The sequence below is a fragment of the Citrobacter sp. Cb041 genome (assembly GCF_030336655.1).
Lineage (GTDB): Bacteria > Pseudomonadota > Gammaproteobacteria > Enterobacterales > Enterobacteriaceae > Citrobacter > Citrobacter braakii.
The window spans coordinates 576,716-633,953 of record NZ_JAOWDD010000028.1 but is presented as its reverse complement, the minus strand read 5'-3'; the positions used below and the strand labels follow the sequence as shown (position 1 = coordinate 633,953).

General features: G+C 53.6%; 56 protein-coding genes, 1 pseudogene and 1 riboswitch (2 of these 58 cut by a window edge). Of the genes and pseudogenes, 33 read left to right on the top strand and 24 right to left on the bottom strand.

What is annotated here, in order from left to right:
• On the bottom strand, positions 1 to 666 hold the 5' portion of the coding sequence (dinG, locus tag OGV52_RS05530; protein ID WP_141875010.1) for an ATP-dependent DNA helicase DinG. The gene continues 1,485 nt to the left of window position 1, outside the view; the window shows 666 of its 2,151 coding nt (coding positions 1–666); the start codon lies at positions 664 to 666; its stop codon lies beyond the left edge, outside the window.
• Between the two features lie 96 nt (positions 667 to 762).
• A complete protein-coding gene (gene rhlE / locus OGV52_RS05525; protein ID WP_287108189.1) occupies positions 763 to 2,106 on the bottom strand; it encodes an ATP-dependent RNA helicase RhlE in 1,344 nt (447 codons plus the stop codon).
• Positions 2,107 to 2,327: 221 nt separating this feature from the next.
• Between rhlE and cecR the strand changes: the two genes are divergently transcribed.
• From cecR to OGV52_RS05500, 5 genes are read left to right on the top strand one after another with little or no spacing between them, the layout of a single operon-like run.
• The gene (gene cecR / locus OGV52_RS05520; RefSeq protein ID WP_016152358.1) at positions 2,328 to 3,005 is read left to right on the top strand and encodes a transcriptional regulator CecR; all 678 of its coding nucleotides are present in this window, start codon (positions 2,328 to 2,330) and stop codon (positions 3,003 to 3,005) included.
• A complete protein-coding gene (hlyD, locus tag OGV52_RS05515; RefSeq protein WP_016156061.1) occupies positions 3,002 to 3,997 on the top strand; it encodes a secretion protein HlyD in 996 nt (331 codons plus the stop codon). The genes cecR and hlyD overlap by 4 nt, the downstream gene beginning before the upstream one ends.
• Positions 3,990 to 5,726, top strand: coding sequence for an ATP-binding cassette domain-containing protein (locus OGV52_RS05510; protein WP_016152356.1), 1,737 nt, complete (start codon positions 3,990 to 3,992; stop codon positions 5,724 to 5,726). Before hlyD ends, OGV52_RS05510 begins: the two co-directional genes overlap by 8 nt.
• The gene (locus tag OGV52_RS05505; RefSeq protein WP_016156059.1) at positions 5,719 to 6,852 is read left to right on the top strand and encodes an ABC transporter permease; all 1,134 of its coding nucleotides are present in this window, start codon (positions 5,719 to 5,721) and stop codon (positions 6,850 to 6,852) included. Before OGV52_RS05510 ends, OGV52_RS05505 begins: the two co-directional genes overlap by 8 nt.
• 10 nt (positions 6,853 to 6,862) lie before the next feature.
• The gene (locus OGV52_RS05500; protein ID WP_287108188.1) at positions 6,863 to 7,969 is read left to right on the top strand and encodes an ABC transporter permease; all 1,107 of its coding nucleotides are present in this window, start codon (positions 6,863 to 6,865) and stop codon (positions 7,967 to 7,969) included.
• Here OGV52_RS05500 and OGV52_RS05495 read toward each other — a convergent pair.
• Positions 7,931 to 8,341, bottom strand: a complete 411-nt coding sequence (locus OGV52_RS05495) for a YbhQ family protein (protein WP_016152353.1) — start codon at positions 8,339 to 8,341, stop codon at positions 7,931 to 7,933. The two genes, OGV52_RS05500 and OGV52_RS05495, sit on opposite strands and share 39 nt — an antisense overlap.
• A 131-nt stretch (positions 8,342 to 8,472) precedes the next feature.
• Here OGV52_RS05495 and OGV52_RS05490 point away from each other — a divergent pair, with 131 nt between their 5' ends.
• From OGV52_RS05490 to OGV52_RS05480, 3 genes are read left to right on the top strand one after another with little or no spacing between them, the layout of a single operon-like run.
• Entirely contained in the window at positions 8,473 to 9,234 is a 762-nt protein-coding gene (locus tag OGV52_RS05490) for an endonuclease/exonuclease/phosphatase family protein (protein ID WP_047501274.1), read from the top strand.
• The gene (clsB, locus tag OGV52_RS05485; protein WP_287108186.1) at positions 9,231 to 10,472 is read left to right on the top strand and encodes a cardiolipin synthase ClsB; all 1,242 of its coding nucleotides are present in this window, start codon (positions 9,231 to 9,233) and stop codon (positions 10,470 to 10,472) included. Before OGV52_RS05490 ends, clsB begins: the two co-directional genes overlap by 4 nt.
• The gene (locus tag OGV52_RS05480) at positions 10,472 to 11,434 is read left to right on the top strand and encodes a lysylphosphatidylglycerol synthase domain-containing protein (protein ID WP_047501277.1); all 963 of its coding nucleotides are present in this window, start codon (positions 10,472 to 10,474) and stop codon (positions 11,432 to 11,434) included. Before clsB ends, OGV52_RS05480 begins: the two co-directional genes overlap by 1 nt.
• A gap of 39 nt (positions 11,435 to 11,473) precedes the next feature.
• On the opposite strand, the gene OGV52_RS05475 is transcribed toward OGV52_RS05480, so the two are convergent.
• From OGV52_RS05475 to moaA, 6 genes are all read right to left on the bottom strand, one after another.
• Positions 11,474 to 12,178 carry a Bax inhibitor-1/YccA family protein gene (locus OGV52_RS05475; RefSeq protein ID WP_003831536.1) on the bottom strand — a complete coding sequence of 235 codons (705 nt, stop codon included), beginning with the start codon at positions 12,176 to 12,178 and terminating at the stop codon, positions 11,474 to 11,476.
• 41 nt (positions 12,179 to 12,219) lie between these two features.
• On the bottom strand, positions 12,220 to 12,672 hold the full coding sequence (moaE, locus tag OGV52_RS05470; protein WP_046274634.1) for a molybdopterin synthase catalytic subunit MoaE: 453 nt from the start codon (positions 12,670 to 12,672) through the stop codon (positions 12,220 to 12,222).
• Position 12,673: 1 nt separating this feature from the next.
• Positions 12,674 to 12,919 carry a molybdopterin synthase sulfur carrier subunit gene (gene moaD, locus OGV52_RS05465; protein WP_016152348.1) on the bottom strand — a complete coding sequence of 82 codons (246 nt, stop codon included), beginning with the start codon at positions 12,917 to 12,919 and terminating at the stop codon, positions 12,674 to 12,676.
• Positions 12,912 to 13,397 (bottom strand): cyclic pyranopterin monophosphate synthase MoaC, encoded by a 486-nt coding sequence (moaC, locus tag OGV52_RS05460; protein WP_003035188.1) that lies wholly within the window; start codon positions 13,395 to 13,397, stop codon positions 12,912 to 12,914. The genes moaD and moaC overlap by 8 nt, the downstream gene beginning before the upstream one ends.
• A 2-nt stretch (positions 13,398 to 13,399) precedes the next feature.
• On the bottom strand, positions 13,400 to 13,912 hold the full coding sequence (moaB, locus tag OGV52_RS05455) for a molybdenum cofactor biosynthesis protein B (RefSeq protein WP_016152347.1): 513 nt from the start codon (positions 13,910 to 13,912) through the stop codon (positions 13,400 to 13,402).
• Positions 13,913 to 13,931: 19 nt separating this feature from the next.
• Positions 13,932 to 14,921, bottom strand: coding sequence for a GTP 3',8-cyclase MoaA (gene moaA / locus OGV52_RS05450; RefSeq protein WP_279265141.1), 990 nt, complete (start codon positions 14,919 to 14,921; stop codon positions 13,932 to 13,934).
• Positions 14,909 to 15,054: riboswitch (molybdenum cofactor riboswitch) on the bottom strand. Its footprint overlaps the gene before it by 13 nt.
• A gap of 392 nt (positions 15,055 to 15,446) precedes the next feature.
• Between moaA and yvcK the strand changes: the two genes are divergently transcribed.
• Complete coding sequence (gene yvcK / locus OGV52_RS05445) at positions 15,447 to 16,355, top strand: uridine diphosphate-N-acetylglucosamine-binding protein YvcK (RefSeq protein WP_016156054.1); 909 nt, start codon at positions 15,447 to 15,449, stop codon at positions 16,353 to 16,355.
• A gap of 94 nt (positions 16,356 to 16,449) precedes the next feature.
• Here the strand turns inward: yvcK and uvrB are convergent, their stop codons facing one another.
• Positions 16,450 to 18,471 carry an excinuclease ABC subunit UvrB gene (gene uvrB, locus OGV52_RS05440; protein WP_287108183.1) on the bottom strand — a complete coding sequence of 674 codons (2,022 nt, stop codon included), beginning with the start codon at positions 18,469 to 18,471 and terminating at the stop codon, positions 16,450 to 16,452.
• Between the two features lie 770 nt (positions 18,472 to 19,241).
• On the opposite strand from uvrB, the gene OGV52_RS05435 reads away from it, so the two are divergent.
• A complete protein-coding gene (locus OGV52_RS05435) occupies positions 19,242 to 19,964 on the top strand; it encodes an ATP-binding cassette domain-containing protein (protein ID WP_049282683.1) in 723 nt (240 codons plus the stop codon).
• On the opposite strand, the gene bioD is transcribed toward OGV52_RS05435, so the two are convergent.
• The 4 genes from bioD to bioB are packed head-to-tail and all read right to left on the bottom strand — an operon-like array spanning position 19,930 to position 23,554.
• Positions 19,930 to 20,628, bottom strand: a complete 699-nt coding sequence (bioD, locus tag OGV52_RS05430) for a dethiobiotin synthase (protein ID WP_049282682.1) — start codon at positions 20,626 to 20,628, stop codon at positions 19,930 to 19,932. The two genes, OGV52_RS05435 and bioD, sit on opposite strands and share 35 nt — an antisense overlap.
• Entirely contained in the window at positions 20,621 to 21,376 is a 756-nt protein-coding gene (gene bioC / locus OGV52_RS05425; protein WP_016156049.1) for a malonyl-ACP O-methyltransferase BioC, read from the bottom strand. Before bioC ends, bioD begins: the two co-directional genes overlap by 8 nt.
• Positions 21,360 to 22,517 (bottom strand): 8-amino-7-oxononanoate synthase, encoded by a 1,158-nt coding sequence (gene bioF, locus OGV52_RS05420; protein WP_200079514.1) that lies wholly within the window; start codon positions 22,515 to 22,517, stop codon positions 21,360 to 21,362. Before bioF ends, bioC begins: the two co-directional genes overlap by 17 nt.
• Positions 22,514 to 23,554 (bottom strand): biotin synthase BioB, encoded by a 1,041-nt coding sequence (bioB, locus tag OGV52_RS05415; protein WP_029139462.1) that lies wholly within the window; start codon positions 23,552 to 23,554, stop codon positions 22,514 to 22,516. Before bioB ends, bioF begins: the two co-directional genes overlap by 4 nt.
• Positions 23,555 to 23,630: 76 nt before the next feature.
• Here bioB and bioA point away from each other — a divergent pair, with 76 nt between their 5' ends.
• The 5 genes and pseudogenes from bioA (at position 23,631) to OGV52_RS05390 (ending at position 26,842) form a co-directional block, all read left to right on the top strand.
• The gene (gene bioA, locus OGV52_RS05410; RefSeq protein WP_046274629.1) at positions 23,631 to 24,920 is read left to right on the top strand and encodes an adenosylmethionine--8-amino-7-oxononanoate transaminase; all 1,290 of its coding nucleotides are present in this window, start codon (positions 23,631 to 23,633) and stop codon (positions 24,918 to 24,920) included.
• 358 nt (positions 24,921 to 25,278) lie between these two features.
• On the top strand, positions 25,279 to 25,713 hold the full coding sequence (locus OGV52_RS05405; RefSeq protein WP_049282680.1) for a hypothetical protein: 435 nt from the start codon (positions 25,279 to 25,281) through the stop codon (positions 25,711 to 25,713).
• Between the two features lie 171 nt (positions 25,714 to 25,884).
• Complete coding sequence (locus OGV52_RS05400; RefSeq protein ID WP_049282679.1) at positions 25,885 to 26,145, top strand: hypothetical protein; 261 nt, start codon at positions 25,885 to 25,887, stop codon at positions 26,143 to 26,145.
• Positions 26,114 to 26,266 (top strand): annotated as a pseudogene (locus tag OGV52_RS23510) (gp53-like domain-containing protein); the annotation flags it as partial. The gene OGV52_RS05400 and the pseudogene OGV52_RS23510, both read left to right, overlap by 32 nt.
• A gap of 99 nt (positions 26,267 to 26,365) precedes the next feature.
• Positions 26,366 to 26,842, top strand: coding sequence for a kinase inhibitor (locus OGV52_RS05390; protein WP_016156043.1), 477 nt, complete (start codon positions 26,366 to 26,368; stop codon positions 26,840 to 26,842).
• Positions 26,843 to 26,898: 56 nt separating this feature from the next.
• Here the strand turns inward: OGV52_RS05390 and hutH are convergent, their stop codons facing one another.
• From hutH to hutI, 5 genes are all read right to left on the bottom strand, one after another.
• The gene (gene hutH, locus OGV52_RS05385; RefSeq protein WP_287108180.1) at positions 26,899 to 28,419 is read right to left on the bottom strand and encodes a histidine ammonia-lyase; all 1,521 of its coding nucleotides are present in this window, start codon (positions 28,417 to 28,419) and stop codon (positions 26,899 to 26,901) included.
• A gap of 1 nt (position 28,420) precedes the next feature.
• Positions 28,421 to 30,106 (bottom strand): urocanate hydratase, encoded by a 1,686-nt coding sequence (hutU, locus tag OGV52_RS05380; protein ID WP_181220641.1) that lies wholly within the window; start codon positions 30,104 to 30,106, stop codon positions 28,421 to 28,423.
• A gap of 125 nt (positions 30,107 to 30,231) precedes the next feature.
• A complete protein-coding gene (locus tag OGV52_RS05375; protein WP_016152334.1) occupies positions 30,232 to 30,951 on the bottom strand; it encodes a histidine utilization repressor in 720 nt (239 codons plus the stop codon).
• Positions 30,952 to 31,038: 87 nt separating this feature from the next.
• Positions 31,039 to 31,980 (bottom strand): formimidoylglutamase, encoded by a 942-nt coding sequence (gene hutG, locus OGV52_RS05370; RefSeq protein WP_287108179.1) that lies wholly within the window; start codon positions 31,978 to 31,980, stop codon positions 31,039 to 31,041.
• Complete coding sequence (gene hutI / locus OGV52_RS05365) at positions 31,977 to 33,200, bottom strand: imidazolonepropionase (RefSeq protein WP_279263451.1); 1,224 nt, start codon at positions 33,198 to 33,200, stop codon at positions 31,977 to 31,979. Before hutI ends, hutG begins: the two co-directional genes overlap by 4 nt.
• A 223-nt stretch (positions 33,201 to 33,423) precedes the next feature.
• Here hutI and OGV52_RS05360 point away from each other — a divergent pair, with 223 nt between their 5' ends.
• The 13 genes from OGV52_RS05360 (at position 33,424) to OGV52_RS05300 (ending at position 47,595) form a co-directional block, all read left to right on the top strand.
• A complete protein-coding gene (locus OGV52_RS05360) occupies positions 33,424 to 34,707 on the top strand; it encodes a putative acyl-CoA thioester hydrolase (RefSeq protein ID WP_047502440.1) in 1,284 nt (427 codons plus the stop codon).
• 560 nt (positions 34,708 to 35,267) lie between these two features.
• On the top strand, positions 35,268 to 35,960 hold the full coding sequence (locus OGV52_RS05355; protein WP_200107571.1) for a prepilin-type N-terminal cleavage/methylation domain-containing protein: 693 nt from the start codon (positions 35,268 to 35,270) through the stop codon (positions 35,958 to 35,960).
• Between the two features lie 70 nt (positions 35,961 to 36,030).
• Positions 36,031 to 38,208, top strand: coding sequence for a type II secretion system protein (locus OGV52_RS05350; protein ID WP_047497828.1), 2,178 nt, complete (start codon positions 36,031 to 36,033; stop codon positions 38,206 to 38,208).
• Positions 38,168 to 38,680, top strand: coding sequence for a TcpQ domain-containing protein (locus OGV52_RS05345; protein WP_287108251.1), 513 nt, complete (start codon positions 38,168 to 38,170; stop codon positions 38,678 to 38,680). Before OGV52_RS05350 ends, OGV52_RS05345 begins: the two co-directional genes overlap by 41 nt.
• A 20-nt stretch (positions 38,681 to 38,700) precedes the next feature.
• Positions 38,701 to 40,143: a type II and III secretion system protein gene (locus tag OGV52_RS05340; RefSeq protein WP_047497825.1), complete on the top strand. Its 1,443-nt coding sequence runs from the start codon at positions 38,701 to 38,703 to the stop codon at positions 40,141 to 40,143.
• A gap of 7 nt (positions 40,144 to 40,150) precedes the next feature.
• Positions 40,151 to 40,696 carry a hypothetical protein gene (locus OGV52_RS05335; RefSeq protein WP_047497822.1) on the top strand — a complete coding sequence of 182 codons (546 nt, stop codon included), beginning with the start codon at positions 40,151 to 40,153 and terminating at the stop codon, positions 40,694 to 40,696.
• 4 nt (positions 40,697 to 40,700) lie between these two features.
• Positions 40,701 to 41,552: a hypothetical protein gene (locus tag OGV52_RS05330; protein ID WP_287108177.1), complete on the top strand. Its 852-nt coding sequence runs from the start codon at positions 40,701 to 40,703 to the stop codon at positions 41,550 to 41,552.
• Positions 41,534 to 42,070 carry a hypothetical protein gene (locus tag OGV52_RS05325; RefSeq protein ID WP_103766051.1) on the top strand — a complete coding sequence of 179 codons (537 nt, stop codon included), beginning with the start codon at positions 41,534 to 41,536 and terminating at the stop codon, positions 42,068 to 42,070. Before OGV52_RS05330 ends, OGV52_RS05325 begins: the two co-directional genes overlap by 19 nt.
• Positions 42,067 to 43,596, top strand: coding sequence for an ATPase, T2SS/T4P/T4SS family (locus OGV52_RS05320; protein WP_370915971.1), 1,530 nt, complete (start codon positions 42,067 to 42,069; stop codon positions 43,594 to 43,596). The genes OGV52_RS05325 and OGV52_RS05320 overlap by 4 nt, the downstream gene beginning before the upstream one ends.
• The gene (locus tag OGV52_RS05315; RefSeq protein WP_049282667.1) at positions 43,580 to 44,617 is read left to right on the top strand and encodes a type II secretion system F family protein; all 1,038 of its coding nucleotides are present in this window, start codon (positions 43,580 to 43,582) and stop codon (positions 44,615 to 44,617) included. The genes OGV52_RS05320 and OGV52_RS05315 overlap by 17 nt, the downstream gene beginning before the upstream one ends.
• A 12-nt stretch (positions 44,618 to 44,629) precedes the next feature.
• A complete protein-coding gene (locus tag OGV52_RS05310; protein ID WP_287108175.1) occupies positions 44,630 to 45,427 on the top strand; it encodes a prepilin peptidase in 798 nt (265 codons plus the stop codon).
• Positions 45,428 to 45,439: 12 nt separating this feature from the next.
• Positions 45,440 to 46,216: a M23 family metallopeptidase gene (locus tag OGV52_RS05305; protein ID WP_287108174.1), complete on the top strand. Its 777-nt coding sequence runs from the start codon at positions 45,440 to 45,442 to the stop codon at positions 46,214 to 46,216.
• A 14-nt stretch (positions 46,217 to 46,230) separates the two neighbouring features.
• Positions 46,231 to 47,595, top strand: a complete 1,365-nt coding sequence (locus tag OGV52_RS05300; protein ID WP_200079508.1) for a hypothetical protein — start codon at positions 46,231 to 46,233, stop codon at positions 47,593 to 47,595.
• Between the two features lie 115 nt (positions 47,596 to 47,710).
• Here the strand turns inward: OGV52_RS05300 and pgl are convergent, their stop codons facing one another.
• The gene (pgl, locus tag OGV52_RS05295) at positions 47,711 to 48,706 is read right to left on the bottom strand and encodes a 6-phosphogluconolactonase (RefSeq protein ID WP_016156024.1); all 996 of its coding nucleotides are present in this window, start codon (positions 48,704 to 48,706) and stop codon (positions 47,711 to 47,713) included.
• Positions 48,707 to 48,871: 165 nt separating this feature from the next.
• On the opposite strand from pgl, the gene OGV52_RS05290 reads away from it, so the two are divergent.
• The gene (locus OGV52_RS05290; protein WP_103766048.1) at positions 48,872 to 49,690 is read left to right on the top strand and encodes a pyridoxal phosphatase; all 819 of its coding nucleotides are present in this window, start codon (positions 48,872 to 48,874) and stop codon (positions 49,688 to 49,690) included.
• On the opposite strand, the gene modC is transcribed toward OGV52_RS05290, so the two are convergent.
• The 4 genes from modC to OGV52_RS05270 all read right to left on the bottom strand — a co-directional run bounded on the left by modC (position 49,691) and on the right by OGV52_RS05270 (position 52,565).
• Entirely contained in the window at positions 49,691 to 50,749 is a 1,059-nt protein-coding gene (gene modC, locus OGV52_RS05285; protein WP_200051433.1) for a molybdenum ABC transporter ATP-binding protein ModC, read from the bottom strand.
• 2 nt (positions 50,750 to 50,751) lie between these two features.
• Positions 50,752 to 51,441, bottom strand: coding sequence for a molybdate ABC transporter permease subunit (modB, locus tag OGV52_RS05280; protein WP_016152327.1), 690 nt, complete (start codon positions 51,439 to 51,441; stop codon positions 50,752 to 50,754).
• Complete coding sequence (modA, locus tag OGV52_RS05275; protein WP_153690593.1) at positions 51,441 to 52,214, bottom strand: molybdate ABC transporter substrate-binding protein; 774 nt, start codon at positions 52,212 to 52,214, stop codon at positions 51,441 to 51,443. Before modA ends, modB begins: the two co-directional genes overlap by 1 nt.
• Before the next feature lie 201 nt (positions 52,215 to 52,415).
• Positions 52,416 to 52,565 carry an AcrZ family multidrug efflux pump-associated protein gene (locus tag OGV52_RS05270; protein WP_003023026.1) on the bottom strand — a complete coding sequence of 50 codons (150 nt, stop codon included), beginning with the start codon at positions 52,563 to 52,565 and terminating at the stop codon, positions 52,416 to 52,418.
• 130 nt (positions 52,566 to 52,695) lie between these two features.
• Between OGV52_RS05270 and modE the strand changes: the two genes are divergently transcribed.
• The 4 genes from modE to galT all read left to right on the top strand — a co-directional run.
• Complete coding sequence (gene modE / locus OGV52_RS05265; protein WP_016152325.1) at positions 52,696 to 53,484, top strand: molybdenum-dependent transcriptional regulator; 789 nt, start codon at positions 52,696 to 52,698, stop codon at positions 53,482 to 53,484.
• A gap of 67 nt (positions 53,485 to 53,551) precedes the next feature.
• Complete coding sequence (gene modF / locus OGV52_RS05260; protein WP_287108173.1) at positions 53,552 to 55,024, top strand: molybdate ABC transporter ATP-binding protein ModF; 1,473 nt, start codon at positions 53,552 to 53,554, stop codon at positions 55,022 to 55,024.
• A 217-nt stretch (positions 55,025 to 55,241) separates the two neighbouring features.
• On the top strand, positions 55,242 to 56,258 hold the full coding sequence (galE, locus tag OGV52_RS05255; protein ID WP_016152323.1) for a UDP-glucose 4-epimerase GalE: 1,017 nt from the start codon (positions 55,242 to 55,244) through the stop codon (positions 56,256 to 56,258).
• 9 nt (positions 56,259 to 56,267) lie between these two features.
• Positions 56,268 to 57,238, top strand: the 5' portion of a protein-coding gene (gene galT, locus OGV52_RS05250) for a galactose-1-phosphate uridylyltransferase (RefSeq protein ID WP_287108172.1). Its footprint extends 76 nt past the window's final position; the window shows 971 of its 1,047 coding nt (coding positions 1–971); the start codon lies at positions 56,268 to 56,270; its stop codon lies beyond the right edge, outside the window.

Sequence of the window (57,238 nt, the reverse complement as noted above, 5' to 3'; positions counted from 1 at the left end):
AGCCACCACCACTTCGGCTTCCTGAATCTCACGGCGGGCGACAAAAAAGGGGCATTCACGATAGTAGTGACAGTTACGATTCAAACAGCTGGCTTTATCAGTGCTCAGGCGTTGCCAGAGTCCGTCGTCGATAGCGATATCCGTGTGATCGCGCAGCCCGTCCCACTTGTAGCTATCGAGATCGCCTTTTAGCCTGGCGCAGCGCTTTTGTTCTTCCTGGTTGTTGGGCGTCAGGTCATCGTCGAGAAAGGCCAACAGATCCTGCTGATTGGGTTCGCTACTGGCCAGCGCCGCTAAATTACGCGGGCAGACGTAACGCCCGCGACCAAACGCGGCGGTAAAACGCAGATCGGGGATAATTTTGCGCAGCAGCGGTAAATCTTTGCTGTAGATCTGATCCTGTAAAGCAACGTTGGCGGTACTGACCACCAGCGTTTTTTGTTCTTCACGCGCTATGGCAATACCGGGAATCAGGTACGACAGCGTTTTCCCCACCCCGGTCGGCGCTTCAATCGCCAGATGCCGCCCTTCTTCCCCGGTGAGCGTTTTCGCGACGTCAGCAATCATCTGCCGCTGCGGCGCACGGGGAATAAAGTCGGGGATCTGTTCCTGAAGCGCCTTATACCAGGCGGCAATTTGCGCTTTTAGCGCAGCCGTTAGTGCCATGAGAAAACCTGAAGTACTGTATAAACAGCCACTATTGTGGCACTTTCTGATACGTGTCGCAAAAAGAAAAGCCCGACCTTTCGGCCGGGCTCGCAATTACTGCGCTGTAGACGGTTTGCGCGGACGGCGCGGTGGACGAGGCTTATCGCCCGCCGGTTTGCCTTCGCCGCTACGCGGTTTCGCTTTTGGCGCACCGCCATCCTGACGACGCGGCTGCTGACTACGCCCTGCTCCACCCTGACCGCGACCACCGCCGCCACGCTGCTGGCGACCATTCTGGATCGGCTCGGCTTTGATGGACGGGTCTGGCTCGTAGCCTGGCATCGCAATTCGCGGGATCTCTTTTTTCAGCAGCTTCTCGATGTCACGCAGCAGCTTGTGTTCATCGACGCACACCAGAGACAACGCTTCGCCGGTAGCGGCCGCACGACCGGTACGACCAATACGGTGCACGTAATCTTCCGGGACGTTTGGCAGCTCGTAGTTCACCACGTGCGGCAGCTCTTCAATATCCAGACCGCGCGCGGCAATATCGGTCGCCACCAGCACACGAATATCACCGGATTTAAAATCAGCCAGCGCACGCGTACGCGCCCCCTGAGATTTATTACCGTGGATCGCCGCGCTGCGAATGCCGTCTTTATTCAGCTGTTCCGCCAGATGGTTTGCACCATGTTTGGTACGGGTAAACACCAGCACCTGCTGCCAGTTGCCCTGACCGATCATCTGCGACAACAGTTCACGTTTACGCTTTTTATCAACGAAATGAACGTGCTGAGTCACCTGCTCTGACGCGGTATTACGGCGCGCCACTTCGATTTCCAGCGGATTGTGCAGCAGCTTTTCGGCCAGCGACTTAATATCATCAGAGAACGTTGCTGAGAACAGCAGGTTCTGGCGTTTTGCCGGCAGTTTCGCCAGAACGCGACGGATATCATGAATAAAGCCCATATCCAGCATGCGGTCAGCTTCATCCAGTACCAGAATCTCAACCTGATCCAGTTTCACCGCATTCTGGTGTTCCAGATCGAGCAAACGACCAGGCGTGGCGATCAGCACATCCACACCGCCGCGCAGCTTCATCATCTGTGGGTTAATGCTCACGCCGCCGAAGACCACCAGCGAGCGAATATTCAGATACTTACTGTAATCACGTACGTTTTCGCCAATCTGGGCCGCCAGTTCGCGGGTTGGCGTGAGGATCAGCGCACGCACCGGACGACGGCTTTTGCCATGCGGCTGATGGGTAATCAGGTGCTGCAACAGCGGCAGGGTAAAACCTGCCGTTTTCCCCGTACCGGTCTGGGCGCTGGCCATCAGATCGCGGCCTTCCAGCACGGCAGGGATCGCCTGCTGCTGAATAGGGGTAGGTTCACGGTAACCCTGCTCGGCAACGGCACGTAAAATTTCAGGGTTTAAACCAAGGGAATCAAAAGACATAACAACTCCGAACCACCCTGACCGTTACCGGTGTCGTTTTCAGGGAGATACATATAATAAAGATGACAAAAACCACAATGTCATGAAGGGGCGGAGTGTAGCAGTTTTTGTGATGTGCCGCATAAATTATCCCTGCGCTGAAAAATAACGGTCCGGACTGGACAAGGTTACACATCAGTCATAATCTTAATCAATCGATTGATTAAGATCTGAGTCGTGCTATGAATACACCCACCATGACAACCAAAGGTGAACAGGCGAAAAATCAGCTCATTGCCGCCGCGCTGGCGCAGTTTGGCGAGTATGGTCTGCACGCCACTACTCGCGATATCGCCGCGCAGGCCGGGCAAAATATTGCTGCTATCACCTACTATTTTGGCTCAAAAGAGGATTTATATCTCGCCTGCGCCCAGTGGATTGCGGATTTTATCGGCTCACAGTTTCGCCCGCACGCTGAAGAAGCCGAGCGTCTGTTTGCTCAGCCGGAACCGGATCGTGGCGCGATGCGCGAACTGATCCTCCGCGCCTGCAAAAATATGATCATGCTTTTAACCCAGGACGATACCGTTAACCTGAGCAAATTTATTTCGCGCGAACAGCTTTCCCCCACCGCGGCTTATCAACTGGTGCACGACCAGGTTATCAATCCGCTACATACTCACCTGACGCGCCTGATTGCTGCCTATACCGGCGGCGATGCCAACGATACCCAAATGATCCTGCACACCCACGCCCTACTCGGCGAGGTACTGGCCTTTCGTCTGGGGAAAGAAACCATTCTGTTGCGTACGGGCTGGTCACAATTTGATGAGGATAAAACCGCGCTGATTGACCAAACGATCACCTGTCACATCGATCTTATTCTGCAAGGTTTAACGCAAAGGAGTCTGGAGTCATGAAAAAACCTGTCGTTCTCGGGCTGGTCATCGCGGCCCTCGTTGCCGTGATTGCCGGTGGAACGTGGTGGTATCAAAGTCGGCAAGATAACGGTCTGACGCTGTACGGCAATGTCGATATCCGTAGCGTCAACCTGAGTTTTCGCGTCGGCGGCAGGCTGGCCTCGCTGGCGGTTGACGAAGGCGATGCCATTACCGCCGGTCAGGTGCTGGGCGAACTGGACCGTGCACCGTACGAAAACGCATTAATGCAGGCAAAAGCGAATGTTGCCGCCGCCCAGGCGCAATACGATCTGATGCTGGCAGGGTATCGTGAAGAGGAGATCGCGCAAACCGCAGCGGCAGTCAAACAGGCGCAGGCAGCCTATGATTACGCGCAAAACTTTTACAATCGGCAGGTGGGATTGTGGAAAAGCCGCACTATCTCCGCCAACGATCTGGAAAACGCCCGTTCATCACGCGATCAGGCGCTGGCCTCTCTGAAATCCGCACAGGATAAACTCAGCCAATACCGCAGCGGTAATCGTGTGCAGGACATTGAGCAGGCGAAAGCCACGCTCGAACAAGCTCAGGCCGAGCTGGCCCAGGCAGAGCTTAATTTGCATGACACCACGCTGACCTCGCCGTCTGACGGCACTTTACTCACCCGTGCGGTCGAACCCGGCAGCATGTTGAACGAAGGGGGCACGGTACTGACGCTGTCACTCACGCGTCCGGTATGGGTTCGCGCCTACGTTGACGAACGAAATCTGAGCCAGGCGCAGCCAGGACGCGAAATCCTGCTTTACACCGATGGCCGTCCGGACAAACCGTATCACGGTAAAATCGGCTTCGTGTCGCCCACCGCCGAGTTTACCCCAAAAACAGTCGAGACCCCTGACCTGCGCACCGACCTGGTTTATCGCCTGCGTATTGTGGTGACTGACGCGGACGATGCGCTGCGCCAGGGAATGCCGGTAACGATAAAGTTCAGCGATGAGGCACGGCATGAATGACGCCGTCATTACGCTGAATGGACTGACGAAAAACTTTGCCGGAATGGATAAACCGGCCGTCGCCCCACTCGACTGTACCGTTCATGCGGGCTACGTGACCGGGCTGGTCGGGCCGGATGGCGCTGGCAAAACCACGCTGATGCGAATGCTTGCAGGGCTGTTGAAACCCGACGCCGGTAGCGCAACGGTAATTGGTTTTGATCCCATCAAAGACGACAGCGCGCTGCATGCGGTACTGGGGTACATGCCGCAGAAATTTGGTCTGTATGAAGATTTGACCGTCATGGAGAACCTCAATCTCTATGCAGATTTACGTAGCGTTACCGGTGAAGCGCGAGAAAAAACCTTTGCCCGACTACTGGAATTTACCTCGCTGGGGCCGTTTACCGGACGCCTGGCCGGCAAGCTTTCCGGCGGCATGAAACAGAAGCTCGGACTTGCCTGTACGCTGGTCGGTGAACCCAGCGTGTTACTGCTGGATGAGCCTGGCGTGGGCGTCGACCCTATTTCCCGTCGCGAACTGTGGCAAATGGTTCATGAGCTGGCCGGGGACGGCATGCTGATCCTCTGGAGCACGTCGTATCTGGATGAAGCTGAACAATGCCGTGATGTGCTGCTGATGAACGAAGGTGAATTGCTGTATCAGGGCGATCCCACTCAGCTTACGCAAACCATGTCGGGTCGCAGCTTCCTGATGAGCAGTTCGCAGGAAAATAACCGCCGACTGCTGCAACGCACGTTAAAACTGCCGCAGGTTAGCGACGGGATGATTCAGGGGAAATCCGTCCGCTTAATCCTGAAAAAAGAAGCGACGGCCCAGCAGATTCAAAACGCTGACGGCATGCCGGAGATAACCATCAACGAAACCGCCCCCCGCTTCGAGGATGCCTTTATCGATTTACTCGGCGGGGCCGGAACATCGGAGTCACCGCTGGGCGCTATCCTGCATACCGTGGAAGGCACGCCAGGTGAAACGGTGATCGAAGCCAAAGCGCTGACCAAAAAATTTGGCGATTTTGCCGCTACCGACCACGTAGACTTTGCCGTGCAGCGCGGCGAGATTTTTGGTTTGTTAGGGCCCAACGGCGCGGGCAAATCCACTACCTTTAAAATGATGTGCGGCCTGCTGGTCCCCACCTCGGGTAAAGCGCTGGTGCTGGACATGGACCTGAAGGTCAGCTCCGGTAAAGCGCGCCAGCATCTGGGCTATATGGCGCAGAAATTCTCCCTGTATGGCAACCTGACGGTTGAACAGAATCTGCGCTTTTTCTCCGGCGTCTACGGCCTGCGCGGTCGGGCGCAGAAGGAGAAAATCGAGCGGATGAGCGAGGCATTCGGCCTGAAGAGTATCGCCTCCCACGCCACCGACGAACTGCCGCTGGGTTTTAAACAGCGTCTGGCGCTGGCCTGTTCGCTGATGCATGAACCCGACATTCTGTTCCTCGATGAACCCACTTCCGGGGTCGATCCCCTCACCCGTCGGGAGTTCTGGTTACATATCAACAGCATGGTGGAAAAAGGCGTCACGGTGATGGTGACCACCCACTTTATGGATGAGGCAGAATACTGCGATCGCATCGGGCTGGTGTATCGCGGAAAACTGATTGCCAGCGGTACGCCGGACGACCTGAAAGCTCAGGCTGCTGACAGTGAGACGCCAGACCCGACCATGGAACAGGCCTTTATCACGCTAATCAATGACTGGGATAAGGAGCATACGCATGAGTAACTCCGTTCTCTCCTGGCGTCGCGTACGCGCGCTGTGCGTGAAAGAGACGCGCCAGATCGTCCGCGATCCCAGCAGTTGGCTGATTGCGGTGGTGATCCCGCTGCTGCTGCTGTTTATCTTCGGCTACGGGATCAACCTCGACTCCAGCAAGCTGCGGGTAGGGATTCTGCTCGAACAGCAAAGCGAAGAGGCGCTGGATTTTACCCATACCATGACCGGTTCACCGTATATTGACGCCACCATCAGCGATAACCGTCAAGAATTGATTGAGAAAATGCAGGCCGGGCGCATTCGCGGGCTAGTGGTGATCCCGGTGGATTTCGCCCAGCAGATGGCGCGACCCAACGACGTGGCGCCGATCCAGGTGATCACCGACGGCAGTGAACCGAATACCGCTAACTTTGTACAGGGTTATGTCGAAGGCATCTGGCAGATTTGGCAACAACAGCGGGCGGAAGATCGCGGAGAATCATTTGAACCTTTGATCGACGTGCAGACCCGCTACTGGTTTAACCCGGCGGCCATCAGCCAACATTTTATTATTCCCGGGGCGGTAACCATCATCATGACGGTCATTGGCGCTATCCTCACCTCATTAGTGGTGGCGCGCGAATGGGAGCGCGGAACCATGGAAGCGCTGTTGTCTACCGAAGTCACCCGCGTCGAACTGCTGTTGTGCAAACTGATCCCCTATTACTTTCTGGGCATGCTGGCGATGCTGCTGTGTATGCTGGTGTCGGTGTTTATTCTCGGCGTGCCTTATCGCGGTTCGTTGCTGATCCTGTTTTTTATTACCAGCCTGTTCCTGCTCAGCACGCTCGGCATGGGGTTGCTTATCTCCACCATCACCCGCAACCAGTTTAACGCCGCGCAGGTCGCGCTAAACGCCGCCTTCCTGCCTTCGATTATGCTGTCGGGTTTTATCTTCCAGATAGACAGCATGCCGGCGATTATCCGGGCAGTAACCTATATTATTCCGGCTCGTTATTTCGTCAGCACCCTACAAAGCCTGTTTCTGGCGGGAAATATTCCGGTGGTGCTGATTATCAACGTGCTGTTTTTAATCGCTTCGGCGGTGATGTTTATTGGCCTGACGTGGCTTAAAACCAAACGTCGGCTGGATTAAGGGGACGGGCATGTTTCATCGCTTATGGACATTAATTCGTAAAGAGCTGCAATCGCTGTTACGTGAACCGCAGACGCGAGCCATTCTGATTTTACCGGTGCTAATTCAGGTTATTCTGTTCCCGTTCGCGGCCACGCTGGAAGTCACCAACGCCACTATCGCTATCTATAACGAAGACAACGGTAAACATTCGGTGGAACTAACCCAGCGCTTCGCTCGCGCCAGCGCCTTTACGCACGTTCTGCTGCTGAAAAGCCCACAGGAGATCCAGCCCACCATCGACACGCAAAAAGCCCTGTTGCTGGTGCGCTTCCCGGCCAACTTTTCGCGTAATCTGGATACCTTCCAGCAGGCTCCCATGCAGATTATTCTCGACGGGCGTAACTCTAACAGTGCGCAAATTGCCGCGAATTACCTGCAACAAATCGTTAAGGAGTATCAGCAGGAGCTGATGGACGGCAAGCCGAAACCGAACAATAGCGAGCTGGTGGTGCGTAACTGGTATAACCCGAATCTGGATTACAAATGGTTTGTGGTTCCGTCGCTGATCGCCATGATCACCACCATCGGCGTCATGATCGTCACTTCGCTCTCGGTTGCCCGCGAGCGCGAGCAAGGCACACTGGATCAGTTGCTGGTCTCCCCGCTTACCACCTGGCAGATATTCATCGGTAAAGCGGTGCCCGCGTTAATTGTGGCAACGTTTCAGGCCACCATTGTGCTGGCGATCGGCATCTGGGCTTATAACATTCCGTTTGCCGGTTCATTGGCGCTGTTCTATTTCACGATGGTGATTTACGGGCTGTCGCTGGTCGGCTTTGGTCTGCTGATTTCATCACTGTGCGCCACCCAGCAGCAGGCGTTTATCGGCGTGTTTGTGTTTATGATGCCGGCGATTTTACTTTCAGGCTACGTCTCGCCGGTCGAAAATATGCCGGTCTGGTTACAGAATCTGACGTGGATAAACCCAATCCGCCATTTTACGGACATCACGAAACAGATTTACCTGAAGGATGCGAGTCTGCAGATTGTGTGGGGAAGTTTGTGGCCGCTGTTGGTGATAGCGGCCACGACCGGCTCAGCGGCGTATGCGATGTTTAGACGCAAGGTGATGTAGCTTTTTGTCTTTCGCCAACAGCGAGACCACGGCGGGTCCGGCAAGGATCACCAGCCCCGCCAGGGCCAGCAAGACGTTGTTTTGCAGCACGCGCGACAGCAACCACAGTACGATCATCGCGGCACCGAAATACCACGTGGTAGTCAGCTCTTCCAGCACATCAGCTACGTCGCGCCAGCGCTGTTCATGGTGACGTTGCAAGGCCAGCATTAATAAAACCGTTACGCCGTAAACGACGCATAATCCCAGGCCGACGCGCACCAGCGTACCGCTCATCCAGCCCATTACCAGCAACGCCACTACCAGTAAATGCAACACAATCTGCCAGCAACTTAGACCCGTTGCGACACGAACACGTTGTTGCCACCTCATGGCTTTTCTCCTGAAGGATTTTCAACTAATTATTCAGAGTACCGGACTTTACGGAAAATTCCGCAACACCGCATCTTTTTGTGACGACGACTACACTATTTTATTTAGGAAGTGACGCCAACGGGAGGCTCATGAGCGGATCGGGAGTTCAATTTTCATTCAATGTGCTCACCATTAATACTCACAAAGGGTTCACCGCCTTCAACCGGCGTTTTATTTTGCCTGAGCTACGGGAGGCTGTCAGAACGGTCGGTGCAGACATTGTGTGCCTGCAGGAAGTTATGGGCGCGCACGATGCTCACTCGCTGCAGATTGAGAACTGGCCGGATACCACCCACTACGAATTTCTGGCGGACACCATGTGGAGCGACTTCGCCTACGGGCGTAACGCCGTGTACCCGCAAGGGCATCACGGTAACGCGGTGCTGTCGCGTTATCCCATTGAACATTATGAAAATCGCGATGTGTCCGTCGGCGCGAGTGAAAAGCGCGGGGTCCTCTACTGCCGCATCGTGCCGCCAATGCTCTCGCACCCAATCCATGTCATGTGCGTGCATCTCGGTTTGCGTGAAGCACACCGTCAGGCCCAGCTCGCTATGCTGGCTGGCTGGGTCAATGCCCTGCCCGACGCGGAGCCCGTGGTGATCGCCGGAGATTTTAACGACTGGCGGCAAACGGCCAATCACCCGTTGAAAGCCAGGGCCGGCCTTGACGAGATTTTTACCCGCGCCCACGGTCGCCCGGCGCGGACGTTTCCGGTGCAGTTTCCCCTGCTGCGTCTGGACAGGATCTATGTGAAAAACGCGAATGCCAGTACCCCAACGACGCTGGCGCTGCGTCACTGGCGACATTTGTCCGATCATGCCCCCCTGAGTGCGGAGATTCATTTATGAAAAATGGCTGGCGTGAAGGCAATCAAATTCAACTACTGGAAAACGGCGATCAATACTATCCCGCCGTCTTTGACGCCATTGCACAAGCACAGAAAAAAATTATCCTTGAGACTTTTATCTGGTTTGAAGATGCGGTCGGAAAACAGCTGCATGCCGCCTTGCTCGGAGCCGCCCAGCGCGGAATCAAAGCAGAGGTGCTGCTGGACGGTTACGGTTCGCCGGATCTTAGCGACAGTTTTGTCGAAGAGTTGACCGTAGCTGGCGTTATTTTCCGCTACTACGATCCGCGCCCGCGTCTGTTCGGTATGCGCACCAATCTCTTTCGCCGTATGCATCGCAAAATTGTGGTCATTGATGATCGTGTTGCCTTTGTCGGCGGTATTAATTATTCCGCTGAACACATGTCTGATTACGGTCCCGAGGCCAAGCAGGATTACGCCGTTCGCGTGGAAGGTCCTGTCGTGGCCGACATCCTGAAATTCTTGCTGGATAACTTACCAGGACAGAGCGCCGTACGACATTGGTGGCGACGTCATCACCGGGCAATTGAGAATCATCGGCCTGGCGAAGCTCAGGCGCTGTTTGTCTGGCGCGATAACGAAGAGCATCGCGATGATATTGAACGCCACTATTTGAAAATGCTGACCCAGGCCCGGCGGGAAGTGATCATTGCCAATGCCTATTTCTTTCCGGGTTATCGCCTGCTGCATGCCCTACGAAAAGCTGCGCGACGCGGTGTTCGGGTAAAACTCATCGTCCAGGGTGAACCGGATATGCCGATTGTGAAAGTGGGTGCCCGCCTGCTGTATAACTATCTGGTTAAAGGCGGCGTCCATGTCTATGAATACCGGCGTAAGCCCCTGCATGGTAAAGTCGCGCTGATGGACGATCATTGGGCGACGGTAGGTTCCAGCAATCTCGACCCGCTCAGTCTGTCGCTCAATCTGGAGGCAAATCTTATTATTCATGACCGCACGTTTAACCAGGCCCTGCGTGACAACCTGAACCCCATTATTGCGCAGGACTGCAAGCGAGTTGATGAATCAATGCTGCCAAAACGTACCTGGTGGAACCTGACCAAAAGCGTGCTGGCCTTCCACTTTTTACGCCACTTCCCGGCGCTGGTCGGCTGGCTACCGGCGCACACCCCGCATCTGGCCGAGGTAGAACCCCCCGCACAGCCAACTCTGGAAACCCAGGATCGTATTCCGACTGAGGATGCAGGAGGGGAAACCTGATGCCAAAAAACCACCGACGCTGGCGCTTAGCGAAAAAGATCCTCACATGGCTATTTTTTATTGCGGTCATCGCATTGCTGGTCGTTTATGCCAGCAAGGTCAACTGGCAGGAAGTGTGGACGGTAATCCGCGATTACAATCGGACCGCCCTGCTCAGCGCCGTAGGGCTGGTGATTGTCAGTTATTTACTTTACGGCTGCTATGACCTGCTCGGGCGCTACTACTGCGGGCACAAGCTGGCAAAACGCCAGGTCATGCTGGTGTCGTTTATCTGTTACGCCTTCAACCTGACGTTAAGCACCTGGGTGGGCGGTATTGGGATGCGTTATCGTCTCTACTCGCGTCTCGGATTGCCGGGGAGCACAATTACGCGAATTTTTTCACTGAGCATTACCACTAACTGGCTGGGCTATATTCTGCTGGGCGGTTTTATTTTCACCTTCGGCGTCGTTGAACTGCCCGCGCACTGGTATATCGATGAAGGTACGCTACGCCTCTTAGGCATTGCGCTGCTGCTGATGATTGTTGTTTATCTGTGGTTTTGCGCTTTCGCCAAACATCGCCACATCACCATCAAGGGCCAAAAACTGGTACTGCCCTCCTGGAAATTTGCCCTCGCGCAAATGGCGATATCCGGTACTAACTGGATGGTAATGGGGGCGATTATCTGGCTGTTGCTGGGTCAGAATATCAACTATTTCTTCGTGCTGGGCGTGCTGCTGGTGAGCAGTATCGCCGGTGTTATCGTGCATATTCCGGCGGGGATTGGTGTGCTGGAGGCGGTCTTTATGGCGCTGCTGGCAGGAGAGAATACCTCTCAGGGGACAATCATTGCCGCCCTGCTCGCGTATCGCGTGCTGTACTATTTTATTCCGCTGCTGCTGGCGCTGATGTGCTATTTGCTGCTGGAGAGTCGGGCGAAAAAGTTGCGGGTAAAAAACGAGAAGGCGATGGCGAAATAATTCACCGGATGGCGGCTTACGCCATCCGGCAACAGAGAGTTAACGACGATTGCCGAAGATACGCAGCAGCATCAGGAACAGGTTGATGAAGTCCAGATACAGCGTTAAGGCCCCAAGAATTGCGTATTTACGCAGATTTGAGCTGTCACGCAGGTCGATCTGCTCACCGATATTTTTCAGCTTCTGCGTGTCATAAGCGGTCAGGCCGACAAACACAATCACCCCAATATAGGTCACCGCCCACATCAGCGCTTCGCTCTTCAGCCAGAAGTTAACCAGCGAGGCCAGCACAATACCGATCAGCGCCATAAACAGCATATTGCCGAAACCGCTGAGATCGCGTTTGGTGGTGTAGCCGTACAAACTCATGATCCCGAACATCCCGCCGGTGACCACGAAGGTGCTGGCGATAGACGAGTAGGTATAGACGATAAAAATGCTTGATAGCGTCAGCCCGGTTAATGCCGAATAGAGCATAAACAGCGTGGTCGCCATTCCCGCGCTGAGCCTTTGCACCATGCCGGACAGGACGAACACCAGCGCTAGCTGGGCGATGATCAGTCCAAAGAAGGTGATTTTGCTGGAGAAGACAAACATCATCACCGCGGGCGTATTTGCTGCATACCAGGCGATAAACGCCGTCAGCAACAATCCGCAGGTCATCCAGCCGTACACCTGCGCCATATACGTTTGCAGGCCGGAACGGGCCTGTACAATAGAATCGGATCGTGGGAATCGGTCCATGACAATCTCCTGAATCAGTATGAGCCTACACCAATTGTACTCTACCAGCGTTTTGCTGCTAGCTTATCGCTGTCGCGGGCATCAACCCAGCGCTCACCTTCTGGCGTGGCCTCGCGCTTCCAGAACGGTGCGCGGGTTTTCAGATAATCCATAATGAACTGCCCGGCATCAAACGCGCTGCTGCGATGCGCACTGGTCACGCCAACAAAAACGATTTCGTCACCCGGCCACAGTTCGCCAATGCGATGAATGACCGTTACTCGTCCCAGCGGCCAGCGCGCACGCGCTTCGTCGACAATCTCCGCCAGCGCTTTTTCGGTCATTCCCGGATAGTGTTCCAGCGTTAACGCCTGCACGCTATCGCCGAGATTGTGATTGCGGACTTTACCGGTGAAAGTGACCACCGCGCCATCTTCATCGCGTTCGGCCAGCCAGGGATACTCATCCCCGACGCTGAACGGCGCATGACCAACAACAATTCGCGTTTCAGCCATCTTAGCCTCCGGTTACCGGTGGGAAGAAAGCCACTTCGTCACCCGCATTAAGGGGATGGTCAAAACTGACCAGCGTCTGGTTTACCGCTGCCAGCAGCTTGCCGTCTTCCAGCGCCAACGCCCAGCGATCGCTTTTTGCCGCAAGACTCCGGCGCAGCGCTTCTACCGTTGCAAACTCAGCGGCGACTTCTATCGCATCCGTGTTCACCAATTCCCGTACCTGAGCAAAGAAAAGAACCTTAATCATGCGCATCCACCTTAAAATCTCCCGATTTGCCGCCGCTTTTAGCCAGCAGACGCACCGGACCAATCACCATATCCTTTTGCACCGCTTTGCACATATCATAGATGGTCAACGCTGCCACGGAGGCCGCCGTTAACGCTTCCATTTCGACGCCGGTTTTCCCGGTCAGGCGACACAGCGTTTCAATGCGTACGCGGTTGTGTTCCGGCTCGGCGTGCAGATTAACTTCAACCTTGCTCAACATCAGCGGATGGCACAGCGGGATAAGATCCCAGGTCCGTTTGGCGGCCTGAATACCGGCAATACGCGCCGTGGCGAAAACGTCGCCCTTATGGTGGCTGCCGTCGATAATCATCGCCAGCGTTTCGCTACGCATGGTAACGAATGCTTCTGCACGCGCCTCGCGTACGGTTTCCGCTTTGGCGGAGACATCCACCATATGCGCTTCGCCAGCGGCGTTAATATGAGTCAGTTGCGACATACTTATTTCTTCAAATGTGGGTGGAAATTACACGGACGCGTACGGGCATCGAGCTGCGGCGCAATGATATTTTCCCATGCGGTACGACACGCTTTAGTCGACCCCGGCATGGCGAAAATCAGCGTTTTGTTGGCCACTCCAGCAATCGCCCGGGATTGCAGCGTCGCGGTGCCAATCTCTTCAAACGACAGCATACGGAATACTTCACCAAACCCTTCGACTTCTCTGTCGAACAGCGGTTGCAGCGCTTCTGGCGCCTGGTCCCCTTCGGTTAAGCCCGTGCCGCCTGTAATGAGCACAACCTGCACATCCTCACTGGCAATCCATGCAGAAACCTGGGCGCGAATGGCGTAGCGGTTCTCTTTGACAATCGCCTTGTCGACAATCTGATGCCCCGCCTCTTGCGCCGAGTCACGCAGATAATGGCCGGAGGTGTCATCTTCTTCGCCGCGACGGTTGGAAACAGTAAGAATAGCAATGCGTGTCGGGATAAATTCAGCGCTTACCTGACTCATGAAAAACTCCTTTTAGCGATCAGCCGCCAATGTAAGATAAGTTTTGCGTAATACCGGTATTGTTCTGATGCAGGAAATGAGTCTGCTTTTTCTCCAGCAGCGCGGCTGAAATGCGTTCTTCCAGCGCCGACTGCTGAGTGTCATCTTCCAGCAAATCACGCAGGCTTACACCGCCTTCACCAAATAAACACAGATGCAGTTTGCCGACAGAGGAAACGCGCAGACGGTTGCAGGTGGCGCAGAAGTCTTTCTCATAAGGCATGATCAGACCAATTTCACCAGCATAGTCAGGATGACAGAAAACCTGAGCCGGGCCGTCGCTGCGCTGTCGGATCTGGTGGATCCAGCCGCGACGCAGCAGCTCATCGCGCAGGACCTGGCCTGAGATATGGTGTTTACGGAAGAGAGAGCTGCCCTCACCCGTTTCCATCAGTTCAATAAAGCGTAGTTGGATAGGACGGGGCTGAACCCACGCCAGGAAGGTGTCCAGTTGATGATGGTTTACGTCGCGCATCAGCACGGTATTGACTTTCACTTTTTCAAAACCCGCATCAAAGGCTGCGTCAATGCCTGCCATCACCTGCTGAAATTTGTCCTGCCCGGTAATGGCGTGAAACTGACGGGCATCGAGGCTGTCGACGCTGACGTTAAGTGCGGTCAGTCCGGCATCGCGCCAGGCAGCGGCATCACGCGCCAGACGATAACCATTAGTGGTCACCGCAATCTGACGGATGGCATCGTTTTCGCGCACGGCGGCGATAATGTCGGTAAAGTCGCGACGCAATGAAGGTTCGCCCCCTGTCAGACGCACTTTTTCCGTTCCCAGACTGGCGAACGCGCGCGTGACGCGGCGAATTTCATCAACGGTCAAAAAGCCGTTATTGGTGACACCGCCGGGCTTATAGCCATCCGGCAGGCAGTAGGTGCAACGAAAGTTACACACATCGGTAATCGACAAACGTAAGTAGTAAAACTTACGTGCGAAAGCATCGGTAAGTTGAGAGCCCATGTACACCTTTCCAAATACGGGAGACGTAGTCATTTCTTCCTACGCCCTGGTGACAAACTTATTCAAGTATTGTCACGGCCAAAGCACCGTATCATTTGACCCAGGTGCAGAGGCTAGAGTGTTTATTCTCGTCATACTTCAAATTGCAGAAGCGTGGGCTTTGCTCGTTCCCCCCAGTCACGTACTTATGTCCGCTTACGGGGGATTTTCTCGCTCACTGCCTTCCTGCAACTCAAATTATTCAGAGTACATTGTGGTTATGCCGATACTAGCGTGTAAATGACGCTTTTACCATGTACACTTTCGCTGTATAAACACATATATAGCGACATGATCGTGCAATTTCGCTACAGAATAAGCAAAAACCACAGTTTTGCATTGATATACATCATCTTGCCGGCAGGTGCATCTCGTCAGAAAGGAGTAGATCGCAGAAAAAAATTACGCCAGATTCCGCCTGGATAATTGCTGAAAACACACTATTTACGTTACTGTAGCGCCGATCAATTGATATCAGGAAAATATATGCGCACTCGCACGCTGGCAGATCTGGACCGCGTTGTCGCTCTCGGCGGAGGGCATGGACTGGGACGCGTTCTCTCCTCTCTTTCCCCTTTAGGTTCACGCCTGACGGGGATCGTCACCACGACCGATAACGGCGGGTCGACAGGTCGTATTCGTCGCTCTGAAGGAGGCATTGCCTGGGGAGACATGCGTAACTGTCTGAACCAGTTAATTACTCAACCCAGCGTTGCATCCGCCATGTTTGAGTATCGTTTTGGCGGTAATGGTGAGCTTTCCGGGCATAACCTCGGAAATCTGATGTTAAAGGCGCTCGATCACCTCAGTGTGCGACCTCTGGAAGCCATCAATTTAATTCGTAATCTGCTGAAAGTTGACGCGCATTTAATTCCGATGTCGGAGCTGCCGGTGGATCTGATGGCTATCGACGATCAGGGACATGAAGTCTATGGCGAAGTGAATATCGATCAGCTCACCATCCCGCCTCAGGAACTGATGCTGTCGCCAAAAGTCCCCACCACGCGGGAGGCAGTTGAAGCTATCGCCGAAGCGGATTTGATTTTGATCGGACCCGGCAGTTTTTACACCAGCCTGATGCCGCTCCTGTTGCTCGACGAATTGGCGCAGGCATTACGTCGCACACCTGCCCCGATGGTCTACATCGGCAATCTGGGTCGTGAATTAAGCCTGCCAGCAGCCAGCCTGACGCTTAACGATAAGCTGGCAATCATTGAACAGTACGTTGGCAGGAAAGTGATTGATGCGGTGGTTGTAGGCCCGAAAGTGGATGTATCCACCGTTACCGACCGCGTTGTTATTCAGGAAGTGCTGGAAGCCAGCGACATTCCCTACCGCCATGACCGCCAGCTATTGCATTACGCGCTGGAGAAAGCGGTACAGGCGCTGGGGTAAGTGGAATTACCTGATGGGCTGCGCTTATCAGGCCTACAAACGCGATCTACTCCCACAGGCCGGATGAGGGGGTTCCCCCGCCTCCGGCACAATCTTACGATGCCGCGATAAACAACTCGCGCAGCTGATGCAACTGGTCGCGGATTGTCGCAGCCTCTTCAAATTCAAGATTCTGCGCATGCTGCATCATCTGCCCTTCCAGCTCATGAATCTTCTGCTGCAGCGCTTTTGGCGTCATATCCAGTTCGACAATTTCAGACTTCGCGCCTGCGCGTGACTTCCCTTTGCCTTTCGCCTTAGTCTTCGCAATATTCTGACCCAGCGCCAGAATATCGACCACTTTCTTGTTCAGCCCCTGCGGCGTAATACCGTGTTCTTCATTGTAGAGCTGCTGTTTCTCACGACGGCGTTCAGTTTCACCTATCGCCTTAGCCATTGAGGCGGTAATTTTGTCGCTGTAGAGAATAGCCTTCCCGTTGATATTACGCGCCGCACGGCCGATGGTCTGAATAAGCGAACGTTCAGAACGCAGGAACCCTTCTTTGTCTGCGTCCAGAATCGCCACCAGTGAGACCTCAGGCATGTCCAGACCCTCACGTAACAGGTTGATACCCACCAACACGTCAAACTCGCCCAGACGCAGGTCACGAATGATTTCCATACGTTCCACGGTATCGATGTCTGAGTGCAGATAGCGCACCCGCTCACCGTGCTCTTCAAGGTATTCGGTGAGATCCTCTGCCATCCGTTTCGTGAGCGTAGTGACCAGCACACGTTCGTTAATCGCCGCACGGATGCGGATCTCAGACAGCAGATCGTCAACCTGCGTCGCCACCGGGCGTACCTCAATGATCGGATCCAGCAGGCCGGTCGGTCGTACTACCTGATCGACGACGTCATCACCGGATTTCTCCAGCTCATAGTTGCCCGGCGTCGCTGAGACGTAGATGGTCTGCGGGGCCAGCGCTTCAAACTCTTCAAATTTAAGCGGACGGTTATCCAGCGCCGACGGCAGACGGAATCCGTATTCGACCAGAGTCTCTTTACGCGCCCGGTCACCACGATACATACCGCCAATTTGCGGGATAGTGACGTGGGATTCATCCACCACCAGCAGGCCGTCGGCAGGCAGGTAATCAAACAACGTCGGCGGCGGCTCGCCGGGGCCACGCCCGGACAGATAGCGGGAGTAGTTTTCAATCCCCGAGCAGTAACCCAGCTCATTCATCATTTCCAGATCGAACTGCGTACGCTGACTTAGCCGCTGTTCTTCCAGCAGTTTGTTATTTGCCAGCAGGACCTTGCGCCGCTCTGCCAGCTCAACTTTGATTTCTTCCATCGCCTGCACGATACGTTCGCGCGGCGTCACGTAGTGCGTTTTAGGATAGATGGTGTAGCGCGAAATCGTGGATTCAACCTGCCCGGTAAGCGGGTCAAACAGCGATAAACGTTCGACCTCTTCATCAAACAGTTCCACGCGCAGCGCGATATCGTCGGATTCAGCCGGGAAAATGTCGATCACTTCACCACGCACGCGAAAGGTTCCGCGCTGAAATGCCTGATCGTTGCGGGTATATTGCAGTTCCGCCAGGCGGCGCAGGATCGCACGCTGGTCGATAATCATCCCCACCGTCAGATGCAGCATCATTTTCAGATACAGATCCGGATCGCCCAAACCATAGATAGCGGAAACTGACGCGACGACGACGACATCCCGACGTTCCAGCAGCGCTTTGGTCGCCGACAGACGCATCTGCTCAATATGTTCGTTAACCGAGGCATCCTTCTCGATGAAGGTGTCAGAACTTGGTACGTAGGCTTCCGGTTGATAATAGTCGTAGTAGGAGACGAAATACTCCACCGCGTTATCCGGGAAGAACTCTTTCATCTCACCGTACAACTGCGCGGCCAGCGTCTTATTGGGAGCCAGCACCATGGTAGGCCGCTGCAAGTCCGCAATTACGTTAGCGATGGTGAATGTCTTCCCCGAGCCCGTCACCCCCAGCAGCGTCTGATGCGCCAGACCATCCTCCAGCCCTTCTTCCAGACGGCGAATAGCCTCAGGCTGATCGCCAGAGGGTTTAAAAGCGGAATTTAGTTTGAACGGTTTACTCATGAGCAGCTACCTGAAGCAATGGGCGGGCAGGTGTGTAATTTTACTCGCAGTCGTATATTTTGCCAGTAAAATATACTGGATGAAAAAACAGTAACGCACCAGAATATTTCTGATACGCCATCAGAATGACCGTGACCGCAGGCTAAAATTTGGCCTCAGACAAGATAAAACACCAGCAAAAACGTGTTATCCCCAAAGCAATGACTTTTTTAACATTTGTCAAGCCGCCCGATGAAAGTTTTGTGGCAACGCATGACACTTCTGCGACAGCCATTGATTTTATCTAACATTCTGTAATTTAATGACTATTATCCCGAGCCGTCTTTCGCATCAATTTAGTCGCAGGCCGCGTCTTCTCTCGCTTACATTGTGTTTTCTAACTCTAATACACAAGGTTATCCACAGGAATAGTGGATAACTGCCTCCAGCCCGTATGGACTGTAGCCTGGCAAAAACGCCCTCACTCCCTTTTCCGAAGGGATAAAAAAAATTTATCGCTATTTTTTGATATTTATCAGCTAACGAAGCGGCCAGGAATGGCCGGGATCTTGCTCGCATTTTCATCATTTTCTTGCCTGCACCATTACGACACCGCCAGGCACTGGCAATGTGCACAAAACAACGCCAGCCCTCCGGCCAGCCAGACGTTACCGCCTGCGCGGCACACTCTCCTGCTGTTTTTTGACCCCAATCCCTCTTCTGGCAAGAGAATTGCAATTTTCTTCCGACGACCTGTACGTGGGGCGGATAGCATCATGCTGGAGGAATCTATGTTGAGTCTTCGCGCAGTGAATCATTATTACGGTAATCAACACTCCCTATGGGATGTGGATCTCGACCTGCTGCCCGGTAAATGTACCGGTGTGCTGGGGCTTCCAGGAATGGGAAAGACTACGCTGACCAATTGCATTATCGGCAATTTACCGATCGAAAGCGGCACCATGTTCTGGCATCAGGCTGGCGCGCCGCCGCGCGACCTGAGTCCCATTCCGGCGGCAAATCGCATCGCGCTGGGCATTAACTACGTTTCACAAGAGAGACGGATTTTTTCGCAATTGACGGTAGAGGAAAATCTGCATATTGCGCGCCAGGCGGTTGAGGAAAGCGAAACGATGAACAGCAGTGATATTTACCGCCTGTTTCCACAGTTGTTCGTACTGCGTCAGGCCAAAGGGGCGGCATTATCGGAAGATGATCAGCACCAGCTTGCGCTCGCCAGCGCGCTGGTCACACGCCCGCGCCTGCTGATCCTCGATGAGCCCACGCGGGGAAGTGGCCAGGCATATATCCACAAGCTGGGGAACCTGGTGGTAAGGTTAAGCCAGGAGCTCGGCATCGCCATAATGCTCGCGGAGCAGAGCCTGCCGTTTATTCGTCGGGTCGCTGACTGCTACTGCCTGTTACACCGTGGGCGCAACGTGGCTCAGGGGCAAATCACACAACTCAGCAACCCGCTAATCAACGACTGGGTGACGCCACAGACAAAACGCTAAGATCGATATAACGTCCTGTTGATGCCCGCTCCGGCTCTTCTGCCAGCCAGGGAATCTCCCCCAGCAGCGGAGCCGCAAGCATACGCCTGAGCGTTGCCATATATTCAGCATGACGCTTGCCAGGTGGCGTCACATCATTGGCGACCCATCCGGCAAGCGTCAGTCCGGCCTGCTGCACCGCCTGGGCGGTCAGCATAGCGTGGTTGATGCAGCCGAGCTTAACGCCAACCACCAGAATAACCGGCAGCTGCTCTGTTTTTACCCAATCAGCAAAACTCAGCGTTGGCGAAAGCGGCGTAAACCACCCGCCGGCACCTTCCACCAGCACCCAGTCAGCCTGTTGTTCCAGCGCGCGTAAACCCGCAGACATTACAGAGGCCTGAATGGGGCGACCTTCGTCCGCGCTGATGATATGCGGTGAGGTAGGTTCCGCGAAGGTATAGGGGTTGATAGCCGCGTAGTCCACCGTCACAACGCTGTTGCGCTGTAATGCCAGGGCATCGCTATTGCGCAGACCTTCAACCGTCATTTCACTACCCGACGCCACTGGCTTATAGCCGACGGTTCGCAATCCCCTCTGCCCCGCCGCCTGCAGCAACGCGCAGCTGGCGATAGTTTTCCCTACTTCGGTATCCGTCCCGGTGACAAAAAAAGTGTTAGTCACGTTGAATCACTCCCAAAAATAGATGATAGGTCAGCGGATATTTTCCCTGCTGGCAGGGCCAGGCTAGCTGTAGCTGGCGCAACTGTGAGCGGGTGAGGACGCGCGGCTCGCGGCCATCATGCAAATGCGTCGCGCCAATGCCCTTCAGCGAGCGCATGGCGCTCAGCGCATCGTCAAACCACAGCGTGACGGCATGAGACTGGTATTCAACGTCCCACCCATGCAGGGCGTTTTCCAGTTGCTCCACGGGCAAAAAACGATTGGCGTGCTCCCGCTCATCAACCGCTCGCCACGCCTGACGAAGTTCCGGCATTGACCCCTGCGCCAGGGTACTAAACGCCACCGTCCCGCCAGGACGCACCACCCGGTAAAGCTCACGTAACGCGCCGCGCAGATCGCTGCACCACTGTACGGCCAGATTGCTCCAGGCGAGGTCGAAAGTAGCAGCAGCCTGCGGAATGGCTTCAATATCTGCCAGCAAATAGCGGTGGGCGACATCGTGACGCTGTGCTTCAGTCAGCATTTGCGCCGACAGATCCAGCGCGCAGACCTCGCTCCCCTGCTCCCGCCAGTAACGGCTCATACGCCCGGGTCCGCAGCCCGCATCTAAAACCTGAGAGAATGCCCGACCATCGAGTCGCGCCAGTAACGCATCGGCGCTCTGACGCTGGAGTTCCGCGTGTTGCTCATAGTGAGTAGCCGCGCGGCCAAACGCGGCAGCAATCGCCTGCTTATTGACCTGCGCCATGCAGCACCTCCAGTAAGCGATCGATATCCTGGACTTCATGCGCCTGGGTCAGCGTAAGCCGCAGCCTGGCCGTACCAACCGGCACCGTCGGTGGGCGAATAGCCGTCACCCAGCATCCCTGTTGACGTAATGCCGCCGCCAGCTGCAAGGCTTTATGATTGTCGCCCACGATCAGTGGCTGAATGGCGCTGTCTGACTGCGCCAGCGTTAAGTCCGGCGTATTCACCCCAGCGCGAAAACGCTGGATCAGCATCGCCAATTTTTCTCTGCGCTCATCGCCTTCGCGGCTGCGGATCACCTCCAGCGCGGCGCGCAAGGCCTGGGCCTGCGCCGGAGGCATACTGGTGCTGTAGATCAGATGACGGGCAAACTGCAGCAGATAATCGGCCACGCTGTCTGAGCACAAGATTGCCGCACCGCTGACGCCAAACCCTTTGCCAAACGTCACCACTAACAGCTCGGGTTTCACCTGCTGTCGGGAGCACGAGCCGCGCCCTTCCTCACCGCTCACGCCAATCCCGTGCGCATCATCCACCAGCAACCACGCGCCATGCCGCTCAGCTACCGCGTGAATTTCCGCCAGCGGTGCGCTATCGCCATCCATGCTGAACACCCCTTCAGTGACCACGAGTTGTTGCCCCGGACAGGGGGTGGTCAGCAGACGTTCCAGATGTTGGGGATCGTTATGGGTAAAGCGACGTAGCACGGCAGGGCTAAGGCTGGCAGCTTCCAGCAGTGAGGCATGGCTGAGCCGGTCAGCAACAATCCGGTCCTCTTTGCCCATCAGCGCGGCAATAACCGCCTGATTAGCGGCAAAACCGGAGATAAACAGTAGCGCCCGTGAATAGCCGAGCCATTGCGCCAGCTCATCCTCCAACGCCTGATGAGCAACGGAATAACCGCTGACATGACCCGAGCCGCCGCTGCCGACGCCAAAACGCTCAGCGCCTTGCTGCCACGCGCAGATAATATGCGGATGGTGGCTTAAGCCAAGGTAGTCGTTGCTGGAAAAATTCAGGTATTGGCGACCGTCGGCCTGCAGCCAGCGACCGGCACCCTGCGTCACCGCATAGCGCCGACGCAACGCATCAGCACGACGACGCGCCGTTAACGCATCGTCTATTTTTTGCTGCCAGGTCATACGGTTGCCGCGTTGTAGTATTCGTCGGTATCTGGGGTACGCAGCGCCTGCTCCAGGCGTTGCTGCTGTTCGTTATCGCCCGCCAGCACCGCCGTTTGCTGCGGATTGAGGCCCAGTTTGCGAAACAACAGCAAATCCTTATCTTCGTTCGGGTTCGGCGTGGTCAGCAGTTTGCAGCCGTAGAAAATCGAGTTAGCCCCGGCCATAAAGCACATCGCCTGGGTTTGTTCGTTCATCTGCTCGCGTCCGGCTGAAAGACGGACATATGAAGTCGGCATCATGATCCGCGCCACGGCGATAGTACGAATAAAATCAAAGGCATCCACATCGTCATTATCGGCAAGCGGCGTGCCTTTCACTTTCACCAGCATGTTGATCGGCACGCTTTCTGGCGGCGTTGGCAGATTCGCTAATTGCAGCAACAGACCCGCGCGGTCGGTCACCGTTTCCCCCAGTCCCACAATCCCGCCGGAGCAAACTTTAATGCCCGCCTCACGCACTTTATCCAGCGTATCCAGGCGCTCCTGGTACGAACGGGTTGTGATGATATTGCCGTAGAATTCCGGCGAGGTGTCGAGGTTATGGTTGTAGTAGTCCAGACCCGCATTAGCCAGCCGCTGGGCCTGATTTTCGTTCAGCGTACCCAGCGTCATACACGCTTCCAGCCCCAGTTCTTTTACGCCCTGAACCATCTGTTCCAGGTAAGGCATGTCGCGTTCGTGTGGATTCTTCCACGCCGCGCCCATGCAAAACCGCGTTGAACCGGCCTGTTTCGCTTTACGCGCAGAGTCCAGTACCTGTTCAACCTCCATCAAACGTTCCGTTTCCAGACCGGTTTTATAGCGGGAGCTTTGCGGGCAGTATTTGCAGTCTTCCGGGCAGGCACCGGTCTTAATCGACAGCAGCGTACTGACCTGAACCTGCCGCGGATCAAAGTGCTGACGGTGAACCTGCTGCGCTTCAAACAGCAGATCCAACAGCGGTTTTTCAAATAATTCGGTGACTTGCGACATTGTCCAGCGAGAAGAATGAGCCATATTGGTATACGTTTCGTTATGAGTTTGGTGTAGACTCGTAAACCTAAATCTTTTTAATTTGGTTTACAAGTCGATTATGACAACGGACGATCTTGCGTTTGACCAACGCCATATCTGGCACCCTTACACCTCCATGACCTCCCCGTTACCGGTTTATCCGGTGGCGCGTGCCGAAGGTTGCGAACTGATTTTAGCCAGCGGTGAGAGGCTGATAGACGGCATGTCATCCTGGTGGGCGGCGATCCACGGTTACAATCACCCACAGCTGAACGCCGCGATGAAAACGCAGATTGATGCCATGTCACATGTGATGTTTGGCGGCATTACCCATGCCCCGGCCATTGCGCTGTGCCGCCAGTTGGTGGCGATGACGCCAGAGGCGCTGGAGTGCGTTTTTCTCGCGGATTCAGGTTCGGTCGCCGTAGAAGTAGCAATGAAAATGGCGCTGCAATACTGGCAGGCCAAAGGCGAATCCCGTCAGCGTTTCCTGACATTTCGAAACGGTTATCACGGCGATACCTTCGGCGCGATGTCGGTCTGCGATCCCGACAACTCGATGCACAGTCTGTGGAAGGGTTATCTGCCGGAGAACCTGTTTGCGCCCGCCCCGCAAAGCCGCATGGACGGCGAGTGGGACGAACTGGATATGGTGCCTTTTGCCCGCCTGATGGCCGCGCATCGCCACGAGATTGCGGCGGTGATCCTTGAGCCGATTGTGCAGGGCGCTGGCGGCATGCGCATGTATCATCCCGAATGGTTAAAGCGCATCCGTAAGATGTGCGACCGTGAAGGTATCCTGCTGATTGCCGATGAAATCGCCACCGGATTTGGTCGTACAGGCAAGCTTTTTGCCTGTGAACACGCCAATATAACTCCGGACATTTTGTGCCTCGGCAAAGCGTTAACCGGCGGAACGATGACCCTTTCCGCCACCCTGACCACGCGTCAGGTCGCGGAAACCATCAGCAACGGTGAAGCTGGATGCTTCATGCACGGTCCAACCTTTATGGGTAATCCGCTGGCCTGCGCCGTCGCCTCCGCCAGCCTGTCGTTACTCGAAACCGGCGAGTGGCGCTCACAGGTGGCGGCTATTGAAGCCCAACTGCGGACAGAACTCGCCCCGGCGGCAGACTCCAGTTGGGTAGCCGACGTGCGCGTACTCGGCGCCATCGGTGTGATCGAAACCACGCATCCGGTGAATATGGCGGCGTTACAGAAGTTCTTTGTTGAACAGGGCGTGTGGGTACGACCGTTTGGCAAACTGATCTATCTGATGCCGCCGTACATTATTCAGCCCGATCAGTTGCGTCGTCTGACCCAGGCCGTAAACGAGGCTGTGCGCAGTGCAACATTTTTTAGCGATTAATCAGCGCCCGGTCCGGACGTGGAAAAGTGGAACAGCCCGGATTATTCGATGACTGATTAAGTAACAATATTTAGACATGAAGGCCGGATTATTCCGGCCTTTTTTTATTTGCATCAAAGAAATTGCAAATCGTTTTATATCAATGCTGAGCAAAAATTGACGGGTGATTTAGTAAGCGATAGCGTGAATTTGTCACGTAAGTGATTAAAGTGAAAGGATTTTATGAGATTTTCCTTAAATGGAGTTTTAAGAAAATGGCTATTCCAGCTTATTTATGGCTCAAAGATGACGGCGGCGCTGATATCAAAGGTTCCGTCGATGTTCATAGACGTGAAGGCGGCCCGCTTGAGGTTGTACGATGAAACGGCTCGCATTGTTGCTACTACTTCCGTTTATTGTGGCCACTTCAGCAGCTGGCGAAGTGAACTGGCCCGATGCGCTGAAAGGCGTGGCTACGGGCGATCAAGCGTGGCTGAATAAAACGCCAGAACTCGCGGCTGCGGCAGATGTTAAGCAGGCCATTAAACTGGAAGATGCTTTATCTGCTGCCCTAACAGCAAATACAACCGGCGCTCTTGATGCGCTCAGCGTCATTGACGCGGGAAAATGGCCGCACATGATCGGGACTGATATTGTCTGCGGAGTGCCTGTTGAAGCTCCAGCAACCGTTGAGGATTTTTATCAGCGGACACGTCCTGCGTTGTTAAGCACTGATAAGGGCGCTCGCTGCTTGTGGTTCCTCGAAGCAACATATGAGGAATGGAAAGCAGACAACGCCCGTCAGGTTAAGTAAGATAATTAACCCGGTCAATATGGCCGGGTCCTTTCCTCCGCTTCCCTTTGATTTTTCGTGCCGCAGCCGCTCCCTGAATACTCAACACCACACAATAACCGCTCATGCAGTGGGTTTAACCGACAGCACCGGCACGCCGCACACGTTCCGGCACCCAGTAAGGATTATTAAATGACATTTCACGTCCCAACCGTTGCGAAAAGTACCGACCGCCAGTTACGCGATATTCAGAACGCGCTACCCGATGAGAACGCCGACACCAGCAGCGACAGCGACTACGCCGTCCGGGCTAATGCTGTATCAGGCGTGGCGGACGATCTCTACGCCTATCAGGGCTGGATTATTCGCCAGATTTTCCCTGACACCGCCGAGAAGGAGTATCTGGAGTTTACTCGATGCCGCACTGGCTGGACTGGTCACCAGTGCGAATAAAGTACCCTACTTCACCGGAGAGGATAAGGCAGCGCTGGCTGATTTAACTTCTGTTGGTCGTGACATTATCAGCAAGAACGCTATTGCCGACATTCTCACATACCTTGGTTTGCACGAAACCGGATTTGCCACCCTTGATTGAACGCAAAACAGTCCGGAATATTTCGCCACGCTACATACGGTTCCTGGCTACACTTTTTGGCTAACGAGAGGAGTCAGCATGAAACTAATCAGTAACGATCTGCGCGATGGCGAAAAGCTTGCGCATCGCCACGTCTTTAACGGCATGGGGTATGACGGGGATAATATTTCCCCGCATCTGGCGTGGGATGACGTGCCAGCAGGGACCAAAAGCTTTGTCGTGACCTGCTACGATCCTGATGCGCCAACCGGCTCCGGCTGGTGGCACTGGGTGGTGGTAAATCTGCCAGCAGATACCCGCGTACTCACGCAAGGCTTCGGCTCCGGGCTGGTTGCTCTGCCGGATGGAGTGATTCAGACCCGTACGGATTTTGGTAAAGCAGGTTATGGCGGTGCTGCGCCGCCGAAGGGGGAAACCCATCGCTATATCTTTACGGTTCACGCGTTGGATGTGGAGCGTATTGATGTCGATGAGGACGCCAGCGGCGCGATGGTTGGCTTTAACGTTCACTTCCACTCGCTCGCCAGCGCCTCGATTACGGCGATGTTCAGTTAAGCTGTGTTGTGCCGGATGTCGGCTTCGCCGCATCCGGCCTACTAAACAAGGCTTATCTACAGAAATTCAGGCATCAATTTCAACAACGTCCCCTGGGCTAACAGTTCGGTTGTGCACTCAATATCCGGAGCAAAAAAGCGATCCTGCGTATAGTGGGCAACCTGCTCGCGCAGAGCCTGGCGCGCCTGCTCCAGCAGCGGGCTTGAGGTTAACCCTTCACGCAGGTCAATCCCCTGACACGCCGCCAGCCACTCCACGGCAATCACGCCGCGCGTATTCGCCGCCATCTCCCACAACCTGCGCCCCGCTGCCGGCGCCATAGACACATGATCTTCCTGGTTGGCGGAGGTCGGCAAGCTGTCCACGCTGTGCGGATGCGCCAGCGCTTTGTTCTCGCTCGCCAGCGCGGCCGCGGTTACCTGAGCAATCATAAAGCCGGAGTTCACCCCGCCGTTTTTCACCAGGAACGGCGGCAACTGCGACATATGTTTGTCCATCATCAGCGCAATGCGTCGCTCTGATAACGCCCCGATTTCCGCAATCGCCAGCGCCAGATTATCTGCCGCCATCGCCACCGGTTCAGCATGGAAGTTGCCGCCGGAAATGACATCGCCCTCTTCGGCAAACACCAGCGGGTTGTCGGAAACCGCGTTGGCTTCTACCAGCAAGACCTCCATTACCTGACGCATTTGCGTCAGGCACGCCCCCATCACCTGCGGCTGACAGCGCAAAGAATACGGATCCTGCACTTTTTCACAGTTATGATGCGACTGAGAAAGCGCGCTGGTGTCGGTCAACACGTGGCGGTACAACGTTGCGGCATCAATCTGCCCACGCTGTCCTCGTGCGGCATGAATACGGGCATCAAACGGACGACGAGAGCCCAAAACGGCTTCGGTGGTCAGCGCCCCACACACCGTCGCAGACGCGAACAGCTCCTGGGCTTCAATTAACCCGCGCAGCGCAAAGGCTGTGGAAGCCTGAGTACCGTTGAGCAGCGCCAGCCCTTCTTTCGCCTCCAGCGTAATCGGCTCCAGCCCGGCCTTTTTCAGCGCTTCGGTCGCCGGAAGCCATTCCCCCTGCCAGCGCGCTTTACCTTCGCCCAGCAGCGTCAGAGACATATGCGCCAGCGGTGCCAGGTCACCCGATGCGCCCACTGACCCTTTCGCCGGGATCAGCGGATACACCCCGGCATTCACCAGCGCAATCAGCGCTTCAATCACGCTGAGACGAATACCCGAAAAACCCCGCGCCAGGCTATTGATTTTCAGCACCATAATCAGGCGTACCATCGCGTCATCGAGCGCCTCACCAACGCCTGCCGCATGGGAAAGCACCAGCGAACGCTGTAAATTCTGCAAATCTTCCGTGGCGATACGGGTCTGAGCCAGCAGGCCAAAGCCGGTATTAATGCCATACGCCGTACGGCCTTCAGCGACAATATTATTGACGCAGGCGACGCTTGCGTTGATCGCATCAATCGCCCCGGCATCCAGGCTCAGTTTGACCGGATGCTGCCAGATGTCGCGTAGTTGCGCAAAGCTCAGGTGACCCGGCGTTAATGTCATGGTGTTCATATCAGCGTTTCTCCTGCGTCGCCGCGACCATCGGCAAATTCAGCCCTTCTTCGACGGCGCAATCCACCGCAATGTCATACCCGGCGTCGGCGTGGCGCATCACCCCGGTAGCCGGATCGTTATGTAATACCCGGGCGATACGCGCTGCGGCTTCATCAGTGCCATCGCAAACAATCACCATCCCGGCATGCTGGGAGAAGCCCATTCCTACCCCGCCACCGTGATGCAGTGACACCCAGGTTGCACCGCTGGCGGTGTTAAGCAGCGCGTTCAGCAGCGGCCAGTCGGATACTGCATCAGAACCGTCGCGCATGGCTTCGGTTTCGCGGTTCGGGCTGGCGACGGAGCCGGAATCCAGATGATCACGGCCAATAACAATCGGCGCAGACACTTCGCCGCTGCGCACCATTTCATTAAACGCCAGCCCCAGTTTTTGACGCCATTCCAGACCGACCCAGCAGATACGCGCCGGTAATCCCTGGAAGTTAATCCGCTCACGCGCCATATCCAGCCAGTGGTGCAGATGTTTATCGTCAGCCACGATCTCTTTCACTTTGGCATCCGTTTTATAAATATCCTGCGGATCGCCGGAAAGCGCCACCCAACGGAACGGGCCAATGCCGCGGCAGAACAGAGGGCGAATATAAGCAGGGACGAAACCAGGGAAATCAAAGGCGTTTTCCACGCCCATCTCTTTGGCCATCTGGCGAATGTTGTTGCCGTAATCAAACGTCGGTACGCCCATTTTGCTGAACGCCAGCATTGCCTCGACGTGCGTTGCCATTGAGCGTTTCGCCGCCTGTACCGTGCCCTGCGGATCGGACACCGCTTTCGCCTGATACGCTTCCCAGCTCCAGCCGGACGGCAGATAACCATGCAGCGGATCGTGGGCGCTGGTCTGGTCAGTGACCATATCCGGGCGCACACCGCGCTTCACCAGTTCCGGCACAACGTCGGCGGCGTTAGCGCATAGCGCAATGGAGACCGCTTTCCCCTCACGTGTGTACTTTTCGATACGCGCCAGCGCGTCTTCAAGCGATGTCGCCTGCTCATCCACGTAGCGGGTACGCAGACGGAAATCGATCCGGCTTTGCTGGCACTCAATATTCAGCGAGCAAGCACCTGCCAGCGTTGCGGCTAACGGTTGCGCCCCACCCATGCCGCCCAGCCCGGCGGTCAGCACCCAGCGTCCGCTCAGGTTACCCTGATAATGCTGACGCCCGGCCTCAACGAAGGTTTCATAAGTCCCCTGCACGATGCCCTGGCTACCGATGTAGATCCAGCTCCCGGCGGTCATCTGGCCATACATCGCCAGCCCTTTGGCGTCCAGCTCGTTGAAGTGTTCCCAGGTAGCCCAATGTGGCACCAGGTTGGAGTTGGCAATCAGTACGCGCGGCGCATTGTCATGGGTTTTGAAAACGCCAACCGGTTTACCGGACTGGACCAGCAGGGTCTCATCGGTCTCCAGTTTGGTCAGCGCGTTGACGATGGCGTCATAACATTCCCAGTCCCGCGCGGCGCGACCAATCCCGCCGTATACCACCAGCTCATGCGGATTTTCCGCCACATCGGGATCCAGGTTGTTCATTAACATGCGCAGCGGCGCTTCGGTCAGCCAGCTTTTGGCCGTTAAAGTGGTGCCGCGTGGGGCACGAATATCCTGCTGACGGTACTTGCTATGAGACATGGTAGAGCACTCCTCGCGAACGATCGGACAGATAAGTAACATATACTTGTCTATACAAGTTGTCGCAAGCGTGCTTTTAACAAAAAAGATACAATTTTATTATACTGCGGCAGCAATCACGCTTTTCAGGACATAAACCGCCCTTGCAGGCGATAGCGGGAACCCGGGAAGAGCAAACGGGCATGAGAGACAATGGATGACGCAGACCAGGTTTTACGGCGGATCAGCAGGCAGGGATCGTGTTCTTTGATATTCAGCAGCGCGCACTCTTCGGCACTGGCGCGTACCGCTTCAACAATATGCTCGCCTTCCGTTAAAGGGGCTATCAGCGACAGATACGCGTGCGGCGTAGTCTGGCTGTAATCCTGCGCCAGATACGCTGGCACAATTTCGGCATTCACGCAGCGATCTTCAATCTGCACCGGCAGTTCGTTCTCGTAGTGCACCATGACAGAGTGAAAAATGGAGGTGCCTTCTTTGACGTTTAACACCAAAGCCTGCTGCGCGCTTGCCTGGGTTCGTTCCAGCGTGATCACCTCGCAGCGGTGCTGATGCTGACGGGCGTTGATTTCATCCGCGATGCTGCGAATTTCAAACAGCGCAGACTGGCCCTTCGGCTCGGCGACAAACGTCCCTACGCCCTGCAAACGAACCAGTAACCCTTCATCCGTTAACTCACGCAGCGCCCGGTTGATGGTCATGCGGCTGAAACCATACTGCGCCACCAGCTCCGCCTCAGAGGGAATGCGATCGTGAGGTTGCCAGATACCGCTGGCAATCTTTTCGCTGATCTCCTGTTTGACCTTTTCGTAAAAAGGTGCCGGAGCAGAACGGGATGGGAGCATGCGTAAGCCTTCCTTAAGCTGAGAATGTGAGTGGGTACAGTTTACAGGCATTACCCGAACCTGATAAGCGTAACGCCATCAGGTATATCAGTGCCACCAGTGCGCGATTTGCCAACCTAATCGCGCCGCAACGCGCGCCGCTCTGCCATCATCGTCAAAGCGTGGATTAAATTCAACCATATCCACCGCCTGCAGTTTACCGCTACGACACAGGGGTTCAATCAGATTCAGCAGCGTCGCCAACGGTACGCCCAGCGCAGCGGGTGCCGACACGCCGGGCATTTCCCACACCGGCAGCACGTCGAGATCGATAGTCAGATAGATAACATCCAGGTTGGCGACAAACTGCGCTAACTGCGCCTGCGCCGTTGCACAGTACAGATCCTCCACCACGGTCACACTGAGCCGTTGCGCCTCATCCCATAGCGCCTGGGTGTTTGCCGCCCGACTGACACCGATACAGGCATAGTGAAATTCACGCTGCTGTTCATCGCAAAGCTGCGCCAGTTGGCGAAACGGTGTACCGGAAGTAGCCTGATCGGCATGGCGCAAATCGAGGTGCGCATCGAAGTTAACGATCCCCACTTTCGCCTGCGGGAACGCATCCAGCACGCCTGCGCCGTGCGCAAATGCGGTTTCGTGTCCTCCTCCCAGAACAAAGGTACGTATATTCTCCTGCTGACAGCGCTGCACCGCATTGCGTAGCGCCTGCTGCGCGCCCTCAAGATCGGGGGCCTGCGCCACAATATTTCCCAGATCTACCAGCCGATGATGCCCATCGTGGCTGGCTAAATTCGCCAGCGCCTTGCGCAGCACATCGGGCGCTCCGGCGGCTCCCGTCCGGCCCTGATTACGTTTCACGCCTTCGTCGCAGGCAAACCCAAGCAGCGCTATCTGCTCGCGATACATTTCTGGGCTAAATGTCGGGCTCAGCGTGATCGTCTGAAACAGGCGCAGCGCATTCGGCGATTCGGCGCGATCATCACGTCCCTGCCACAGCGCAGGTGAAACAGGTTGCCAGTGAGTCATACTATTTGTCCTTTGAATACGCGTTGGTAGAGCGGGTTGCGCCCCGGTTCATACAGGATCTCGACCGGGAGAGTGGCATCCCACACCACAAAATCGGCCACAAACCCGGCCTTCAATTGACCATGAGTGGCATGACGTCCCAGCGCCCGGGCCGCATGACGGGTGACGCCCGCCCATGCTTCTTCCGGCGTTAAGCCAAACTGAACGCAGGCCATATTCATCGCCCAGTGCAGGCTGATAAACGGGCTGGTACCTGGGTTAAAATCTGTCGCCACCGCCATCGGTACCTGATATTGACGCAGCAACGCCACCGGCGGACGCTGTTGCTCTTTAAGGAAATAGAATGCGCCGGGCAGCAGCACGCCGACCGTACCGCTTTGGCTCATCGCCGCCACGCCCGTTTCATCGAGATATTCAATATGATCGGCGGATAACCCGTGGTAGCGGCTTACCAGCTGTGCGCCACCCAGCAATGACAGCTGTTCAACATGGCCTTTAATCGGGATGCCCAACGCCTGCGCGGCCTGAAACACCCGCTCGCTCTGCGCCAACGAAAAACCCACGCTTTCACAAAACAGATCGACGGTCTCGAACAGCCCTTGTTCCCACAGCTGCGGCAAAATGGTCTCGCACACCAGCGTAATATAGCCGTCAGGATCATCCCGGTATTCTGCTGGAGTCGCATGGGCAGCCAACAGCGTGGGGCTTATTTCAATGATATTCTCCGCCGCCAGCGCCGCTGCCACGCGCAATATTTTCTCTTCTGTCTGCAAATCCAGGCCGTAACCGGATTTTATTTCCAGCAACGTAACGCCTTCTTTGATTAGCTGTTCCATACGCTGATGCGCTAGATGTAAGAGTTGTTCATCACTGGCGCTGCGGGTCGCTGATACGGTGGCATTGATACCCCCACCCTGGGCGCTTATCTGCTGGTAGGAGACACCGTTTAGCCGCTGCTCCCATTCGCCTGCGCGGTTTCCACCAAAGACCAGATGCGTATGACAGTCAATCAGGCCAGGTGTAATTAGCCTGCCCTGCATATCAAAGGTATTGTCATGTGTGAGATAGAGCGATGACTCCGGAACGATATCGCGAATCTTCCCCTGGCGGACGATCAGCGCATGACCCTCTACCAGCCCATACGGGGTGTTACGTTCGGGATCCATGGTCGCCAGGCGAACATTGCGCCAGATAACATCATCAGGGAAGAATTGCTGCATTCGACTCACCACTTGTCATAGGTTGTATAGACATTTATTTTTGATTATACGGATGTTGTCAACCTGAAGGACCGTAATTGTTATGTATTTGTGATATAAGAACTCTCCGCGCCGGGCATTACGGCGATAAAAACAACTTTTTACCTTTTAACCTTCCCGTTTCGCTCAACTTAGTATAAAAAAGCAGGCTTCAATGGATAACTTTCAAAGCCCGGAGCAACCTGTGAACATATCATCAGTTTCCCGTCTGGCGCTGGCAATGGCTTTTGGCGTGACGCTGACCGCCTGTAGCTCTACGCCGCCCGATCAAATTCCTTCCGATCAGACCGCGCCAGGTACCTCTTCGCGCCCGATCTTGTCGGCCAATGAAGCGAAAAACTTCGTTGCTGCGCACTATTTTTCCGCGCTGACGCCAAACACCGCGCCGTGGAGCCCTTCTGCTATTTCTCTGCCTGCACAGCCTGACTTCGTGGTTGGCCCGGCAGGGACTCAGGGCGTCACCCATACCAGCATTCAGGCTGCGGTTGATGCGGCAATCATCAAACGTACTAACAAACGTCAGTACATTGCGATTATGCCGGGCGAGTATCAGGGCACGGTATATATCCCGGCAGCAACGGGAAGTCTGACGCTGTACGGTATGGGCGAAAAACCGCTGGATGTGAAAATTGGCCAGGCTATTGATGGTGACATGAGCACCGCAGACTGGCGTCGTACGGTGAACCCGGGCGGTAAATACATGCCGGGTAAACCGGCGTGGTATATGTTTGATAATTGCCAGAACAAGCGCGGCACAAATATTGGCGTGATGTGTTCTGCCGTCGTCTGGTCGCAAAATAATGGTCTGCAATTGCAGAACCTGACCATCGAAAACAATCTGGGTGACAGCGTTGATGCGGGTAATCACCCGGCCGTTGCGCTACGTACCGATGGCGATAAAGTGCAGATCAATAAGGTCAACATCCTCGGTCGCCAGAATACGTTTTTCGTGACTAACAGCGGCGTACAAAACCGTCTGGAAAACGATCGTCAACCGCGTACTTTGGTAACCAACAGCTACATTGAAGGCGATGTGGATATTGTTTCCGGTCGCGGCGCCGTGGTGTTCGATAACACCGATTTCCGCGTTGTGAACTCCCGTACTCAGCAGGAAGCCTATGTGTTTGCACCAGCGACGCTGTCAAACATCTACTACGGCTTCCTCGCCACAAATAGCCGCTTCACGGCGAGTGGTGATGGCGTGGCACAGTTGGGCCGCTCGCTGGATGTCGATTCAAACACTAACGGTCAGGTCGTTATCCGCGACAGCGTGATCAACGAAGGCTTTAACATGGCAAAACCATGGGCTGACAGCGTTATCTCGAAGCGTCCTTTTGCCGGTAATACCGGTGCAGAAGATGACAAAGGTGAAATCCAGCGCAACCTGAACGACACCAACTTCAACCGCATGTGGGAATACAACAACCGCGGTATCGGTAGCAAAGTGGTTGCCGAACCGAAGCAGTAATCACAGCCATCAAACCGCTGGCGGGAACACTCCCGCCAGCCCCCTTCACCGCTTTCAACGTCTTTTCTTCACACAGGTAATATTTTCACCAACGCAGGTTTAAATTGATCGCGTGAATCAATCTATTTATAGCCATAATAATTCGAGTTGTATGAAGGCAAGCCCAGGCGCTTACCTAAGTAAGTTACAGTAACGTTTAACTGGACAAATATTGTTTTGCCGCTAAACTCACTTTTTAACCTAAAATAGATAAAAAGCCAAGCCATATTAATTTTAATGTATGAGCATTGTCAATATATATCACTCTCCGGAAAAGGAAAATTACCGTAACTTTTTCTAAAAATAAATCAAAAAACCCGTTACGATATTTCCAATATATAATATATATATTGTGAAATTTTATTAAAAAATAACTCATCAGACCAGTCACCTTTATTCCTAATTATCCCATCACAGCTTTTAGCTTCTGGTGATTTACGAAAAATGCCGCATATAATCTTTTGGCACAGTGAGTGCAGGGTTAATTTTTTACAGCAACTAATATCTAAGGATTTATGGATATGAAAAGCATGATTCATTCATGGAAAAGGAAATCAGCGCAGTATCGTGAGCTGAAAAAGCAGAAAGGCGTAACGCTGCTTGAAATTATCATTGTACTGGGCATTATCGGTATTATCGCCGCAGGTGTGATTATTCTGGCACAGCGTGCGTTTAAAGCGCAGGATATTTCTGGGATTATTGACAATACCAACTCCGTTCGTGTTGCAATGAGTGAAGCGTATAAAGACCAGGCAGAATATCCAGTCCCGACAAATAGTATCACTGGTTTGACGAAAGCAAATATCGCCACTGAAGATAGCGATACCCCAATTTCTACCCTGGTGAAAATGGGTAAAGTTGATGTACCAGAAGCCTTTAACGGAATTTCCAGCGATGCGTTTGAAATTGGTGCGGCAAAAATCGCTAGCACTGGTACAAATAAAGGTTTCTATCTTGTTATTAACGGTCTGGAAGTAGAAGACTGTCGTAACCTTGCATCGCAGATAGGTGCCCAGTGGGATTACGTTGCAAGCAGTACAGCAATCGCAGGCGCAGAAGCTGGTGCTGGTGTTATTGACATGAGTGGAGCCGTTAGTTCGACTGTTCTGAAAACCCTCTCAACGGATAACCTGAATCCGACAAACATTGCGAATGCAGACTTCTGTAACGCTACGCCTGAGGGTGCCAGTGCTTTAATCCTGGGTAGTCGCTAATACGCTTATATTTTATGTAGTACTTGTTCTGCCCCCTGAAGGGGGCAGTTTTGCTAAATGGATTTAATAGATGATAAGTAAGCGCAACGCTAATATTTACGAACGTCAGGCAGGCGTCACCCTTCTTGAAATGATTGTTGTGCTTGCCATTATCGGCATGTGCCTGATGACTTATGCCAATTATAAACTAAAAGAAGCCCAGCAAAGTCACCAACTGATTGTCGCTGATATGATCGCCCGTGATATTTCCGGCGTGATGCGATTTGTGGCACAAGACAAACTGGCTACCACAAATAGCGCACAACAAGCCAACCCACTGTACGGAAAAAATACTCACGTCAATATCGCGAATTATGATAACCGCGTTACTAACAGGACATTACAGGATTCACCCGACACGGATGATAATAATTTTTATTCCGGTTGGTCTGCTGCTGTGTCAACACAAACCGATGTATCGCCCACCCGGGGTTCTCGCTATCTGTTTCTGGGTAGCGAATGTAGAAATGGCAATATTGAGAAAGGGAAACTGCCCTTCAAGCTTACGGAGTCTATGCTGCCGTGTGAACTGCGCCCTGGCGCCGAATCGCTGGAGTTAGTGCTGGAACGCGTGGACTTCGTCAACAACAGTCGCACCAGCGGGTTGGGCATTGAACGTGTCGACTTCTATCTCGTCTACCAGACAGATGCCGAGAACGAAGGTCTCCATTTTGCCGGATTTATTAAGCCGCTGGAAAAAGCGCTGAAAAGTGTCGATCTCGGTTATCTGCAGGCGGTGGTGTTTGAAATCGAGGGTAACGGTAATTTTAACCTGGTAACAACGGCCTCAGGCCAACCGCTGCAGATGGGTGACGTTCCCAATCATATGAGCAGGCTTGATACGAATAAACGTTACGGCATTCGCTTAAGCTTAGACAAAAGCAGTGAAGATATAGCTGCCGATGGTTCTGTTCCGGCTGCCAAGCTGTGCTGGAACGATGCCAAAGGCGAGGCCGGACCGTGTATTACGGCGATTGATGAAGACCGCCTGCTGATTACCAGCAGCGATGCAACGGGCAAAGATAAAAACGAACCGGCGATGTGCTGGAGCAGAGAGCAAAACAAGAGCACGCTGTGCCTGGCGGCAATGAACAGCAACGGCGTCAATCCGGATGGCAGGCTTAATCCAGACGGCACGCCGTATAATCCGGACGATCGCATTCTGCATCTGCGTACCAGCGCGGATAAAACAGACGGTAGCGAAGTGGATCCTGCTTCGCCGAGCTCGCTCAAAGGCACCACCGGCACGCTGTACGCCAATATCGTGATGGAAAATACCTCGCGCAAGCATCCGGAAAAATGGTATGTGGCTTACAATGGAACTGATGCTGACAGGCTTAAAAACGGTATCCAGGATGATGATGATACCAGTAGCTTACCTAATCAATTTGCAGATGCTTTCCATGGTCAGTATGAGCTGGTGACGCCCACCACCACCTTTTATCAGTCATTCAAAAACGATTACCCGCAGGGTAAAGGTCCGACAGGAGCTGATCCTGTTTATACAGCCGCAAATGATAGTACAAATTACAACAAGCTCTTAAGTGAGCCGGGCGTGATTCGTTTACCGTTGCAAACGTGTCCTAAAGTAACCGGTATCGATAAAGACCGTAAAACCAAGCTGCGTAGCCTCTATCCCCGCCTGTCGGTCGCCATATCATCTGTCGCGGCAGATGAGGATGATGGGGCAAACAAAACCGGTGGCTATTTCGACTATACCCAGCAGGGGGCAACCCGGACGAATAGCTACAAGAGTCAGAACGATCCGAAACCTGTGGGCGCGGTAGCCGCTGTGGCGATCCAGGCCAACATCGTGGTGAACAAAGATATTGTCTCTGCCAACGTCCCGGATAAAGTGAACGTAAACGGAATCTTTGAAGACTGGATCGCGGAGAAATGGTTTAAAGGCACAGGTAATAATCTGGACGAGCCCTTCTGGTTAATCAGCGCCGCGTCGGCAACAATTACCCCAGGTGGCAAAAAAGATGTGAATAAAATAAACCCACAGTCTCTCTCGGTGGTAATTAACCAGTGGTGCAGCACAATCCCGCAGGGGGGAATGATTTCATCCGAAGGTTACGCCTGGACTGAGGCGGAGCCGAATAAGTATGTGCTCCATTCTCTTGTTGCGGAAGATAACGATCTTAAATTTTATAAAGAAAACGGTGATGAACTTAAGATTCCGGACCATGAAAGAAACACCTATTAATCATTGGAAGAGTAAGATGAAAAAAAAATGGATAATTGGGGCTGCCGTGTCCGCATTATTAGGCAGCCAGGGAAGTTTTGCCGCCAGCGCGCCAGCCGGGCAAAAAATTGACGCAGGGATGTTAACCACCACGCCAGTGAAAGAAAGTACAACCACGCCGCGAAATCCCTTTTCCGGAGATGATACGGTGAAAAGCGTCGCGCCTGTCAGTGCTCCAGTGGTGGAAATAAAAATTGATTTACTGGAAGAGGAGTTATTAAGCCAGCAACTCTCAAAATGGGCGCAGCAAAATGGCTATAAGTTGCTCTGGAACAGCTCAACTGATTTTGTTATTTACAAGGCAATTCATTTGCAGGGTAAATCAACACAGGATGTGCTGGTTAAGCTTGGACAAGTATTTACGTCAGAAAACTACGGGCTGGTGATAAAAGACTACCAGGCGAATAACGTACTGATCATTGATGAGCAGTAATTAAGCAAGGGAATAATGCTATGAAAATTAAAGTTTCGCTTCTGGCGTTGACGCTGGCTCTTCAGGGTTGTACGTCTATTGATACCAAGTACGATAAAAGTATTGTCCCGCAGGAAACCGGCAACCCGACCACTGCGGATGAAATGAAAACGACCGGTTATATGAAATATAACGAGCCTTATCTGGGCAAAAAGGTTGAATATAACTCCCGTAAACAGGCGCTGCTGCGTAAGCAAGTGAGTATTCAGTCTTACGAGCCTACCGATCTGGCGACAATTCTTGAGGCGGTGACCGCGCAAACCGGTATTAGCTACCGTATTAATACTTCCGTTCCCGGTGGAAAATCGGATGCGGGGGAACCGGAGTTCCGTAGCGTTAAATTCAACGGAACGTTTGAGGAATTTACCCGCTATATTTCCGCGCTGTATGACGTGAATCCGCTGCTGGATAACAACGGCGTACTGGTCGTCTCTTATTTCCAGAACTATGTGCTAAAGCTCGATTTTTACGGCGAAGACAACAAGTTTGAGACCAGTCTCGATCTGTCCGGTAATGAAGCCACTTCCGGCGGCGGTCTGAAAGGCAAAGCCGAAACCAAGTTTGAATCCAGCTTCTGGGACGACGTTGAGGATATGGCGGATAAATTCGTCTCCAGCGGCGTTTACAGTATTTTCAAAGACGCCTCGATTCTGACGATCACCGCGCGTCCTTCGGAATATCACGCGCTGAATGAGTCACTGAAAAAATTTCAGGCGGATAACACCCGTCAGTTTGTCGTGACTTACAAAATATTCACCCTTGATAAGCGCAAAACGAAAGAGCTGGGCGGTGGGGTCAATATGACCTTCAACGACGGGACCTCCTCTTTTGGTATCGACAGCTCAGAAATGCTGATGAAGCTCTCCGGCGGCTTAACCGCAGGCTGGACCAATCAGCATATGAATATCAGCTCTCAGTTGGATGCCCTGTACGAACTCACCGGCAGTAAGGTGATCCAGAGCGGTTCGTTTATTACCCGTAATAACATCCCTATTCCGCTCAACATGACCACGTCGCAATATTATGTCTCCAGCCGTACCAGGGAACAAGATTCCAATACAGGAGACGTCAGTACGGAGGTGGAAACCACGGAACTGGTCACCGGCACCAGCTTTATTCTTACCCCGCGTATCTTAACCGACGGGCGAATTGAAGTGGCCAGCGGCTTTACCAAGCGCTACCTCAACTCAATCGATACCTTTGATGAAGTTCAGTTGCCGTCGGTAAGCACGACGGAAATGTTTAACATTTCCACAATTACGCCGGGTAGCCTGCTGCTAGTCAGCAAATACGAAGCGAAAGAGGATTCTGACGGTCAGGGATGGTCGGTGCTGGCAGGCTCAGTTACCAACAACGAGCATGTCGAAACCGTGGTGATGGTAGTCGGTATTGATAATTACCGTGCCCCAACGCAGACCCGATGAGGGCATCATGCTTAAGCACTTATCAGAAAATCGGGTATTAATTGATCTGGTCTGGAGCTACGAGCCCACCTCTCACGAACCTTATTATCTTGACTGGCTGGCACATATACGGCGAACCCATCGCCAGTTAACGATCTTGTCGGATGAAGGGGAAATGGTTACGGGTTTCTGTACTAAACACTCCACCTTATATGAGCCTTTCGCTCTGTGGATGAAAGCCCTGTACGGTAACGGTATTTATTACTATGAGCAGGCGGAAAGCTACTATTTCCTGATTATCTCGCACGGTGTTCCCGTTTCGGGCAGCGACCGTCTGGTCTCCAGACGCTTCTGGATGAAGCTGAAAGAGCAACTGAAAGAATCGCCACAGTATGCGGATCTACCGTTAATTCAGTTAACGGAACAGCACATTGAGGCGGTGATTGAAGGCTGTACTGAACATCAGCGGCGGCAGAAAAAGCGGCGACAGATGATGATCGGCGCTCTGATAGCAGGCGGCATCGTATTTTTACTGGTGTTTATGACACTACTGAAATTATTTATAAAAGGATGAGAACGTGGCGGTCTCTGAAAATCTCTATTTCTGGAAGCGTCGTAATATAGGGGGCGGTTCTACCGGGCGAGGAGGTAATATTATCGTCTGGGTTGTTACGCTACTGATTTTATTAGCTGGCGGCGGATCGGGCTATTACTATTTTATCTGGAAACCGGAGCAGGAACGATTGGCCAGAGTCCAGGCTGAACAGGCTGCCCGCCAGCAAAAAATCAAAGCTATCGAAGATTTTTATCGCAACTCGCTCACGGGCGGCAGCATTTCTGATGCCAGCCTGCTGCTGGAGCAGCTCTTGCTGGCGAATAAAAAACTGTCGCAGGTGGGCTTTGCGCCAAAAAGTATTGAATGTACCAGTACGGGCTGTTCACTCAGCTATGCGCTGAATCCAGGGCGGATATTTAGCGTGGCCGATATTAATCTCTGGAGCAAAACCTGGTCGCCCAGTTTTTCAAAAAACACGCTGGACTATACGGGCATTGAGTCCGGGATGAATAAACACCCGTGGCTCAGCGCGTGGCAGAGTAAAAAAACGGTCAATCTGCCGGTCTGTACCGATGTATTAAGTTATATCAGCACCTGGAACTCATTAGGCGGACGAAATACCGAACTGGTATTAACGGGGATGCCCTCCTCTGCCGTCGGGCAAAATGAAAGCGCGCTGAAAAGTGCGGTAACGTCATTCGGCATGCTGTTCGCCGGTTGGACGATCACCTCACCGACCAAAATGGATTTCTCAGGCGTGTCGTTGGTGTTGAATAAACAACCCTTTGCCGACGCGTTTATTATCAAATCAATCGTATTCAATGAAAACTCAACGCTCGTTACCGGAGGACTGGCATGCAAAAAGGGAAATTAATCATTGCGGGAATAGTGTTGACGCTTTCACCTGCTCTTTACGCCGCAGATACGGCAGAAATCATCCCCGCGCAGCAGGTTGTGCAAGCGGAAGGCACGCCGCCGTTAAGCGACGTATCGCCGATGCAGGATCACGTTGTTGAGATGATAGAAAAAGATTTCAACTTCGAGAGCCAGTACCGCGAGCTGGCGAATCAGCTTGCGCTGGAAAAAGTCCGCAGCGAGCTGCGTAAGCTGCGCGGTGAGAAAAAGGCGGATAGCGCAGCGGTTATGCCGATGAGCACCGCCAGCACAATGGATGATATTAGCGCTTCCCCAGGAGCAACGTCAGAATCTGCGCCAGGGCTGCGGCCGCTGCTGATTTCCGAAATCGCGGGCCAAAAACGCGTGGCGATTGCCGGCGCCGACGGCGGCGTGAAGATGGTGCCGCTGAATCAGCGTTTTAGCTACGGCGGTTATGACTATATTGCGCGTCATAACAAGGCAAATGACGTGACGGTCGAGGTTGTGGGTAAGTGATCGATTATATCCAGTTTAACGAGGAGAACATTCATTCTCAGGAGTGGCAATTCCAGGAGTATGACGGCGATATTCTGGTTGCTGAGCATGCGGATGAAGCCTGGTTACTGGTATCCACGCCTTTGATTGATAATCTGGCACCAATGCAGGCGGTGTGCCACCGCCTGCAGGTTTCCCATAATATTCAGGTTAAGGGAATAGCGCAGGTTACTGAGAAAAATTATTACCTGATCGTAGAACAGCTACTGTCGGCGGGAAGTAAGCTGCTTGAGCAGGAAAGCAGTAACACACAGCTTGCGCTGGAAGAGATGCTGAAAAAGGCCGTGGGGTTAAAGGCCAGCGACCTGCATATCACCCGTAATGATATGGTGGCGAATATTGAGCTGCGCATTAACGGCGTGCTTTGTCCGTTTATACAGATGAAGGCGTCACGCTGCGATGAGCTGGTGTTCGTGCTCTACAACGTTGAGGCAAGCACCCGCGACACCACCTGGAACCGCAATATTGCGCAAAACGCCAATATCCTCTATTCGCTGGCGGGGAAAAGCTACCGCTTCCGCTATGCGCACTATCCGATATTTGGCGAGACCAGCGATTGCTATCACGCGGTATTGCGTATTATTCCATCGGGTCTGGACAGAGCCAGCGTCGCGAGCCTGGATAAGCTTGGCGTTTCCGATGAGGAAATTAGCGACCTCAAAAGGATCCTGAGTAACCCCTACGGCGCATATATTATTGCCGGAACAACCGGTTCGGGAAAATCCACCACCCTGAAAAATCTGATGGAGTGGATGCAGATCAACCGCTACGACAATCGCGGCTGTTTTCTGACCGTAGAGGATCCGGTCGAATATCAGATCTATGGCGCAACGCAAAGTTCGGTATTAAGCGGCGAGTCAGGAGGATTCCATTCGGCGATCAAATCCTCGCTGCGTCGCGACCCGGACGTACTGATGGTGGGGGAAATTCGCGACAATATCTCTTCTAACGCGCTGGCCGGGGCGGTGGAAAGTGGTCACTACTGCTTTACCACCGTGCACGCAGGCAACATCGTTTCGTTATTGCAACGCTTATCCGCGCTCGGTATTACCAGCGATAAGCTTTCAACGCCGGGCTTTATTGCGGGCTTACAGTGCCAGAAGCTAATACCGGTACTGTGCCCGCAGTGTAAAACGTCGTTACGGACCGCCGCCATTAAGGGACGCGAGTTCCAGCTTTATGAAAAAAACGCTGAAGGCTGTCCGGCCTGTAAACACACCGGTATTGGCGGACGCCAGTTGGTGATGGAGTATTTGCTGCCAGTGTATGACGAGCTGGAGGCCATTGCTGAACAGAAGTGGCTTAAAGTTTATACCGTCTGGCGCGCGAAGCGATTAAAACAGACCGGCCTGAGCGAAGGATTCGAAATTAAAGAAAAAACGATGGCGGCGGTACTTCAGGGACGCGTGTGCGCGACCTGGTTTCAAATGGAATTTGGGCAAGTCGTTCAGGAAGAGCTGGAGGTAATAGTTGAAAAAATTCGGTAAGAAACAGCGTATTTATCTTTATCAGTTTTGCGCAGACATGATTAACGCTGAGCTTCCGCTGTATGATGCGCTGCAAAAATTACGCGCGGAAGGGGAAAAACTGCTCGGCAAAGGATTTGCTAAACGTCTGGAAGAGCTAACTGCGAAAATGGCGAAAACCACCTCTATTGCGATGGTTTTCGAGGGGCTGGTCCCTGAATCTGAACTGAGCGTGATTAACGCAGCGGAACGCAGCGGCAGCCTGGCTGACGGTTTTATCACCCTGGTAAACGTGATTAATTATAACGATGAACTGCGCAAGAAAATCGTCGGCGCCATCACCTTCCCGCTCATTATGCTGGTCCTGTCGCTGGTGGTGATAGGCGGTTATGCTTATAAAGTGTTCCCGGCTTTTGAAGGCGTTGTACCGGTTGAAAAATGGCCTGGCGTCACCAGCGCTCTCTATATTTTTGGGATGGCGCTGTGTAAAGGGCTGTGGATATATATCCTCATTGGTTTTATTGCGCTGGTTACCGTGATCAAAATAGCAATGGGCAAAATGACCGGGAATATTCGTAATCAGTTTTTTGACCGAATTATGCCGTTCTCAACGTATAAGCAGTTGACTGCCTCTATTTTTCTCAACAACCTGGCGCTGATGTTAAAAAACGGCATTCCGCTCAATGATGCACTCAGCATTATTAACCTGAACTCCAGCCGCTGGCTGCGCTGGCACCTGGCCGGGATGCAGAAGAAAATGGCGGCGGGCGTCAGCTATGGGGAGGCGCTCAACTCGGGTTTACTGAACACGGAAACGCTGCTTAATATCAGCCTTTACGCCGCGCTACCTTCGTTTAATGAGGTGCTGCTGGCGGTATCGAATAAATCACGTGAACACATTCGGGAATATATCACTAAACTTTCCGGGTTATTAAAAGCGCTCTCCACGCTGATATTAGGCGGTTGCGTAATATGGGTTTTTGCCGCGTTGTTTTCGCTCAGCGACAAGCTGGCGGCGATGGGCGCCAGCGGTTCTTTTTAGGAAAATTAAATCATGGAACTGTTAATGCCATGGATGGTGGCTATTTTTATCCCACTTGGATTGCTGTTTGGCAGCTTAGCCAACGTGATTATTTATCGTCTGCCGCTGATGCTTGGCGTAATAGATGAGGATGATTCAGAAGGGGCGGCGGTTAATTTGTGGTGGCCGCCGTCGCACTGCCCTGCCTGTAAATCGGATATTAAGCCCTGGGATAATATTCCGGTTCTCAGTTGGCTGTTACTGAAGGGCAAATGCCGCCAGTGCGGCATTGCGATCCCGGTTATTTATCCGATTTCTGAACTGGCGATGGGGTTGGTATGGGGGGCGCTGGCCTGGTTTTACCTGCCGCAATGGTCTCCTCAGCTCGCGCTGGCATATGCGCTGTTGTTTATGGTGCTCTACAGCGCGGCGGTTATCGATTTTAAACATCTGATTCTGCCGGACGCGCTGGTCTTCACCGTGCTCTGGGGCGGGCTGCTGCTTGCCGCATCGGGCTACTCCATGGTGCGGGTGAAGGACGCAGTTTACGGCGTCGCCGCCGCCTGGCTGCTGCTGTGGGGCGTGATGAAGCTGTGGGAGACGTTGTGCAAACGCGACGGTCTGGGCTACGGCGACGTCAAGCTCTACGCCGCCTGCGGGGCATGGCTTGGCTGGCAGCGCCTGCCGGAATTACTCTGCTTTTCGGCGCTGGCCGGGCTGCTGTTTTACGTCTGCGTGCGGTTCTTTTATACGCAAGAGGATGACAAACATCGCTTTTATATTCCGTTCGGTCCGGCTATCGCGCTGGTCGCGTTTTTACTGCTGCTCTGACGGGGGTCGATCGTGTCGTGTCTGATATGGAGCGTATGGCTAACAATAGCGCCGCTGGCGACGACCAGCTGCGAGCAGGCCTGGCAGCAGGCTTTCGTTCCGTCATTACAGGTGGCGCAAGTGTGGTCAGAAGAGAACCTGAAGATATCGTCCAGCGCTGCGGCGGTGGTTGATGATAACGCGCCGGTACGCTTTATCTGGCCCGTGGCAAAGCGCCAGATCAGCTCAGGATTTGGACAACGCCTGCACCCTGTGCTGGGGCGCATGATGCAGCATAAAGGGATGGATATTCCTGTGCCATTCGGCAGCAGCGTGCATGCAATTGCCGACGGCGAAGTGGTGGAGAGCGGCTACGGTCGCGGCACCGGATACTTTATCACTCTCCGTCATGCAGACGGCTGGCTGAGCCGCTATTTTCATCTCGCCTCTGCGCGGGTGCGTAAGGGCGAAAAGCTGACGGCGGGCGAAGAGATCGCCGCATCCGGCAGCAGCGGTTTTAGCACAGGTCCGCACCTGCATCTGGAAATTGCCTGGCGGGGCGTGGCGCTCGACCCACAGCCCTTGCTGAACAACACCCCGCTGCTGGCGCGCTCCGGGCGGGCGTCCACGGAAGAAAAATCCGACGCTCAGCCTCGGGTGGTGCTGGTTTCTCAGGGACCGGGCGGAACACGGATTACCGTCCGGTTTAACAACAAAACGCGCACCGTGGCACCAGGTAGTATGGTGTTTGGCAACTATCAGGTCGTGCTGTTGCGCAGTGGTAAATATCAGATTATTTCCGCTGTATAACAAGGAGCTACACAATGGAAAAAAAGAAAAGGATCGCTTTATCGGCGGGGTTGCTGGCGGCAGCGCTGCTTTTTAACCCTGGTGTGTTGGCAAGTGACGACACTCAGGAGCCAGAGAACAGCAAAGGGCATTTTGGCTTTCTGCCTCCGCAGCCACCGCTGAAACTGCCGGGATCACATTATTTTCTCGTTAAGGTTTCGAGTGATTTTAACAGTCTGGGTATGCCATCGCCTGGACGCTATCAGACCACAGGCGTGAATGTTTACTGGAAAACCAAGGGAATCGATCAGGAGCGGGGGCGTCCGCGATTTTCTTTTATTGGACCAAATCTGCCAAATTGTCCATTTTCGTCCAGTGCGCCCTGTAGCGTTACTTTGGCTAATGCTGATGGCGATAATGAGGACACCGTTGATGGTAAAAAACTGTATCAAATAGGATCAACGGAGCATCTGGAAGGGTTAGTCTGGGTTTATTCTAACACCGGTGCGACTAATGGAAACGATTGGTTTGGTTCCCCCTCACAGAACGAGGACTTTCATTGCTACGACCCAGCGCTATATCGTACTGATTATAGCAGGAGAACGCGATTTTTTCGGGGGTTTTATTGGGGATTTAAAGATTGCGGAAATAACATAGAAAACAAAGCAGACATCGTGTTCGATTCTAATGGTCAGTTTGTTCGCACGACTGAGCCTGATAATGATGTCCAGCTTTCTGCTATGTTCAATACGCAAGATCCAGAACTCTGCGAAGATGCGGGTTCCTTATACTGTGGTGGTTATCAACGCCCCGGTACTGCGGGAGGTAAACCCAGCGGCTATATCTATATCCCCAGTAATAATCTCGAGTATATGATTATTGAGGTAATGGGGTTTGAAGCTAGACTGGGTAATCCAGGTGCTCAGTATACTTTCCCCATTATAGCGATGAAATATACCAGCGTGAGTCCAGAAAACTATGAGATGGAATTTCTCTCAACGCATGACTCGGACAATTCGAATCCGCCCCCCATCCTGAAATCGTTTTATCAGAAAGGTTTTACCTCTTTCAGAAACATGAATCCAGAGGCATCCAACCTCCACTTGAATGAACCGGAACGTAACGACAGCGACGGATACGGTCGCATTTTGGATTTCAGAAATATTGACTATCTGGAGGTGGACATTAAATCTGTCGCCCATATGGAGATACATGGTGACCCCCCCATGGCAAGGGATAATTACACGGGTTCGGGTAGGGGCGGAGTCGGGGTTAGTCTTCGCAAATATGACTGGAAATGTTCAGAAGGCCCTGAAGTAGTCCCTGACGGAGCAGAGCTTAATGGGGCAACAGAAGAGGAATACCTTAAGGCTAATTGTGCCTACAAGATGCGCTATTAATTGCTGACCGGCGGCGTCTGCGCCGTATGAGTTAATTTTTTCCCCGCGAGGTTCACACGGATGTGAACCTCGCTTTTTATCTTTGAACAGGCTTTTCCTGTTCTGACTGGTGGCGTTAGTACGCGTTCACCACGACCCACATCGGGCCCTGCCCCACAGCATAACGCCCCTTCTCTGCCAGCAGCCCCTGCTCGCCAGCAATCTCATACACCGCGATATGGTGCGATTTTTGCCCGGCGGCAATCAGGTATTTACCGCTGTGATCGATATTAAAACCGCGCGGCTGAACTTCAGTAGGCTGGAAACCCTCTTTGGTCAGCACGCTGCCATCTTCAGACACGCTAAAGATCGTAATCAGGCTGGCGGTGCGGTCACAGGCGTACAGATGACGACCATCCGGTGTAATGTGAATATCCGCTGCCCAACGGGTATCAGTGAAATCAGCCGGCATCATATCCAGCGTCTGCACACATTCAATCTTGCCGTACGGATCTTTCAGCGCCCAGACGTCAACGGAGCTGTTCAGCTCATTCACACAGTAGGCAAATTGCTTATTCGGATGGAACGTCATATGACGCGGGCCAGCACCTTCAACGGTGGTCACTTCTGCCGGTTCCTGCGCCACCAGATGTCCATCATCGCTTACCTCAAAGAGACAGATACGATCCTGTTTCAACGCCGGAACCCACAGGATACGGTTATCCGGTGAGATGTTGGCCGAGTGGCAGCCGTCCAGACCTTCAACCACGTCAACCTGTTCCACCGGCAGGCCATCTTCCAGACGCGTGACGCTCACGCTCCCGGCGTTATAAGAGCCGACAAACACGAAACGTCCCTGATGATCGGTAGAAATATGCGTCGGGCTACCCGGCAGCGCAGACTCCGCCGCGAAGGTCAGCGCACCGTCATCAGGCGCAATGCGGTAAGCCAACACGCGAAACTCCGGGCGCACGCCAACATAGAGGTAGCGCTTATCCGGGCTGACGACCATCGGCTGTACCTGACCCGGCACATCAACCACCTGCGTCAGCGTCAAAGAACCATCATGATTCAGGCTCCAGACGTGGATTTGCTGACTTTCAGGGCTGGCGGTATAAACGGTTTGCTTCATGAATACTCCTTTGCTTTTTGGCAGGTGGCTGCAATTGCCTGACACACGCCTAAGGTAGACGCTTTTAACGGTGAATGCTTAATTAAGGCGCAGAATTTTGTCCGGCTCCCGTCTCGGTGTACCATTCCAGCAGACAAAATTCTCAACCTTAATCTGGAAATAACTATGACCGCACGCGTGATTGCCCTGGATTTAGACGGTACCCTGTTGACCCCGAAAAAAACCTTGCTGCCATCCTCTCTTGAAGCGCTCGCGCGCGCCAGAGAAGCAGGATACCAACTTATCATTGTCACAGGTCGCCATCACGTTGCTATTCATCCTTTTTATCAGGCACTGGCGCTGGATACACCTGCAATTTGCTGCAACGGCACCTACTTGTATGATTATCAGGCAAAAACGGTACTGGAATCCGATCCCCTTCCGGTAAACCAGGCATTACAGCTGATCGAAATGCTGGATGAACATCAGATCCACGGGCTGATGTATGTGGATGAGGCCATGCTGTATGAGCGCCCAACCGGGCATGTGGTGCGTACCGCTAACTGGGCGCAAACCCTGCCGCCGGAACAGCGCCCGACCTTCACCCAGGTACCTTCGCTAGCGCAGGCCGCACATGACGTTAACGCCGTCTGGAAATTTGCCCTCACCGACGAAGATATTCCGAAACTGCAGCAGTTTGGTAAGCATGTTGAACAGCAGTTGGGGCTGGAGTGTGAATGGTCCTGGCACGATCAGGTCGACATAGCCCGTAAAGGCAACAGCAAAGGACGACGCCTTACCCAGTGGATTGAAGCACAGGGCGGGTCAATGGAAAACGTCATTGCCTTTGGTGACAACTTTAACGATATCAGCATGCTGGAAGCCGCAGGTACCGGCGTGGCGATGGGTAATGCGGACGACGCGGTCAAAGCCCGCGCCAACATCGTAATTGGTGACAACACCGCCGACAGCATCGCGAAATTTATCTACTCCCACCTGCTGTAATCACGCGGTAATCGATACGCTCTTAATTTGCGCGTACAGCCACAGGCCAGGTTTGATACCCAGTTCATCCCTGGCCCACGGGCTGATCCTCGCCCACAGCGTTTTACCGCCCACTTCAAGCTGAACCTCCACCTGACCATTATCGTCATAGCACTGCGCGACTTTCGCCCGCAGCACGTTACGAATACTGGTCTGCTGCGGCGGTTGAAGCACCAGCGAAACATCAGATGCCTGAATACGAATACGCAGCGCAGTTTGCAGCGGTTGATCCAGCTTATTGACCCATAGATGCTGATCGCCAAGCGCCAGTGCAGTCATTGCGTAATGTGGATGATGTTCCAGCACGCTGACTTTCAGAATGCTGCTTTGCTGTTCCTTTGGTAGCCACGGGTGCATCACGCTGCTGCCCCAGACATCTTCCAGCGAACCGAACGCTTTGACCTGCCCGTTTTCCAGCACCATCACTTTGTCTGCCAGGTGCAAGATTTCATCGAGCGAGTGGCTGACGTACAGCATCGGAATATTAATTTCACCCGCCAGGCGTTGCAGGTAAGGCAACAGTTCGCGCTTACGCGGGATATCCAGCGAGGCTAACGGTTCATCAAGCAACAACAGTTCCGGCGCGGTAAGCAGCGCCCGACCGATGGCTACGCGCTGTTTTTCACCGCCAGAAAGACCGCCGGGCAGACGGTCAAGCAGCGATTCAATGCCCAACAGGGCCACCAGCTTATCAAACTGTCCGGCCATACTTTTCGCCATACCGTAACGCAGGTTGCCGCGCACTTTATAATGCGGAAACAGGCGCGCATCCTGGAAAACATAGCCCACCCGGCGTTTTTCGGGCGTTAAACAGATACCGTTCTCGACGTCGTTCAAAACCCGTCCGTTAAGCACGATGCGCCCGGACTGCGGCTGCGTCAGGCCGCTGATGGCGTTAATCAGAGAGGTTTTACCCGCGCCGGAAACGCCAAAAATAGCGGTGATCCCACTGGCTGGCAGCGTTTCGTTGAGCGTCAGGCAATGCGTCCCCAGCGTTTGGGAGAAATTAAGTTCCAGCATGATTACCGCCCCGTCCGTTCACGGCTAATACGCGCCAGCCATTCAGAAATCAGCAGTGAAATCAGCGCTAACACAATAGAAATGATACATAACCTTGCCGCCGCGCTTTCGCCGCCAGGGGTCTGGATCAGGGTATACATCGCCGACGGGATAGTGCGGGTTTCACCAGGAATATTGGAGACAAAGGTAATCGTTGCGCCAAATTCCCCGAGGGAACGCGCGAACGCCAGCACCGTACCGACAATAATGCCAGGTAGCATCAGCGGTAAAGTAATCGTGACAAATACGCGCCAGCGTCCAGCGCCCAGCGTGCGGGCCGCCTGCTCCAGCTTGACATCGACACCTTCCAGCGCCAGACGAATAGCCCGAACCATAAGCGGGAAAGACATCACCGCCGCAGCCAGTACCGCACCGCGCCAGCTAAAGGCAAAGGTAATGCCAAACCAGTCGTACAGCCATTCGCCAATGAATCCGCGGCGTCCCATGGCGACCAACAGCAGATAGCCCACCACGACCGGCGGCAGTACCAGCGGCAAATGCAGAACGCTGTCGAGCAGCGCTTTGCCCGGGAACTTGCATCGCACAAGCAGCCAGGCAAAGAAGATCCCAAACGGCAGACTAAACAACACAGCCAGGGAAGAAACTTTCAGGCTCAGTATGACGGCCTGCCATTCAGGATCGGTCAGTATCATTACTTGGTCGTAAATCCATAACGTTTAAAGATTTCAGCAGCCTGCGGTCCTTTCAGGTAATCATAGAACGCGCTGACCGTTGCGTTTTTGTGCCCATCAACAATTGCGATAGGGTATTCCACTTTTTTGTGTGAATCTTCCGGGAAAGTCGCAACAACTTTTACGCCCTTGCTGGCGACAGCATCGGAACCATAGACGATCCCCAGCGGCGCTTCGTTACGCTCTACCAGCGCCAGCGCACCGCGCACATCTTCGGCAGGTGCCAGTTTCGGGGCCAGGGTATCCCATGCCCCCAATTTTTGCAGCGCTTCTTTAGCATAAATGCCCGCCGGAACATGTTCCGGATCGCCAACGGCCAGACGCCCACCATTTAACAAACGAGTCCAGTTGGTTTTGCTGTCGATGGTGAAGTCTTTCTGCGCACTGTCTTTCGGTGCGACAACCACCAGGCTGTTACCCAACAGCGTTTCACGCGTGGCGGTATCAACCGACTTTTTGTCTACCGCGTAATCCATCCATTTCTGATCGGCAGAGATAAACAGATCGGCCGGAGCGCCTGCTTCAATCTGGCGCGCCAGCGTGGAAGAAGACGCAAAAGAGGAGACAACATCAACGTTCTTCTCTTTTTTGTATTGCGTCGCAATATCCTGCATCGCGTTAGTCAGTGAAGCCGCTGCGAAAACAGTAATTTTTCCTTCATCCGCCAGCGCATGCCCGGCAACAGTAAGAGAAAGTGTTGCCCCGGCAAACAAGCGTAACCATGTACGTGCCATCTGTAACTCCCTTGCGTTTCGTTATGTAGTCGCAAATATAACGAGTAAACCAGGATTTTCCCAGTGGTTATTGATACCAATTTGAGGTTACACGAAGAAAATATCGGCAGGGAAAGCAGGATCTTGAGAAACGGTAGACAGAGAAAACGGGTTGGAAGGCGTAAAAAATATAAACGCCCGACTGAGCGGGCGTTTGGGGAATCAATGATTCTGTCTGGACTGGTCTTTTTGACCGATACCGGAGAAAATGTTGAACACTTCACCCAGTCCGTAAATCAGACCCAGAATGATGGCCATTACCACAGGTACCATGATTACGGCGAATACCAGACTTTTCAATAACTCTAACATGGTCAACTCCAGATGTAGTCCTTAGCTGTATTCTAACCACATAACGCAGAAAAGCACTCCCCTTTTGTGCGGTCGGCTTTGCTCAGGCACGGTTTTCCGTCACAATACCCTCTTTTGCCAGGAGCTTGTGATGCAGGCCGAAATCCTTCTTACGCTGAAACTTCAGCAAAAACTGTTTGCCGATCCCCGTCGCATTTCTCTGCTTAAGCATATTGCGCTTTCCGGCTCCATCAGTCAGGGCGCGAAGGATGCAGGTATTAGCTACAAAAGCGCCTGGGATGCGATTAACGAAATGAACCAACTCAGCGAGCAAACGCTGGTTGAGCGCGCCACAGGCGGCAAAGGCGGCGGCGGCGCGGTATTAACGCGCTACGGCCAACGCTTAATTCAGTTGTATGATTTGCTGGCGCAGATCCAACAAAAAGCCTTTGATGTTTTGAGCGATGACGATGCGCTACCGCTCAATAGCCTGCTGGCGGCTATCTCTCGATTTTCACTGCAAACCAGCGCCCGTAACCAATGGTTTGGCACAATCACCGCCCGCGACCACGATCAGGTCCAGCAGCATGTCGACGTCCTGCTGGCCGATGGCGAAACGCGCCTGAAAGTGGCGATCACTGCGCAAAGCGGCGAGCGTCTGGGTCTTGAGGAAGGCAAAGAAGTACTGATTCTGCTGAAAGCGCCGTGGGTAGGAATCACTCAGGACGACGCCATCGCTCAGGCCGCCGATAACCAGTTGCAGGGCACGATTAGCCATATTGAACGCGGTGCGGAACAGTGTGAAGTGCTGATGACGTTACCAGACGGCCAGACGCTGTGCGCCACCGTTCCGGCCCAAGACGCCGCAACGCTGCAAGAAGGCGCTAACGTCACCGCCTGGTTTAATGCTGACAGAGTGATTATCGCCACGCTGTGCTGAGTAGATTGACATCAGCCTGAAGAACACGTATCCCTGTTATTAATCGCTGCAAATAATGGGATATAAAATGTCATCGTTGCAAATTTCGCAAGGCACGTTTCGTCTTAGCGTCACAAAAACGCTCCAGTTAGATGCGTTGACGTTAAACGCGGGTGATAGCTGGGCATTTGTTGGCGCTAACGGGAGCGGGAAATCCGCGCTGGCCCGCGCACTGGCGGGAGAGCTGCCGCTTCTAAAAGGCGAGCGCCACTGTCAGTTCACGCGTATTACCCGACTCTCCTTTGAGCAGCTACAAAAGCTAGTCAGCGACGAGTGGCAGCGAAACAACACCGATCTTCTTAGTCCCGGTGAAGACGACACCGGGCGCACCACCGCCGAAATCATCCAGGATGAGATCAACGATCCCGCCCGCTGCGCTGCGTTGGCGCAGCAGTTTGGCATTTCTTCCCTGCTCAACAGGCGTTTCAAATACCTTTCCACCGGTGAAACACGCAAAACCCTGCTCTGTCAGGCGTTAATGTCCGCGCCGGATTTACTGATCCTTGATGAGCCCTTTGACGGGCTGGACGTGGCGTCACGCCGTCAGTTAGCAGAACTGCTCGCTGAGTTGCATCAGGCTGGCTTTACGCTGGTGCTGGTACTTAACCGCTTTGATGAAATTCCCGAGTTCGTGCAGTTTGCTGGCGTACTTGCCGATTGCATACTGACAGAAACCGGCGCAAAAACCGACCTTCTGCAACAGGCATTAATCGCTCAGCTTGCCCATAGCGAGCGGCTGGAAGGAATTCAGTTACCTGAACCGGACGAGCCTTCGGTGCGCCGTACGTTGTCAGATAACGAGCCGCGAATTGTGCTTAACGATGGCACGGTCTCGTATAACGATCGCCCTATCCTTCACCATTTGAGCTGGCAGGTAAATCCGGGGGAACACTGGCAAATCGTCGGCCCCAACGGAGCGGGAAAATCAACTCTGCTCAGTTTAATCACCGGCGATCACCCCCAGGGCTACAGCAACGACCTGACCCTGTTTGGCCGTCGCCGTGGCAGCGGTGAAACTATCTGGGATATCAAAAAACACATCGGCTACGTCAGCAGCAGTCTGCATCTGGATTACCGGGTGAGTACCACAGTTCGCAACGTTATTCTCTCTGGTTATTTTGATTCAATCGGCATCTATCAGGCCGTTTCCGACAGGCAGCACAAGCTGGTGCAACAGTGGCTGGATATCCTTGGCTTCGATAAACGTACCGCGGATGCGCCATTTCATAGTCTTTCCTGGGGACAGCAGCGGCTGGCACTGATTGTTCGCGCGCTGGTTAAACACCCGACGTTGTTGATCCTTGACGAGCCTTTGCAAGGGTTAGATCCGCTCAATCGCCAACTGATTCGCCGTTTTGTGGATGTGCTAATCGGTGAAGGTGAAACTCAACTGCTGTTCGTCTCTCACCACGCCGAAGATGCCCCAGCCTGCATTACCCATCGACTGGAGTTTGTGCCCGAGAACGACATCTACGCCTATCGACTAACATCTCTGCGTTAGTTTTCATTGCAGGGCGTTTATCACGCCCTTTTTTTCTGCTTTTTTTCAGACAAACGCTGAAATAACAACCCAACATAATGATTTAAAATAGAAAAATCATTACAAATGCGTGAAACCCACGGAGTGTAAACGATTCCACTAATTTATTCCATGTCACACTTTTCTCATCTTTGTTATGCTATGGTTATTGCATACCATAGGCTTAACGGAGCGAATTATGAGAGTATTGGTTACAGGTGGTAGCGGTTACATTGGAAGCCACACTTGCGTGCAGTTGTTGAAAAACGGTCACGAGGTGGTGATCCTGGACAATCTCTGCAACAGCAAACGCAGCGTTTTGCCCGTCATTGAGCGTTTAGGTGGCAAGCAGCCGACCTTCGTGGAAGGGGATATCCGTAACGAAGCGCTGATAACCGAAATTCTGCACGATCATGCCATTGACACGGTCATTCATTTTGCGGGTTTAAAAGCCGTTGGAGAATCCGTTGCCAAGCCGTTGGAGTACTATGACAACAACGTCAATGGCACCCTGCGTCTGGTGAATGCAATGCGCGCCGCCAACGTGAAAAACTTCATTTTTAGTTCCTCCGCGACCGTCTATGGCGATCAGCCGCAAATTCCTTACGTTGAAAGCTTCCCCACCGGCACGCCGCAAAGTCCGTACGGCAAAAGCAAGCTGATGGTAGAACAAATCCTGACCGACCTGCAAAAAGCACACCCCGACTGGAGTATCGCCTTACTGCGCTACTTTAACCCGGTTGGTGCTCATCCGTCGGGCGATATGGGGGAAGATCCGCAAGGTATTCCCAACAACCTGATGCCTTACATCGCACAAGTTGCCGTGGGCCGCCGCGAGTCCCTTGCCATATTTGGCAACGACTACCCAACTGAAGATGGCACCGGCGTTCGCGACTACATCCACGTGATGGATCTCGCCGACGGCCACGTCGTCGCGATGGAAAAACTGGCGGGCAAACAGGGTGTGCATATTTACAACCTCGGAGCAGGCATCGGCAGCAGCGTACTGGACGTGGTCAACGCCTTCAGCAAAGCCTGCGGTAAACCCATTAATTACCATTTCGCCCCGCGCCGTGATGGCGATCTTCCAGCTTACTGGGCAGATGCCAGCAAAGCCGATCGCGAGCTTAACTGGCGCGTGACCCGCACACTGGATGAAATGGCACAAGACACCTGGCACTGGCAGTCACGCCACCCGCAAGGATATTCGGATTAAGGACCAATCATGACGCAATTCAATCCTGTCGATCATCCACATCGCCGTTTTAACCCGCTCACCGGGCAGTGGATCCTCGTATCACCGCATCGCGCCAAACGCCCGTGGCAAGGGGCGCAGGAAACCCCGTCTAAGCAGGTACTGCCTGCACATGACTCGGACTGTTTCCTGTGTGCTGGCAATACGCGCGTTACCGGTGATGTAAATCCGGATTACACCGGGACCTATGTTTTTACCAATGATTTTGCGGCGCTGATGTCCGATACCCCGGACGCGCCGGACAGTCACGATCCGTTGATGCGTTGCCAGAGCGCGCGCGGTACCAGCCGCGTAATTTGCTTCTCGCCCGATCACAGCAAAACGCTGCCAGAACTCAGCGTCCCTGCGCTGACAGAAATCGTAAAAACGTGGCAGGAGCAGACCGAAGACTTAGGGAAAACCTATCCCTGGGTGCAGGTATTTGAGAATAAAGGCGCGGCGATGGGGTGCTCGAACCCGCACCCGCACGGTCAAATTTGGGCCAACAGCTTTTTGCCCAACGAAGCTGAACGTGAAAATCGCCTACAGAAAGCATACTTCGCCGAACAGGGTGCGCCGATGCTCGTTGATTACGTCCAGCGTGAACTGGCAGACGGCAGCCGTACGGTCGTTGAAACTGAGCACTGGCTGGCGGTTGTCCCTTACTGGGCCGCGTGGCCGTTCGAAACGCTGCTGCTGCCGAAAGCGCATGTGCTGCGTATTACCGATTTGACCAACGAGCAGCGTGCTGACCTGGCGCTGGCGTTGAAAAAACTGACCAGTCGTTACGACAACCTGTTCCAGTGCTCATTCCCCTACTCCATGGGCTGGCACGGCGCGCCGTTTAACGGTGAAGAAAACGAACACTGGCAGTTGCACGCGCACTTTTACCCGCCGCTGCTGCGTTCCGCGACCGTGCGTAAATTTATGGTCGGTTATGAAATGCTGGCAGAAACCCAGCG

Excerpts from the sequence above, each read along its gene's own strand:
- rhlE (WP_287108189.1), bottom strand. The coding sequence starts at position 2,106 with ATGTCTTTTGATTCCCTTGGTTTAAACCCTGAAATTTTACGTGCCGTT.
- cecR (WP_016152358.1), top strand. The coding sequence starts at position 2,328 with ATGAATACACCCACCATGACAACCAAAGGTGAACAGGCGAAAAATCAG.
- hlyD (WP_016156061.1), top strand. The coding sequence starts at position 3,002 with ATGAAAAAACCTGTCGTTCTCGGGCTGGTCATCGCGGCCCTCGTTGCC.
- OGV52_RS05510 (WP_016152356.1), top strand. The coding sequence starts at position 3,990 with ATGAATGACGCCGTCATTACGCTGAATGGACTGACGAAAAACTTTGCC.
- OGV52_RS05505 (WP_016156059.1), top strand. The coding sequence starts at position 5,719 with ATGAGTAACTCCGTTCTCTCCTGGCGTCGCGTACGCGCGCTGTGCGTG.
- OGV52_RS05500 (WP_287108188.1), top strand. The coding sequence starts at position 6,863 with ATGTTTCATCGCTTATGGACATTAATTCGTAAAGAGCTGCAATCGCTG.
- OGV52_RS05495 (WP_016152353.1), bottom strand. The coding sequence starts at position 8,341 with ATGAGGTGGCAACAACGTGTTCGTGTCGCAACGGGTCTAAGTTGCTGG.
- OGV52_RS05490 (WP_047501274.1), top strand. The coding sequence starts at position 8,473 with ATGAGCGGATCGGGAGTTCAATTTTCATTCAATGTGCTCACCATTAAT.
- clsB (WP_287108186.1), top strand. The coding sequence starts at position 9,231 with ATGAAAAATGGCTGGCGTGAAGGCAATCAAATTCAACTACTGGAAAAC.
- OGV52_RS05480 (WP_047501277.1), top strand. The coding sequence starts at position 10,472 with ATGCCAAAAAACCACCGACGCTGGCGCTTAGCGAAAAAGATCCTCACA.
- OGV52_RS05475 (WP_003831536.1), bottom strand. The coding sequence starts at position 12,178 with ATGGACCGATTCCCACGATCCGATTCTATTGTACAGGCCCGTTCCGGC.
- moaE (WP_046274634.1), bottom strand. The coding sequence starts at position 12,672 with ATGGCTGAAACGCGAATTGTTGTTGGTCATGCGCCGTTCAGCGTCGGG.
- moaD (WP_016152348.1), bottom strand. The coding sequence starts at position 12,919 with ATGATTAAGGTTCTTTTCTTTGCTCAGGTACGGGAATTGGTGAACACG.
- moaC (WP_003035188.1), bottom strand. The coding sequence starts at position 13,397 with ATGTCGCAACTGACTCATATTAACGCCGCTGGCGAAGCGCATATGGTG.
- moaB (WP_016152347.1), bottom strand. The coding sequence starts at position 13,912 with ATGAGTCAGGTAAGCGCTGAATTTATCCCGACACGCATTGCTATTCTT.
- moaA (WP_279265141.1), bottom strand. The coding sequence starts at position 14,921 with ATGGGCTCTCAACTTACCGATGCTTTCGCACGTAAGTTTTACTACTTA.
- yvcK (WP_016156054.1), top strand. The coding sequence starts at position 15,447 with ATGCGCACTCGCACGCTGGCAGATCTGGACCGCGTTGTCGCTCTCGGC.
- uvrB (WP_287108183.1), bottom strand. The coding sequence starts at position 18,471 with ATGAGTAAACCGTTCAAACTAAATTCCGCTTTTAAACCCTCTGGCGAT.
- OGV52_RS05435 (WP_049282683.1), top strand. The coding sequence starts at position 19,242 with ATGTTGAGTCTTCGCGCAGTGAATCATTATTACGGTAATCAACACTCC.
- bioC (WP_016156049.1), bottom strand. The coding sequence starts at position 21,376 with ATGGCGCAGGTCAATAAGCAGGCGATTGCTGCCGCGTTTGGCCGCGCG.
- bioF (WP_200079514.1), bottom strand. The coding sequence starts at position 22,517 with ATGACCTGGCAGCAAAAAATAGACGATGCGTTAACGGCGCGTCGTCGT.
- bioB (WP_029139462.1), bottom strand. The coding sequence starts at position 23,554 with ATGGCTCATTCTTCTCGCTGGACAATGTCGCAAGTCACCGAATTATTT.
- bioA (WP_046274629.1), top strand. The coding sequence starts at position 23,631 with ATGACAACGGACGATCTTGCGTTTGACCAACGCCATATCTGGCACCCT.
- OGV52_RS05405 (WP_049282680.1), top strand. The coding sequence starts at position 25,279 with ATGAAACGGCTCGCATTGTTGCTACTACTTCCGTTTATTGTGGCCACT.
- OGV52_RS05400 (WP_049282679.1), top strand. The coding sequence starts at position 25,885 with ATGACATTTCACGTCCCAACCGTTGCGAAAAGTACCGACCGCCAGTTA.
- OGV52_RS05390 (WP_016156043.1), top strand. The coding sequence starts at position 26,366 with ATGAAACTAATCAGTAACGATCTGCGCGATGGCGAAAAGCTTGCGCAT.
- hutH (WP_287108180.1), bottom strand. The coding sequence starts at position 28,419 with ATGAACACCATGACATTAACGCCGGGTCACCTGAGCTTTGCGCAACTA.
- hutU (WP_181220641.1), bottom strand. The coding sequence starts at position 30,106 with ATGTCTCATAGCAAGTACCGTCAGCAGGATATTCGTGCCCCACGCGGC.
- OGV52_RS05375 (WP_016152334.1), bottom strand. The coding sequence starts at position 30,951 with ATGCTCCCATCCCGTTCTGCTCCGGCACCTTTTTACGAAAAGGTCAAA.
- hutG (WP_287108179.1), bottom strand. The coding sequence starts at position 31,980 with ATGACTCACTGGCAACCTGTTTCACCTGCGCTGTGGCAGGGACGTGAT.
- hutI (WP_279263451.1), bottom strand. The coding sequence starts at position 33,200 with ATGCAGCAATTCTTCCCTGATGATGTTATCTGGCGCAATGTTCGCCTG.
- OGV52_RS05355 (WP_200107571.1), top strand. The coding sequence starts at position 35,268 with ATGAAAAGCATGATTCATTCATGGAAAAGGAAATCAGCGCAGTATCGT.
- OGV52_RS05350 (WP_047497828.1), top strand. The coding sequence starts at position 36,031 with ATGATAAGTAAGCGCAACGCTAATATTTACGAACGTCAGGCAGGCGTC.
- OGV52_RS05345 (WP_287108251.1), top strand. The coding sequence starts at position 38,168 with ATGAACTTAAGATTCCGGACCATGAAAGAAACACCTATTAATCATTGG.
- OGV52_RS05340 (WP_047497825.1), top strand. The coding sequence starts at position 38,701 with ATGAAAATTAAAGTTTCGCTTCTGGCGTTGACGCTGGCTCTTCAGGGT.
- OGV52_RS05335 (WP_047497822.1), top strand. The coding sequence starts at position 40,151 with ATGCTTAAGCACTTATCAGAAAATCGGGTATTAATTGATCTGGTCTGG.
- OGV52_RS05325 (WP_103766051.1), top strand. The coding sequence starts at position 41,534 with ATGCAAAAAGGGAAATTAATCATTGCGGGAATAGTGTTGACGCTTTCA.
- OGV52_RS05310 (WP_287108175.1), top strand. The coding sequence starts at position 44,630 with ATGGAACTGTTAATGCCATGGATGGTGGCTATTTTTATCCCACTTGGA.
- OGV52_RS05300 (WP_200079508.1), top strand. The coding sequence starts at position 46,231 with ATGGAAAAAAAGAAAAGGATCGCTTTATCGGCGGGGTTGCTGGCGGCA.
- pgl (WP_016156024.1), bottom strand. The coding sequence starts at position 48,706 with ATGAAGCAAACCGTTTATACCGCCAGCCCTGAAAGTCAGCAAATCCAC.
- OGV52_RS05290 (WP_103766048.1), top strand. The coding sequence starts at position 48,872 with ATGACCGCACGCGTGATTGCCCTGGATTTAGACGGTACCCTGTTGACC.
- modC (WP_200051433.1), bottom strand. The coding sequence starts at position 50,749 with ATGCTGGAACTTAATTTCTCCCAAACGCTGGGGACGCATTGCCTGACG.
- modB (WP_016152327.1), bottom strand. The coding sequence starts at position 51,441 with ATGATACTGACCGATCCTGAATGGCAGGCCGTCATACTGAGCCTGAAA.
- modA (WP_153690593.1), bottom strand. The coding sequence starts at position 52,214 with ATGGCACGTACATGGTTACGCTTGTTTGCCGGGGCAACACTTTCTCTT.
- OGV52_RS05270 (WP_003023026.1), bottom strand. The coding sequence starts at position 52,565 with ATGTTAGAGTTATTGAAAAGTCTGGTATTCGCCGTAATCATGGTACCT.
- modE (WP_016152325.1), top strand. The coding sequence starts at position 52,696 with ATGCAGGCCGAAATCCTTCTTACGCTGAAACTTCAGCAAAAACTGTTT.
- modF (WP_287108173.1), top strand. The coding sequence starts at position 53,552 with ATGTCATCGTTGCAAATTTCGCAAGGCACGTTTCGTCTTAGCGTCACA.
- galE (WP_016152323.1), top strand. The coding sequence starts at position 55,242 with ATGAGAGTATTGGTTACAGGTGGTAGCGGTTACATTGGAAGCCACACT.